We start from the raw sequence: 57671 nt of genomic DNA, 5'->3' as shown, positions 1-57671 counted from the left end.
CCACTCGTCGAACCCGCGGTGCGTGGGCAGGAATTCCGTCGGTGTGCCGAGGTGCCATTTGCCCACCATGCCCGTCGCGTAGCCCTTTTGCTGGAACATCTGGGGCATCGTCAGCTCGTGCTCGTTGATACCGAATTTATACCACGGCTCCATCGCGCCCTCGATGCCGATGCGATTGGGATAACAACCCGTCATGATGGCCGCGCGCGACGCCGAGCATACCGCCTGCGCGACGTGGAAGTCCGTGAAGCGCCGCCCCTCCTGCGCGAGCCGGTCGAAGTTCGGCGTCGCAAACCCCTGCGCGCCGTACACGCCGACATCCGCATAGCCGAGATCATCCGCGACGATGAGGATCACGTTAGGCAGGCGTTCCGCGGCCTGCAGGGCTTGGGCCGTCAAAAGAACCGCCGAGAGCAGAATCGACAGGCGAGCCGCGAAAGTGGGGAGGGGCGATCTCATGTGGGTATCCCTGCAGAACCTCGTCGGGTTCGGTAAAGTTAGGTTCATGCGTCGCGGGGCGACGTTTGCCACGCCTCGCTCGCTCCGCGATTCCAGAATCAGGCCCGCTCCGCCTGCACGTCCGTCAGTTCGCCCGGCTCGCAGGTGATGGTGAGCGAGATGGGGCGGCAGCAGACGTTGCAGTCCTCGATGGTGTTGTAGTCGCCCTGCGAGGTGTCGACGGTCGTCGGGAAATACTCGCCGCACCACGGGCAGCCGACTTCAGTTTCGACGAGGTAGCTCACACCTTGAGCTTGAGCCGGGGAGCGTCGCTCCACAGGTCCTCGAGGCTGTAGAAGGAACGCTTCTCGTGGTGGAAGATGTGCACGATCACGCCGGAGTAGTCGGCGACGATCCATTGGCTGGTCGGGAAGCCGTCCACGGCGAAGGGCTTGATGTCGTGGTCTTCTTTCAAGCGATCGCGCAATTCGCCGGCGATGGCTTTGAGGTGCGGCTCGGAGGTGCCGGAACAAATGACGAAGAAATCCGTGAAAGTGGAAATACCACGGAGGTCGATGGCGACGATGTCTTCGGCTTTTTTCTCGGCGATGATCTTGGCGCAGAGGCGGGCGAGGGAGTCAGATTTGATGGGGCGGGTCCTGGTAAAGGTGATGGGCGGCGATAAGGGAGCGCACGGGCTCCGGAACGAGATAGCGGATGGAATCCCCGCGTGCAACCCGTTGGCGGACTTCTGTCGCGGAGATATCGATCCGGCGCGAGAGCGTACGGAAGGGCGCAGTGCCTTTTGCGGCAGCATCGCCGCGGCCGAAAACGACGAATTCGACGAGGCGGCGCAGGTCTTCGATGCGGCGCCAGGTGTGCAGTTCGCGGAGGTTGTCGGCGCCGATCAGGTAGTAGATTTGCGCCTCGGGATGAATGCCGCGGACGCGTTCCACGGTATCGATTGTGAAGCTGGGGCCGGTGGCGTTCAGTTCCGAGTCATCCAGAGTAAAACCGGGTTCATCGGCGAGGGCGGCGGCGAGCATCTCGCGGCGCAGGGCAGCCGGGGCGGGAGAGGTGGCAAGCTTGTGGGGGGAGAGGCCGGCGGGGATGAAGATGACGCGGTCGAGCTGGAGCTCCTCGAGGGCATCGCGCGCCAGAACGAGGTGCCCGTGGTGCACCGGGTCAAAAGTTCCTCCGTAAAGGGCGAGACGCATGGGATGTTCGAATTTCGATTCTTCCGCGAAAAAAAGTAGGTTTGCTTTGCTGAATCGCTACGCTGCGCTGGCTATATGGAACGATCTTCCCTTGGTCAATTACTCCTCACCGGCGTCCCCGGCCCGGAACTCGATGCCGCCACCGCTGCGCAGTTTCGCAAGTTGCAGCCCGGTGGATACATTCTTTTCGGACGCAACATCAAGACGGCTGGCCAGTTGCGCAAGCTGATCGATGACCTGCGCGACCTTTCGGTGGTCGAGCCGATCATCACCATCGACCAGGAAGGCGGCCGCGTCTCGCGCCTGAAACTCGTGGGCAACGAGCCGCCGAATGCCAACGACCTGCGTGACAAGAACGACCTCAGCCTGATCGCCCGCCACGGCACGATCACCGCCCGGCTGTTGCGTATCTTCGGCTTCAACCTCGACCTGTGCCCGGTGCTGGACATTTCGTTCGACGACGAGGCGGACAATTCCCTGCGCGGCCGCTGCTATGGCAACGACGTCGCCCAAGTCAATCGCAACGCCGGGGCCTTCAACGACGCCCTGCGCGCCGGCGGCATCCTGAGCTGCGGCAAACATTTCCCCGGCTACTCGCGCGCCCCGCTGGATGCCCACCACGAATTGCCGGAGATTGCCTTGAGCCGCGAGGAGCTCGAGACCCACGAACTGGCCGTCTTCCGGCATTTTGCGGACAAAGTCGACTCGATGATGATCGGCCACGGCTTTTATCCCGCGCTGGAAAGCTCGAAGACGCCGTCCTCGCTGTCGCGCCGGGTGATCACCGACCTGCTCCGTGGCGAGCAGGGCTTCCAAGGATTGGTGATGACGGACGACCTCGACATGGGGGCGATCCTGAATCACTACGGGCTCGAGGAGACGATCCGGCTGGCTATCACGGCGGGCAATGACCTGGCGATGATCTGCCACCGGGTGGCCGTGGTCGAGGAGGCGCATGGCTACCTGGCGGGCCTGCCGGCGGCGGACCTGGACCGGGCGCTGGAGAACGTCGCGAAATTCAAGGCGAAGCAGTCGCCGCCCGATGCGTGGAGCGAAGCCGAATTTGCGCGTCGCGATGCGGAAGTGTTGGACTTGCGCGTGGCGGTGCTCGGCGCGGAGGCGGCGGGGCAGCGCAGCCCCGAGGACGGCAAGCGCTCGCCGGTGGAAATCTACTAGCGGGATGGCTGCCGCCTATCGCGTCTCGGCGTCGCTGCTGCCGCTGCTGGAATCGACGCAGGTCTTCTACCTCTACACCGCGTTCCTCGAGCTGGCGCAAGCCGGGGAGATCGAGCTGTCGTGGGACGCGCGCAGCCAGGTCGAGGAGTACACGATCGTCACTGAAATCGAGCGCATCGCGGACGGTGCGCGGCTCCGGGTGTGCTTCGATATTCACGACCGCAGTTACCTTTTCAGTGCAGCGGAACTGCGCGCCAGTGACGTGTATTTCAAGCGCAGCCACTACCCACCGGATGTCGCCAAGCTGGAGCCCGAAGCGCGCTGCAAGGTCTCGCCATTCGGCCCCATCTTCGGACCCGGCAATCGCCGGGGCATGCTGTCGCTGCTCGCGGGTTGGGTGCGCTACGCGAGCCAGCGACCGAAGCGGGCGAAGGAGAGCCTGCGTCATTTGAGCGATTATTTGCGGCTGCCGGTCACTCGCGATTTTGAGCGACCGCCGGACCACGATCTGCCGCCGCGCGTTCTGCTCCAGACGCGGCTGTGGATGGAGTCGGAAGTGACCGGCGCGCCGTTTGCCCCGGAGATCAACGAGGAGCGCGTGGGGGTGGTGCGCGCCTTGCGCAAGGAACTGGGGGAACGCTTCGTGGGTGGAGCCGTGCCGACGCCCTTCGCGCGCGAGAAGTATCCCGATGTCGTCTGCCATTGGGACACCCGGCGTTCCGCATATTTGAAGACGATGCAGACGTGCCGGGTGGGAATTTATACGAAGGGCCTGCATCACGCCATGGCCTGGAAGCTGGGTGAGTACACGGCGGCTTCGATGTGCATCGTGGCTTCCGGATTTCGCCATACCTTGGTCGAGCCATTTACCGCGCCGCGCAATTACCGGGAGTATGAGACGCCGGAGCAATGTGTGGTGCATTGTGTGCGTCTTCTGGAAAACGACGAGGAAGCGCGGGCGATGTCGCGGGCGAACCATGCGTACTATCTCGAGCACATCCGCCCGGCGAAGCAGATGCGCCGCTGGATCACGCAGGCCTTCGGGTCCGCGGGGGAGACGGTCGGCTAGGCAGTATTCAAGGGTCCAAGACCGCTGTTTTTTAAAAACTCGCACCTTAAATTGGCTTAAGAGGGCTTAAGGCACCTTAAAACGGCTCCTTTTCTTCGCCCACGGGACCTCTTGACGTACGTCGGCCCTCGAGCGCGGTTGTCCAGTACTGCTGCCCATTTTTTCGCACCTTGATTGCCTTGATTTACCTTGATTCGGCTTGAATTGAACAAGGGCTGCCATCCCCTTGGGGTGAGCCGTTTTGCCGCATCCTTTCCGGTGGTGTCGCTTCGCTCAACCACCGGCTATGGGCGCTGGGATGCCTTCGGCATCGGGCTGCACGCCTCCGCCCTGGCATCATCTGCGGTTCGCCAAGTCTCGGCTCCTGCTTTCCTGATTCCTACATAGTCGCTGGGAAGTGGGCGGCCTGGTGGTGGGGGGCGTGGTGGAAAGTCCTCGGTGTTCATGCGGGGAAGTGTGGCATGACTCGGCGAAAAAAGTGCATTGCTCCATTGGCTCTATGGGCTCCATTGCGGAAAATCTCACTTTGCGGCCTCAAAATGGATGGAATGGCGGAAGGAGCAGCAGGGCGTAGGCGCTGCCGTGCTTGGGCTGGCTTGGACTTCTTCTCTGCGCTCGGCTAAACAGGTACGGGGTTTCCATGCCCGGATCTGAACCGCACGCATCCATCTCCTCCCATGCGAAAACCGAAACGAAAATGATCCAGCTCCGCCAAAAAATCACCACGTTCCTCTGGTTCGAGACCCAGGCCGAAGAAGCCGCCCGCTTCTACACCTCCCTGTTTGCCAACAGCCGCATCGTCGCCATCACCCGCTACCCGGACGCCGTTCCCGACCGCGCCGGGACGGTCATGCTCGTCACCTTCGAGCTGGCTGGTCAGCAATTCTATGCCATGAACGCGGGGTCGGATAACCAGTTTACCGACGCGATCTCGCTCCTCGTCGAATGCGAAACCCAAGGCGAAATCGATGAGCTCTGGAGCAAGCTCACCGAGGGCGGCGAAGAACGTCCCTGCGGTTGGTTGATCGACCGGTTTGGATTGGCCTGGCAGATCACCCCCGCCCGGTTGCTGGAATTGATCTCCGGCGAGGATCGCACGATCGCCGCCAACGCCATGCGCGCGATGTTCGAGATGAAAAAAATCGTCATCGCAGATATCGAGCGCGCCGTGAGCCCTGGCTCGCGTTGAGAGAACTTCAGCGGCGCTGCTGGCTTCCCCTCCTGGCGTTCGGGAACTATCATCGCAGGTGGGTGCGCGTAATCCTGAAATCCTGATAATCTGGTCAATCCTGTCTCCCCTTTTTAGACAGGATTACAGGATTACAAGATTTCAGGATTACACCGCCCTCGGGCGCGCGCTTTCTGTGGGACAATCCCTAAAGGCACTGCCTGCGGCCCCACCGAAGTCCTCAGTTTCCTAAGTTCAGGCCAACCCTACGCCGTTTCGAGTTCCAGCTTGGGCTTGGTCGAGGGGGCGGGCTGTTCCTTGAGGCGCTCCCACTCCTGGATCGTTTCGTCGGCGGTGATGGCGCGGGTGGCCGGTTGGGCGCCGCCGGTGAGGATGATGCGGACGGTATCGAGGAGAATGAACACATCGAGGAACAAGCTCATGTGTTTCATGTAGTAGAGGTCGTATTCCAGCTTGCGCCGGGAATCGAGGGCGGAGGCGCCGTAGGGATAGCTGACCTGCGCCCAGCCGGTGAGACCCGGCTGCACCATGAGGCGCTCTTCGTAATAGGGAACTTCGCGGGCGAGCTGGGTGATGATTTCCGGGCGCTCGGGGCGCGGACCGACGAAGGACATGTGGCCACAGAGCACGTGCCAGAGCTGCGGGATCTCATCGATGCGGTAGCGGCGGAGCGTGCGGCCCACGAACGTCACCCGCGGATCGTCCTTGCCGCTCCAGACCGCGCCGTCCTTCTCGGCATTGACGTGCATGGTGCGCAGCTTGGTCATCTGGAAAGCGCGTCCGAAACGGCCGCTGCGGGTCTGCCGGTAAAAGATCGGGCCCGGGGAAGTGAGCCGGATGGCGACGGCGGCCAGGGCCACGGCGGGCAGGCCGAGGGTGAGGCCGATCGCGGAGCAAACAATGTCGAAGAGCCGCTTGAGCTTCTTGATGTAAATGTGCTGGGGCTCACCGCTGGCATTGAGCAGCCACTCGGAGCTGATCAATTCCAGGGGGACGTACTGCTCGATCTCCTCGCAGAGGGAAACCAGAGGCATCACCGAGATGCCGGAATAGCGCAGTTTGCAGAAGTGCCGGGTGAGCGTGGTGTCACCCATGCTCTTGTGGGTGCAGAGCACGCGGGAGATTTTCTCCTTTTGGACGATCGCGGCGAGGTCTTCGACGGTCCCCAGCACGCGCAGATTGCTCTTCGGCCGATAGGCGCCGTAGAGGACCACCCCGGCGAATTCCAGATTGCGTCCGCCGAAGCTTGCGAAGAGGCGGGTCTCCGCCTCGTCGAACGCGCTGCAGACGACGTAGACGACGCGCTCCTTGGAATTGCGCAGATCGTGCACGATGACGATGTGGTGGAGCAACGCCGTGAGGTAGGAAGTGATCGCGGCCAGCAGCATGATGCCGCGGCCCAAGGGACGGGCGGAATTCAAGTAAGTGCCGCCAATGACAATGAGGACGGCGAGGAGCACGCAGACGACCAACACCAGGGAGCGTTCCAAGACACCGCGGCCGGCGCTGTGTGTGGAGTAAAGGCCGGCGATGTAAATGGTCGCGGAAAAGACGATGCCGCCGAAAATGAAGAAGGGCCAATGCGCCCAAAGCGATCCGGCGCTTTCGCCGCCGAAACGAAGAAACATGGCCGTAACGAACGCCAGGGTGAAAAGCAGGGCGTCCGTCACGAAATGCATCGAGACGTGAAACCAGTGTTTTCGGAGAAGGCCGCTGGTATTCATCGAAAATGTCTCTGGAAGAGATGGGGCATTTCGGCGGTTCTTAGAATGTCGCTAATAAGTTTATATCAGCGTGCGCCAAGTTTGGTCTGGAGCGGGCGGCTTTGCAAGGCATTTCACTACGGGGATTTGCGGAGAAGTCCTTCCGAGAAAAGGCGGATGACAGGGGTTTTGAACTCATCCGAGCCTTAATAGCAATTCCCGTGCATTTTGCGTCCAAGTATGTTTTTGGCAGACGTCTTCGCGGGCCTGCTGGCCCAACCGGGAGCGAAATGCGGGACTGTCGACGAGGGCGGCGAGTTGGATGCGGAGAGCGCCGTCGTTTGAGGGGTCGAACAGCAGACCGTTTTCGCCGTCGCGAAGGACCAGTGCAATGGGCTCCGTGCAGGGCGCTACGATCGCGCGGGCACCAGCCATGTATTCGAAGAGCTTGATCGGCGAGCGGTAGGCGTTGCTGTGCGGAATGACGCAGATATCCATGGCGGCCAGGTAATCGGGCATTTCGGCGTGCGGGACGGCGCCCGGAAGGATGAGCCGATCGCGGATTCCGAGCGCGGAGGCTTGGGCTTCGAGGTTCACTCGCAATGTCCCGTCGCCCACCAGCATCAGGCGCAGCTCCGCTTTCCCAGGGGCCAGGGCTGCGAACTCAGCGACCAGAACATCGAGCCGATGCCACGGGACGAACCATCCGGCGAAGCCGACGACGACCGCGCTTTCACACTGGTAGCGGCGGCGGATCGATGTGCCGTCGGGAAGCACGTGGAGGGTTTCCTCGTCGATGGCGTTGGGCAGGACGAGGATCTTCTCCTTGCGGATGCCCATGGCCTCGATGCGGCGCTGGAGGTGGGGCGACACGACGACGATGAGGCGGGCGCGCTGAAACGTGAAGCGGTCGGCCAACCGGGCGAGGGGCAGAAGCCAGGGATCGGCCCGGACGCGCTCATCGCCGGCCAATTCGTTGACCTCGACGACCAGAGGCACTCGGTGGCGCTGCGCGAGAAAGGCGGTGATGCAGAGGAAGAAGGCGTGGCGCTCGTAGATGAGGTCGAAGTGTTCGCGTCGGAGCAATGCGCCGAGGCGGACGCCGGCCAGGGCGTTGTAAGCGATCTCGAGCAGTTCGAAGAGGACGGCCGGCGCATGGGCCGCGAGCCGCGCCAGGAGGCTGCGTTGGCGGGGGAGAAAGGGGTTTTCGCCCGCGGTGGCCGAGGGGTCGATCGACGAAGGGCTGGAAAAGACCACGCTGTGGCCGAGGCGTCGGAAGGCGCCGGCCATCCCGGCGATGTGCACCCCTTCGGCGCCGGTGCCCTGGGTGCGGAAATGGAAGAGGATGTTCATCGACGGGCCTGCATCAGCAGTTCATGGCAGGCGGTGGCGGTGCGCTGCCACGAGAATTGCAGGGCGTGTTGGCGAATCCGTTCCGCCGAAGGGGGGGAGAGCAGGACTTCCTGAAAAGCGGTGGCGAAGGCCGCGGGTTCCGTAGTCGCCACGAGGCGCCCGAAATCGTCCCCGGGATGCACTTCCGGAATCCCGCCGACCCGGCTGGCAATGACCGGCAGTCCGCAGGCGAAGGCTTCCAGGATGACGTTGGGGACGCCCTCGTTTTGGCTGGGCAGGCAAAGGACGTCCGCGGCCTGCATGTAACGGGCGACCCCGGCGGCATCGGTGCGGCCGGGCAGGATCACGCGTTCGCGGACGGGGAGGCGGCCCGCAAGTTCGCGCACGCGCTGCTCCAATCCGCCGCCGCCGACCATGACAAGCACGGGCGGAATCGGGAAGGAGACCGATGACAGATTGGCCAGGGCAAGGGGCGGAAGCAGCGGGTTTTTTATTTCGTAGAAATTACCAACGAAGAGGATCAGCGGGGCGTCGGGTGGGAGATCGAGCTCGCGCCGCGCGGCGGCTTTGTCGGCCGGTCGGAAGAGATCAAGGTCCACGCCGTTGTAGATGGGATGCAGGCGCTCGCGGGGCAGGCCGGCGTGGGCCAGCAGGCGGGCCAGTTCGCCGCTGCGCGTGATCACGGCGGCGGCGCGGGGGAGCAGTCGGGTGATGATCTCCCGGCGGGCCGGCATTTGCAGGTATTGGTGGACGTCCGACCCTTGGGCGATGGCGATGAATGGGAAATCCAATTCCCGGGCCAGCTCGGCGATGGCGCAGCTATCGGGAAAAATCCACGAGCTGAGGACGACATCGAAGGAAAACTGTTGGCGAATTCCCTGCAGATGGCCGCGCAGCGTATGCGCCATGATCCGGTGGTTCCAGCAACTGCCAATCTTCGGGATGTAAGGCGTGGCGATGTACTGCGGCGCGAATTTTGCGTCCTGCTCACGCGGCTGCCACCTGCGGGGAAGCAACGACGGCCGCACGGCCAGCGCACGGATGTCCCAGCGATCCGCGAGATGATGGAGCAAGGTGGCGTTGTCGAGTCCGCGATAGGGCTCGGCGGTGTCGGGGAAAAGATTCGAGACGAAGAGCAGCTTCAATGGCGTGTGTCCGCCATGCTGCCCTCAGTTTCGCCGGAGGTCACGCGCCGGTAGCGGAAGTCGCGAAACTGGCCGGGATGCCCGGAGTGGCCCGCCTCCGCGGCGTGCAGGATGTTCACGAGCTCGCGGGCGGTCACGTAGTGGATGCAGATGTGCGGATCTTTCGCCGTCAGGTTGGCCAGGGCCCGGTGAAAAGCGCGCATCGGCTCGCCGAGCAGCATGCGGGTGTTCTCGGGTTTGGCGCCGTGGGTGTGCAATTTGACGAAGACCCAATTCGGGCGGGCTTCCACGGCCACCTGGCAATCGAGCCACAGGCGCAGGCGTTCGATAGTGGGAGGGTTGGCGGCGGTCAGATCGCTGTTCTCGACGCGCGGGAGGAGGCCGAATTTCTTGCGCTGCCAGTTCAAGGCGAGCGGACCTTGCACCATGAGCAATTCATCCTCGTGCCGGTCGGGCACGGCGCGATCCGCCACGACCCGCCGGCCCTGATCGTGGGACTTGGGCTGATCCGTGCCGCGCGCATAGTAGACGCTGTTGATGATGCGCGTCTGCATGCGCTCCGGCGCGCAGGGCATGGTGAAGTCCGCATAGCAGCCGGTCTGCCGGAGCACGCGGAGTTCGTTGCGCACGCCGCAGTGGCGGCCCTCGGGATGGGAGTTGTCGAGCGCCCAGTTGCCGTGAACGAAGCCATAGCGCAAGGTTCCGGCCTGGTCGCGCGACAGGAGGCCATGGCTGGAGAGCCGCTCGACGCCTTGCTCCAGCGTGCGCCGCATGTTTTCGGCGGTGTCGTTTTCGTGGTGCAGGTGGACTTCCGTTTCGCTCCCAGTGGCCGCGCAGACGTCGGCGATGCCCTGGACGACGTCGCGGTCGTATTGCTCGATCGGATAGAAAAAAGTGTGCTTCGGCGCCACGCCGTCCGCGTCCCGGAATTCCCCGGCGAGCTTCGGAAATTCGCGCTGCCAGGTTTCCACGCGCGCCAGTGCCTCCGGTTTTCCCACGCCATGAAACGGCTCGAAGTGATCGCAGACCGCCAGCATCACGTGGCGCGTGCCCAGAGTATGCTGCACGTACTTCTGCCGGCCGCGCCAGGCGGGAAGCCAGATGTCGAGCGCCCGGATCATGCACGGGGCCGCATTGCCCCGCCGACTGGGACGGGATCTTGAATGGCGGCTTGGTTCGTGGTGAGGGGGGGCAACATCGAAGACACGGCAGTGATACTGATCGTCGAAGCGGTTGCAATTTCTTTTGCGTGCCGGGGCCTATTCCTGAGTCCTTGGGAGCGTTTCGCGCGTGCCCGCACCCGGAGAAAAGCGCTGGGATTCATTTTGGCGTGTATGGGAGAATGGCATTCTGTCAGCGTCGCGATTCTCCCGGTGTTCTCTTCCGAGTTTAAGTTCTACCTCCTGCTTCCGCTGCTGCTCCTGGCCGCTTTTTTTCGGCCGGGTTGGGGTCGTGGATTTTTCAGCCGGGTGGAGGCGCTCTTCGCACGGGTGGCCGATCGACCGCGGTTGGCGGTGTTGTTGGTCGGCGTCGTCGGTCTGATCGCCGGCGCGGTGCCAGGCTTGATCCGCATGCCCGCGCCGAAGATCCACGATGAATTCAGCTACTTGCTGGCGGCGGATACGTTTGCGCATGGGCGGCTGACCAATCCCACGCCGCCGTTTTGGGAGCACTTCGAGAGCATCCACATCATCCTGCGTCCGACCTACAATTCCAAGTATCCGCCGGGGCAGGGCGCGCTGCTGGCGGCGGGGCAACTTCTCGGGCATCCGATCCTCGGGGTGTGGCTCGGTCTCGGTCTGGCCGCCGCGGCGGTGTGCTGGATGTTGCAAGCGTGGCTGCCGCCGCGCTGGGCGCTGCTCGGCGGCCTGCTCGTGGCGCTGCATCCGCAGATGATCACGTGGGGCTACAATTACTGCGGCGGGGCGGTGGCGACGATCGGGGGCGCGTTGCTGGCGAGGGGCATGCGGAGGATTGTCGAGACGTCACGGGAAGGAGCGTGGACGCTGGGCGCGGGCCTGTTGATCCTGGCCAATAGCCGGCCCTACGAGGGACTGGTCACGAGCGTTTTTGTCGTCGGAGCGGGTGCCTTCTTGATCGTCCAAGCCGGACGTGAGGCGGTGTGGAAGACGGTTCGCCAATGCGGGTTTCCCCTCGTGCTTTCCGCGGTCGTCATCGTGGCCGGCGTGGGATTCTACAACTACCGCGTGACCGGCCAACCGACGGAGATGCCTTACGCCGTGCACGTGAAGGAGTACATGGTGGCGCCGATCTTCCTCGGGCAGTCGTTTCGCCCCGAACCAGTCTATCGACACCGCGAGATCCGGGAGTTTCACACGGACTCGGAGGTGGATTTGATGGGGTCGAAGAAGAGCTTGATCGGCAACCTGCTGCTCAAGTTCGGCGCCCAGGCGCAAGGCTGGCTGTGGATGGGCTTGTGGATTCCGCCGTTGATCGCTCTGCCCTGGCGCGCGCGGCGGGACCGTTGGCTGCGAGTCGCCATCGTGTGCCTGGGCGGCCTTTTTCTGGGGTTGCTGATTGGCCCCGGCATCTTTCCCCACTACGCCGGACCGGGAGTGGCGCTCTACATCTTTGTCGTGGTCGAGGGACTGCGGCAACTATGCCTCTGGCGGCAGGAGCACGGCACGGGGAAGGCCTTCGTCCGCTGGCTGTGCCTGCTCTGCGTCCTCACTGTCCCGGTGGTCTGGAGCCGGTTGTTGAGCAAGAATGCCGAGGGATGGTTTCGCGACCGGGCACGGGTGCTGGCCAAGCTCGAAGGATTGCCCGGCAAGCAGTTGGTCTTCATGCGCTATTCAGCCGGCCACAATCCCAATCGGGAATGGGTTTTCAACGGCGCGGATTTGCAGCAGACGAAGGTTCTTTGGTCGCGAGAGATGACCGCGGAGACGGATCAGCAGGTCATCGATTATTACACCGGCCGCACGGTTTGGGTGGTGGAGCCGGATAGGGCTGATCCGCAGCCGGTGCCCTATTTTCCGAGAGCGGGCCAATAGACAGCGTCGCCGAATCTGGCGAATGACGGGATGGGGATTTAACCGCAGAGACGCAGAGACGCAGAGGCGCGGAGGACGCAGGGAGGAGAAGGCTCTGCCTTTAACGCCAGCCGCGTTGGGCGTTGCGGGTGGTGTAGTAAATGAGGCCCATGACGGTCATGGCATTGAGGAAGACGAAGCCCGAGGCGAGGGTGCCGAGGCGGGTGCGCCAACCCGCCATGCCGAGCCCGGCGAAAATGTAGAGGGCGACTTGAGCGGCGAGGCTGAGGTCGTAGAAAAAGGAGCCGCGGAGTTCAAAGTTGGAGAGGAAAGCCGCGACCAGAAAGAACGGTCCCAAGAGGCGGAGGTACTTGTGAGAAAGGAGCTGCCACCACAGGCGGTTCTTTCCCGGGGCCAGCCATTGCGGATAGCGGAAGGCCATTTGAAACCCACCGGCGAGCGTGCGCTGCTTGCGACGGAGTTCGGCCTTGGGCTCGAGAGGGCGCGGGTCGTGCGCGAGAGCGGTGGAGTCGTGGATGACACGCGCGCCCTGGACGGCGGCTTGCAGGGGAATGACGACGTCGTCGAGCAGCGTGTCCTCGGGAATGGGAACGAACAAACTGCGGCGCAGCGCGTAGATGGCGCCGGTGCAGCCAATGCAGGAATCGAAGCGCGATTCCGCGGCGCGCAGGGATCGCTCGTAACGCCAGTAGGCATCGACCCCGGAACCCGTGACGCTGGCGGCGGAGGCAATCTCCAGTTCACCGCTGACCGCCCCGATGGCGGGATCAGCGAAATGCGCGGCGAGGCGGGCGATGGCTTCCGGGTCGAAACGCTGGCGGGCGTCGGTGAAGATGACGATTTCCGCGGTACAGCCGGACAAGGCGAGATTCAGGCCGGCCGCTTTGCCGGCGCGGTCCGGGCATTCGATGATTTCGAGACGCGCATCGCCGATGGTGCGCGCCTGGGCGACAGTGGCATCGGTGGAACCGTCGGAGACCAGGAGGACCTGCAGCTTTTCGGGCGGATATCGCGAAGTGAGGAGATTGCGGAGGCGCTCGACGATGGGCGTTTCCTCATTGCAGGCGACGAGCACGACACCCACCGAGGGTGGAGACCCCGCGGCGTCGGGCGAAGAAAGGGCTTGCGGCCGCCAGCGGGCGAGGGCGGAAATCAACCAGCCGTAGCCACAGAAAGTATAAACGAGCAGACCGCAGGAGATCCAAAAAGTGAGCACCGTCCCATAGTGAAACAGCATGGCAAAGAGCCCGGCGCTACATGCGATCCATGATATAGGCCCAGAACCGGATGACGCCCCAAGTGAGGAAGAAAATCATCACGCCGTCGATCCAGCCGATCCGATTCCAGTCGATCCCCAACATCTTCGGCGAGGTGGAGACCGACGCCCCGCCCGGTTCCGGCTCCGGCGAAAAAACCTGCCGGGCCAACCGGGAATCCGGCAGCGCCGAGGCCATCGCCGGCTGGGGGAGCAATTGCGGGCTTTGCCAGACCGGGACGTAGGTTTCGAGGACAGGCTCTTCGCCGGACTCCTCCTCCTTCTCGGTGAGCATGCCCATGAGGTGGCGATGCAGGGCGGCGATGGCGGCAGCAAACATGAAGAAGGTCGGCCGATATTCAAAATCCACCATCCAGGACGAAACAATATAAGAGACGACGAGGACGAACAGCATGCGCCTGATGCGTTCTTCGTCGGGCGTCTGGGTCTTCGCGGTCATGGTCGTCTTCAAGCAATAAAAGAGCACCGCCATCATCAAATAGAGGCCCGGCTTCCCGAGTTCCGCGCCGATGCAAACGTAGGTGGAGTGCGGCGCCTTGCCGTGGCGAACCGGTTTCATGACGAAATGGGGCGCGGTGCCTTCACTGCTTTTCCTGGCCGGCGCGGGCCGGCGCACGTAATCGGTGATGAAGGCATCCTTGCCCCATTCGCCTTTGCCGATGCCCCGGAATTTCGTCTGGAGGATGCCATAGCCGTGCTTGAAGGCGAGGACGCGCCCTTGAATGGCGGCGTCGCTCTTGGAGTTGTTGAGCTCATTCATGCGCGGGAGCATGAAGAGAGCGGTGGTGCCGAACAGCACTGCCGCCACGCCAATGGCGACCTGGACGCTTTTAGGACGGCCGAAGGCCATGGTGGCGATCGACGTGATGCCGGCGCAGAGGAACGCGCCCTTCGAGACCGTCAAATAGATGCAATAGAGCGGGATCGCCAGCAACGCGAAGCCCAGGATGCGCGACGCGACCGGCCGCTTCCAGACGAGATAGTAGTAGAGCATCGGGATGGCCGGAACCACGCTGTGCCCCAAGGCATTGGGATTATTGAAGATCGAAAGGTTCAGGACCAGGCGGCCCTTCATCACGCCGTTCGTCATTTCCAAGCTGTCGAGGGGATCGAAACCCCACGTGCTCGCCAGGGCCAGCAGGGCGACCGTCACGATGAGCATCGTCCACCAGGCGACGAAGATTTTCATGCGCGGCACCGAGGTCAGGATCTGGACGATCACGAGGTAGAAAATGTAGAGGTTGGCGTTGTCCTTGAAGGTATCCCAAGGATGCACCGCCGAGAGGACGAGCCACGCCCAGAAGCCGAAGACCGCCCAATCATGAGGGGTGCGGAACATGTCCCGGGGCCGATAGCTCTGCTCCCGCAAGAAGAGCGCGGCGACGCCGGAGAGCATGACGATCTGGACGAAATGGATCGTCGAGAACATGCCGGACCACTCCTGCGGGCGCAGGTAGTAGAGGCAGAGAAAGAGGATGACGATGACGAGATCCATCAGCGCGGTGCGGAGGCGCGGTAAAGATGTTCGTAGGAGGTGATCATCGACTCGAGGGAAAAGTGCGAAGTCACTTTCTTCCGCGCGTTTCGACCGAAGTCAACGAGACGGATGGGTTCAGCGAGGATTTCGGCGAGGCTCCCGGCCAGGTCCGCGGAGGAGTCCAGGCCGGCGATCCAGCCATCGTGGCCGTGGGTGATGATCTGTTCGTGGCCGCACCCGGAGCGGACGAGAGCGGGCACGCCGCAAGCCATGGCCTCGAGGGCGGCGTTGGAAAGCCCTTCATTGATGGAGGGGACGACCAACAGGTCCATGGCTTGATAACAGGCGCGGGGTTCGTTTTGAAATCCGGCCAGATGAATCAGCGGGCGAAAGGAACTCGCTTGCACGCGCTGGTGGACGGCGGCTTCCTCGCTGCCCCCGCCGCCGGCGATGAGCAAGCGCGCCCGAGGCAATCGAGGGACGATTTGCTCGAAGGCCTCAATCAACTGCCGGTGGCGCTTAAAGGGGCCGAATCGACCGACGATGCCGATGCACAGGGCATCCGGCGGCACTCCCAGTGCGGCGCGGGCGGCGATCCGACCGCCCGGGGCAAAGCGCCCGGTATCCACCCCATTGGCGATGGCCACGATCTTTTGGGCGGGAAAGCCGCACGCGACCAATTCCTCGCGCATAGCCGTGGAGACGGTGTGGATGGTGTGGCAGCCGCGATAGAGCCAGCGACGTTGCCGCAGGCGACGGGGCAGGCGCTCCTCTGCGGTGAGCTGGCTGTGCTCCCCTTGTAGCCACGGGCAGCGGCGCCCCCCGGCCGTCGCCAGGCCGCTGTAGATCAGCGGGCCGAGATTGTGACTGTGGATGACGTCGGGTCGAAGTTGCGTGATCGCGCGGGCCAGGCGCCAGGCGGCGCCCGGGGAGAAGCCACCGCTCTTGCCGAGCAGCAGGACCTTGCTGGAGGCGGGAAGCCGCCCGGAGAAGACCCCGCGGCGCTCGAGGCAGGCGACGTGCGTTTCGAAGCCCCGCGATTCGAGCCCACGGGCCAGGTTGACGACCCCATTTTCCATTCCGCCGGGATCGAGCGAATTGACGACGTGGAGAATTTTCACGAGTGAGCGTGCAGGAAATGGGCCGCGGCCCGCAGGCGAAAGAGCGGCGGTTCCGCGACGCGGTGCGCGCGGAGGAAAACGGGCCAAAGGAGGACGGAAGTGAGCAGATACATCCACGCGCGCGCCCGCAGCCCATCGTCGAAATGAGTCCAGGCCACGAGGAAATAGTGGATGGAAGCGGCGCGCAGCCAGAAGGGGAAATGCCAGCGCGCGACGGCCCCGGAGCGCCACGCCCGGCGCAACACGAGACCGGAATTGTGTTTCATGCGCGGTGCATTCTTGCTCATGTTTTGCGGATGCCGGCGAATGACCGCGAGCGGCTCGCCGAGGTAGTGGAAACGATGCCCGCGGGCGGCAACGCGGATCCACATGTCGCGGTCCTCGGAGCTGCGCAGCGCGGTATCGAAGGGGCCGCATTCGGCGAAAACTTCCCGCCGGAGGACGATCGACGAGGAAAGTGGACGGTTGCGCAGGCAGAAAGAGGCGGCCGTGAGTTCGCCGGTGTGCAGGAAGTTCTGCCGGGGAGGCGGGAGCGGATCGCCGCTGGCATTCATTCGCGAGCAGGCCGTGCCGACGGCGGCGAAGGCCGGCCCGAGACGGTGAAATTCCCGAAATACCGCGGTGAGAAACCCGGGCTCCCAACGATCGTCCGCGTCGAGAAAGGCCACGTGGGCAAAGCGGGCTTCGCGGATGCCGGTGTTGCGCGCGGCGGAGAGACCGGCATTGGGCTGACGCACGGTCCGAACGCGCGGATCGGTGCAGCGCGCGCAGACGTCGGGCGTGTCATCGGTCGAACCATCATCGACCACGATGAGCTCAAAATGTTTCCAGGTCTGCGCGAGCACCGAGGCGATCGCCTCGGGGAGGAACTGCGCGTAATTGTAAGCCGGGATGACGACGGAAACCTGATCGGACAAAGCGGGTGACGGCATGCCGGAAGGCGGGGCGCGAACGGGCTCTGCGAGGCGCGGCGGCTACGTCCCCTCGATCGCGTTCTGGTAGTAGTAATCGTGCGAGTAGTAGTAGTACTGGTAGTAGTTTTGCGTCGTCGTGAGGTCGAGACGGTTGAGCACGAAGCCGTAAAAATTTGCGCCATTGGCGCGCAGCGTTTCGATGGCGGACTGGACGCCACGCACTGGCGTGTGACCGGTCCAGATGACAAAGATCACGCCATCGACCATATTTTGCATGATCGAGGTCTCGGAAAGACCGAGCACCGGAGGCGTATCGATCACGATGCGTTCAAAGCGATCACGCAGGCTCGTGATGAGCGAGGCAAACTGCAAGGACGCCAGCAATTCGGTGCCGCTTTCGAGATGGCGGCCGGCACTGAGGATGGTGAGATTTTCCTGGGGCGACGGGCGAAACGCTTCCTCCAGGGTGGCCTCGCCGAGGAGGACGTTGCTCAGGCCGGGTTCCTTGCGGTAGCCGAAGAGGCGATGCAGACGGCCGCGGCGCAGATCGGTGTCGATCAAAAGGGTCTTGGCGCCGGTGAGAGCGAAAGAGGCGGCCAGATTGGAGGAAACGACGGTCTTGCCCTCTTTCGGCATCGCGCTGGTGACCATGACCACGTGGGGTGGTTTGCTCAAGGCGCCCATCGAAATGGTGTTGGTGCGAATGACGCGGAAATTCTCGACCAGCCCCCGCTTGAAGGTGTCGTCGGTATCGCCGGGTTGAAACATTTCCGTGGAATCCGTTTGCGGGACCACGCCCAGCCCGCGCAGGCGGAAGGAATGCTCGACCTCCTCCAGATTGGTCATCGTGTGGTCGAGGTATTCGATCACGAAGGGGACGACCACGGCCAGGACGAGACCGGCGCCGAGAGAGAGAATCATGAGACGCAGACGGTTGGGAGAAACAGGATCGTCGCGGACCTCGAGCAAGCCTTCGTACTTGAGATTGATGCGCTCCTTTTCCCCGGCGAACTCCACTTCGCTGATCTCCCTTTTCATGTTCGCCAGGTAACCTTCGTAGGGCAGACGTGACATCTCGAAGATCGAAAGTTGCGAGAGCAGCTTGGCGTGTTTGCGACTCAGCTCCTGGTATTCGGGTAACTTGCCTTCGAGATCGTGCTTCTTGTTGAGCAACTCCTGATACTGGAGATCGAAACGGCTCTGCGCGACTTCGAGTTCGGAGTCGAGTCGTTGATTCACCACCTCCAATTGCTTGTTCAAATCGAGCATCTTCCGGTGGCCGGGCAGATAGATGCGCGAGGCCTCTTCGATTTGCTTTCTGATTTGCTGCTGTTCCTGGGCCAGGGCGTCCCAAGGGTGCAGAGATTTCAACATGGAAGGCACCACGACCACATTGTTGCTGCTGGAGCTGGTTTCCTTTTTGTCGCCTTTTTGCTCGGATTGGGGTGGGGCGATGGTTTGTCCGACGCTGAGGCGCGTCTCGGCGTCGTCCGCCGTAGAGATGAGAGAAAGTTTGGCCACGGAATCCAGCCCGGTGTCCTGCAGGCGAACGCGCACGCGGCCCAGTTCGTCGAGGCGCATTTGCAGCCGGGTCAGTTCCGCGGGCAGATTGGTGATGGAATTGACGAGGATGAGCGTCTTGGTGAAATCCTGCTGATCCTGAAAATCGAGCTTCTCGGAGAATTGCTGGTCGAGCCGGCCGACCATCTCCTTTAGCTCGGCGGAGTAGGTGTTGATGATGAGGTTCTTGTCCTCATTGCGCTTTTCCTGGCGGAAGGCGAGATATTCGCGGACCATCGTTTCTGTCCAGCGATGCGCCCAATCGGCGGTCCAGGGCCAGACTTCGACGTCGATGTTTTTCTCCGAGTTGAAGCCGGCGCGGAATTTGAACAGGTACTTCCGTTCCAGCGAGCGGCTGTCGGTGTCAATGCCGAGCGCGCGGGCCGTGCGCAGCATGATCTGCGGCTGGGTGAATTGGGCGAAGAACGCAGACATGCGCCCGTCCTCGTAAAGTTTATCGGTGTCGAGCGGGCGAGACAGCTCCTCCATGTGGATGAGGGCGTGCGCGTAATAGACGGGCTTGGCAAAAACGTAATACGTCAGACCGACCGTGAGACAGAAGCAGATCAAGAGGATCATGAGCCGCAGGTGCTTCGACGCGATCGCGACATAGAGAATGATATCGTGCAGCGTGAAAGCGGCCTTTTTCGTTCCTGGGATCATGAGAGTGAGCGAAAGTAAGTAAGGGTGCGCACGGGGGCGGGCACCAAAAACGGCCGAATCCTAGCAGAATTCAGATAGGGCGCGAACTAAAGATTCCGCGAAAGGGTGAAGACCCCTGGGCGGAGGGACGCGAGTCGAAACTACCAACTGAACCACTTCTCCGGAACAACGAGGATGTCGTTGCTCTGGAGCTGGACGTCGGGTCGCTGGCCCCGTTTGATCGCGCTGATGTCGACCGGGAGCTTGGCCTTGGTGCCATCGGGGAGAGCCCGCAGGACGTAGACGCTCTTTTGATCGGCGAAGCGGGCGAAACCGCCATTCTGGAGAATGGCCGCGTAGGCGCTGATCCTTTCACCCTGCTTGAGTGGGAAGCTGCCCTGGTGCTGGACGTTGCCGGTAATATAGACAAGGTTGGCCGGGCCGGCGGGAATCGTGATGACGTCGCCTTCTCCCAAGGTGATGTCGGAAGTCAGTCCGCCGCCTTCGAGGATTTTCGCCACATTGACTTCCTCCACGACGCTCTTGCTGGCGGCGATGCGCATCACCCGGACACGGGTCAGATCGGCTTTGTCGGAGACACCACCAGAACTGAGAATCACGTTGACCAAAGTGGGAGTGATCCCACTCGGGATATGCCATTGGCCCGGCGAACGAAATTCACCGGAAAGGTAGATGAGCGGGCCATTCTCAATGTCGGCGCCCTGCTTTTGCTCGATCATCACCGAGGCGCTGTGCAACTGCGAACTTTGCAAAGCCCGCTTCACAGCGGCTTCGGCCGCGGAAAGGGATTTCCCGGCGACGGCGATGCGTCCCACCTGCGGCATGATAATATAACCTCCGCGACGAACCTGATAGATGCCGTTGAAGGAAGGGTCTTCGTTGACGAAAACCTCGAGGTTTTCCCCGGGCACAACGACTTCTTCGCCCGGCGCGCTGCCGGCGCCGCCGCGGCCTTGGGAGACTTCCGCGACCTGCTTTTCCGCTTCGTCGAGTTGTGCCCTGGCAGAGGAGTATCGGGCCTGCCAGTCTTTGACTTCCTGATCGAGGTGCTCGGCTTTCTCGAGATCGCCGGCGGCGGTCTGGAGGGCAAATTGCTTTTGAGCGGCTTCCAATTTGGCTTTGGCGTAACGAACCTCGCCCTGTAGCGTTTGGCGCTTCTCACTCAGGTCCTCCAAGTCACTCTGCGACGGTTTGCCCGGCGCGGCGATCATGGGTGCGGTGAGAGCATCGGCTGTGGGTTGCGCGGCCGGGTTGTTGCTCTGCGCCCGGCTGGAGGCCAGGTCGACCTGTGGCTTGCGGAAGCCGACGCCCGGTTTACCGCCGGGATCCGCCGCTGCCGCCTGTGTGCTCAAGAAGGCAAGCTCCAGGCATGTGGCAATGATGAGGAAAGGGGATACGGACCAATACGCCTTCTGGGAAGGGGGTCCGTTTCGACCATGTAAAATGTGGTGAGGGGTCACAAGCTGTTGGATGCGTTGTAGTCGAGCACAGGTTAAGGCGTCAATTCAGTATTAGGGGCAAAGGTGCGAATTTCTGCGTAGCAGGATTCGTTCGCACCTCATCTGAAGTATTTGGTTACGCTCAGGAAAATCAGGTTTTCCCTAAAATTCAGGTCGAATACGTCTGATTTACTCTCTTGATACTGGTAGGCCAGATGGAGGAGCAGCGTGTCCGTCAAGTTGTAGCCGATATCCGCCCGCCCGATCATTTGCCGGGTTCCGCTGTCTTCCGCGGTGTATTCGCCCGTCAGTTGGACGGTCGTCTTCGGGCCGGCGATAAAGGTGACGCGCAGGCCGAAGAGCCACTCGTCGCGCGTGGCCTGCTCGCCATCGAAGTAATCCTGCACCCGCAGGCGGTAGGTGTAGGCACTGGCATCGAGGCGCGGTCCCAAGACCTGGTGGATGGTGTAGCCGACACCCTCATTGATCTCGTTGTGAAAGTAATTGAACGTCCGTGCGTAAATGAGGGATTCCTGAGTGTAAGGGCCGGCGTTGTGATCGAGTGCGACGCGCCACAACCATCCGCTATCTGCCTGCCCCCCGTTGAAGTAGCCCAGCTCGGCCTGAAGACGAAGCTGTTCGGTAATGGGACCGGCGAAACCCGCCCGGACGATGTTTTGCACCAGATTCTGATCTTCGACCTTGGTGTGAAAGAGGTCATAAACGACATACGGCTTAAAGCGCATATTCTCTCGTTGAGAGATCAAGCTGATGGTGGCGCCTTCCCGCAAACTCGGCAGCCCACGGTTGCCCTGGTTGTACCACAAGTCTTCGTGGTAGACCCTCGCGCGCAGAAGGATGGAGCCCGGATCCAGCCGTTCCGCGTCGGCGCTGATGATGTTGCTGAAAACGATGACGTCGGATTGGCGGCCGGCGTCCAACTGATTGTCGAAATTGGCATCGCCCCTCCGCAGGGCGCCTCCGGAGGCTGGCCCGAGCGCATAGCGCCCAGTGCGGGTCTGGAGATTCTCGTCGAACGGGCTTCCTTCAAAGAGGACATAATTGCCATCGATGCCGCCCGAGTAGTATCCGGTCGAGATTTGGAAGTCGTCGGTGAAGACGACATGCCAGCCGCCGATGTCGGTGTCCCATGTGGCCTGCACATGAGTCAGGGGTCCGGTGGCGAGGCCGAAATTGAAAAGATCGGCTCCCGAATTGAAACCGACAATGCCGCCTCGGTTCTCGAGCGGGAGGTAGACCAAGGTGAAGGAGGCCGCCAACCTCAAATCCTCGGTAAATTGCGCCACGACATCGAGTGTCAACCCTAGGTATGCGATCGTCCCGGACTCCGTATTATCGGGTGTGAGATTGATATTATCGCTGTGGAGGACAGCGGCCTCCAAGGCGCGGAGCTTGAAAAAAAGTGGTCCGAGCTTGAGATCCGCCTCCTGCGGTTCAAAGCCGCGTTGAAACAAGGGTACGCCGGCGTTCAGCGAGGGAAGGGTTAGTCTGAAATCCAAGGTAGCCGATTCCGTTCGCACCGAAGGTTCCACGGGAGGGAGATAAACCCCGACATCCGGGAGCTGCGTATTCCGGAACAGAGTGGCCTGCGAGATGCCAGTCCGATCGGGTTGGAATGCTCCTTGGGGGAGGGTAGTCAGAGCGCTGCCGGTGAAACCTCGATTGGTGGTTGGGTAATCGAGAATGGGCGACGGGCTGCTGGTATGAAATTTTGGCTGCTGGCCGCGGAGAACCGACGGCGAAAGAAGGAGGAAAAACACGCCGATTGCCTTGGCGGCGAAGGCCATCTGTAGGAAAATCGGATTTTTCTTGGCTGGCCGCCGGACGGCGGCTGGCCCCTTCGGGTGCGCGCGTCTCAATCGGTGAGATCTCCAGTGGGGCCGACACTCCTCAGCCGTTTCGCGGCGCGATCCTTGTTAATCTTCATCAGAAAGACCTGCGGAAGGTCTTCTCGCCGAATTGAAAATGGCAAATAGGCCAGCAATCCCAAGAGCGGTACGGAGGCCACGATCCAGATCCACAAACGGCGTTGACGCGCGCTAAACCCTTGCGAATTGATGCTGATAGTCGCGCAATAAACCATGGCCATCCAGATCAACAGCAAAGACAAAAAGACTTGACTGTTGAATTTGGCAGCTTCGAGGCTGAATCTGTTCAGGATCTCACTCATGAATATGGGGAAGGAATTCGCGGAGTTGCGTAGCGCTACTGCCGCCGAGGCGGAGCTGACTCTTTTTGCGCTGAAATTGGGCTGATTGGCAAGATAAAGTCATCCGTGTAGCAATTTCCGGGTCCGGCAGCGTAAAAACACTGAGAAAGATATCCCAAAAACTTGTTGACCTTGGCCGGTGGGCTTTGGTCTAGTAGTTCCAAAGCAGGTCAAAACTACTTCTTGCCCCCCCATACTGATTTCCCCGATCCGAAGAGTCTGTGCGTATAATATTATGAAAACCGTTCCTGTGCTCGCTGCTGTCCATGGTTTGATTCGTAAAAGCCTGCCCTTCTGGGCGCTTCCCGCGTTGTTGAGCTTTTCGCACGTCGATTCGGTCCGTGCCCAAGGTTATTATTACCCAGTATATACCCCGGCGACGACCACCTCGGCTCCGGTTTATAATTTCCAGCCCTATGCTGGCATTCCTGAGTACGCCGCCTTGGATGGGGAGGTCCGGAACGCCGCCGCCGCCTTGCCGACGCCGCAGTTGATGTCGATTTACATTCCGACTCCGGCTGGTTACTCGCCACCGACGGCTGCGGTGTTTGAAGCGGCGTTGAATCGCAGTGTATCGGCCTTGGTCAATGATGGCATTCCGGGGGTTACCTTGCAGTCGCTGGTACTCGCTGCGACCCAGTACATGCCGGCGGATCGTGTTGCCCTTGGCAACCAGGTATCCAGGGCGATTGTCACGAAATATGCGGCGGATCCGGCTACGGCCAGCAGCCTGCTAACCTCGGTGGTTGATGCGCTGGCCTTGTCTCAGCCGACCTTGGCGGTGGCCACGATTCAAGGGATGTTGGGAACGGATGCGACCGGTAAGACTGCAGTCGGCTCGGTGGCGTTTAATACCGCCGGGGCTCATGTGATTGCCGACATTGTTGCCGAGACCATTGCCGCGATTTCGACGGATACCGCAGGAATTAATTCCGTGCTCGGTACTGGGGTGGGTGCGATCTCTGCCGCGAATCTTTCCGCGGTCCAAAAGAGTGCAGCCGTCATCGACTCCAGCAACGGACTGGTGCAAATCGTCTTAAGTTCCTCGGGCGCGCAAAACAATCAGGCCAACGTGGCCACCATCGTTAAGAACCTTTTGTCGACGGTTGCTATTAGTTTGGTGCCTCCCACCGCGCCGGCGTTGCCGGTTTCCAATCCGGGTTCGTCCATCGGCCAGATCTTGGGTGCTGCCGTGAATGCGCTTCAGTTTGTCCCTCCGACCAACACCGCCCAAGACACGCTTGATCGATACAATTTGATTGCTTTGACGGATGGTGCACTCTCTGCCCAAGGTGCCTCGAATGCGGCCGGTATCCGCGATTATCTCAATTCGAATGCGATCGTCGGCACCACCTATCTGGGAGTCGCGTATTCATCCTACACCACTGCGGTGGCCAATGGCTATCTCAACGGGACGACGGCGGCAGGCTTCTCCTCCTACCTCGCCGGGACGGCCCCGGGGTATGCGGCGCCCTCGGCCTCTGCCATTGCGGCAGCGGCTTCCGGAGCGGTCACGAAAAACGCCGGTCTGATTGGAAGCTTTGTCCAGGCTGCGCTCACCGCCGCGCCCACCACGCAAACGAGGGACGTTGTATTTGCTTCCGTTCTGGCGAGCCCGACTTCGGTGAATAATGCGATTGTCGGCGCCATCAACCCCACCGGTGGTCCCGGTGGAATTCCTGCTCCATACGGTGGTGGGTCCTTTTTGGACGTCGCGTGGGGCATTTACCAAGCCGGTCCGAACACCTCGGCCATCGGCTCGATTCAATTGCTCATCGGGCGGGCGGGAACTCTGGCTGCCAGTGGTCCCATCTTCACCAGCACTCTCGACGCGGTGACGAAACTCGTTGCCGGTGCGGTGGGAGGAGCGGATGCCGGCGGAAAAGCGGGCATCATTGCCGATATCATTTACCAAGCGGCCAGTTCCACCAAAGGATCTGCAGTCGGCTACTCCGGCCCGGTGGCCCGGGCGGCCGCTGACGCCATTGCGGCCACACCCGACCTCGGGCCGGCGGCAAACTATATCGCGGTGGTCGCGGCTTTGGCTGGCAATGGCGGCGCCTATCGGCAGGCGATTCTCGATGCTACGGTCAATACGCCGGGCGTCATCGCGGACATCACCGCAGCGAATAATGGCGCTGACTTGGTTCAGTCCCTCCAGACAGACACGCAGCATCGGTTTTACAATACGTTGACCAAGTTCAGCGACGCTGCGGTCGCTGGTGCCAGCAGCGTGAATGCCGACTTGATTGGGGCGATTCTGGCGAACAATGGTGAGGCCGACGCCGCACTGGCCGTCGCCATCAAGGAAAGCGGTGTTAATCCCGCCGCGCTGACCGCGACTGCGATCGGGGTGAATACGCCTTTCAATGCCAACAGCGCGCAAGTTTTGACGGAAGTTTCCAAGATTGCCAGCATCGCCAAGACGAACTTGGGGGCAGGGGCATCGGTGCAGCTTTTCCCTTACATCGGCACGGAGACGATTGCCTATCCGTCACTGGTTCGGGATATCGCCATTGCCTGGACGGTCGTGGATCCGGATCATGCGCATTATGTGGCGACGGCGGTCGCCTTTGCCCAGCCCAACACCGCCAACACGACGGTTTCGGCAGTCTTCCAATATACCCAGATCACCAACGCGACGCCTCACTCTCAGGGAGGCATCCTGGGCAGCAAGGCCTTTCCAGGCACTCGCGGCACCGTCATTGATCAACCCGCTGCGGCTGCCGCGATTACCGCTGGCTATGTGACGGGTATCCTAGAATCGGACCAGACGTTCCGGTTTGGCGTTGCGACTTCTGCGATCAATGCAACGACGTTGACCAACCTGAAGAACGTCGTCGGCGCTGCAGTGGCCGCGTCCATCACCCAATCCGGGACCAATCTCCAAGGTCCGATTCCAGCTACCGGCAGTTCACAGGAGGTCTTCAATGCCACTTCCCCGGGATACTCGAATTATTTCCGTCAAAGCGATGGCACGAGCACAACCTCATTTTACACGACTGGCAACAATCGGCGTACTGTGGGTGCCGCCGGTGCTGTGACGGGTTTTGTCGCCCAGTTGACCTCCCAGAATGATAGCACGATCAGTGCGGTCACCGCGGCCGTCCTCACCCAGGCAGGAACCTCCGCCAAGGCGTACGGCTTGCAAATGGCGCAAGCCGCAGCTCAAGCGTTCGCCTGGGTTTCAGCTGGTCCCGCTCCTGGCGCCGTCTTTTCCTACAATTTCGCTATCCCGCTGGATAACGCAGCGCACCCTGATAATCCGGTCTGGGCGATTGCCAACGCCTTGTTCGCTGGTGGGGTTACCGGTGTGACGATGGCGCAGTTGGAAAACGCGGCCTTCTTTGGTATTACGGAAGCGAATAACGGCACCATTGGAGCCGGCGCTCTCGGCTTGAATGCCAAGGGCTTGACCGACGGCACGTTGGTCGTCGCCCCGGCGGGGAATCCCAAAGGTGATTTCTACATCCACGCCAGCGCTACTGGCGTTCCGGTGACGAACATCTTCAATCTGTAACCGTCGCGAAGTCTTCTAAAACGCCCCTGCGACAACCGTTGCAGGGGCGTTTTGTTTTGCTTGAATAAGCAGCCCACCCGCTCTTGCACCGGATATAGCCGGTAACTACCATCCCCTTCCTCCTGCTGAATTCGTGCGTTACCTTACCCTCACGCTCCTCGCGCTGTCGTTAGTCTGCATTCAAGTCATGATCGGCGGGGTGAGGCTGGTCTTTAGCTTGCCCGCTTACTTCCTTTTGGCCAGCGCTTCGCTGCTCACTTTTCTGGCCTTCAAAAAGCTGGCGCGTCCGCCGCTGCTCTGCGCCTTGACGGCATCGCTTCTGGCGGCGTGGGTGGTGGGACGCGCCCTTTCCTCCCCGGTGGTCTATCTCGCTCGCGCCGACCTATTCATGATTCTCGGGGCCGTGTTGGTGTATCTGCTGACGGTGATGCACCTCACCGCCACGCGGACGCGTCATATCCTGGTTGGCATCCTGCTCCTTTTCGCGCTGGTGCATGTCGCCATCGGCGCGATTCAATTCAAGCAGGGAGATGAGTTCATGCTGCTTCCCGGGATCATGCGCTCCCCGTACGGCTGGAGGGCGAGCGGCTTTTATATCTGCCCAAACCATCTGGCCGGCCTGTTGGAAATGCTGGCCATGCTGGCCGTGGGGCAGGCGTGCTGGGGAAGCAGCCGCCCCGCGATCAGGATCCTGGCGGGTTATTGCGCCCTGATGTGTCTGGCTGGGCTGGCCGTCACCGGCAGTCGTGGCGGCTATCTCTCGGTCGTCTTTGGACTCGGCGTATTTGCCATCCTGAGTCTGTGGGCCGTGAAACTCACCCGTCGCGGCGGCTTTTGGGTGATGTTCGCGGGTATCCTCGCCGGCGCCGTCGTCATTCTCGGCGGAGCGCTTTTTGTCATGTCGCAGAGCGAGACTATCTACACGCGACTGATGCAAGTGTATGACCCCTCGAACATGCGGCTGCTGATGTGGAAAGCGGCGGTGACGCAATATCATCTGGAGCCGCTGACCGGTACCGGCAGCGGCACGTACCTCTTCTACGGGCGGCAATTTCGTTCCCCCTTGGTGCAGAACGACCCGATGCACGTCCACAATGACTATCTGGAGCTATTGGCGGAATATGGCCTGATCGGGACAGTGCTGTGTGGTGCGTTCCTCCTCGTGCACCTTGTTTCCGGGATGGCCGGTTTGAGGAAGATTGTCCTCGAGCAGATTCGACCCGGCACTCCACGATTGAGCAACGATCTGGCATTGGATATCGGAGCGCTCGCGGCGATCGCGGCGCTACTGATGCATTCCGTGGTGGATTTCAACATGCACATTCCCGCCAATGCGCTGGTCGTGGCCTTCCTATTTGGGATATTGGCCCGCCCCATGGGGGATTCGGAGGGGGAGAGTGGCCAACCCGTCCAGGCCGCAGGCTGGTGGCGCTGGCTGGCCGCGGCGGTCGCAGTCGTCCTGCTGGGACTTTCGGCTCGATTGTTACCGGGCGAAATTCTCGCGGAGAAGGCCCGCGTAGCCTTGCGCGACGACCGTAATAGCGATGCTTTGGCATTGGCGAACCGCGGCCTTGCGTGGGAAAAGAAAAACCCCTTTCTCTATGGGTATCGCGGGGAGGCGGAGCATTTTCTCACCTTGAGCGCACCGGACGAAGTGGCAGCGCATATCTTGCACGAGGATGCGGCGACCGACTACGAGAGAGCCCTGAAACTCTTCCCGCAAGACACCGGCTTGCTTTTGAAGGAGGCGCAAATTCTGGATTTGATGGGACGCTATGCCGACGCCGAGGACGTCTTCCAGCGACTGTTCAAGTGCGATCCCCTGTTCGGAAACGTTTACGCCTTCTACGGCTTGCATTGGCAGTTGCAGAAACGGATGAAGGCGGCCGAACTCTGCTTCCGGGTCGCGAAGAAACTGGGTGAGACGGAGATTTCTCCCAAGAGCCTGCAAAACCTCGAGCAGCTCAAGGCGGACCCGATGGCGCAGACCTTATTCTCTCACTTTACCGAGCCGCAATTGAATCTGCCCGCGGAGTGGATCCTGAGCGAGCCATGAACGAGCCGGCATCCCTCCCGGACCAGGGGCAACCCGCAGCGTCGACTGGAGCCCGCGAGGATCAGGTTCTCTTCCAAGTCACTTCCGGCACGCTGGCCCGTGCCTTGCATTGGTTTCGCCGCGCTCTGGGGTGGCTCACCGCCGGATACGTGATCGGCCTGCTGGCCCTGCTGATCGGCTTGGAATGGTGGGGTGAGCGGAGCTGGATCTTCAGTGTGTTGCTCTATGCGCCGATCCAGACATGCCTTCTTCCTCTCGCCGCGCTCACGCCGGTCTGCCTTCTCTTCCGATGGCGGTTGATCCTCTGGCATTTCGGCGCCGCCATCATTTTGGTCTTCGGATTCATGACCTTCCGCTGGTCATCCGTTCCGCCGGTTACCGGGTCAGAATTGAAGGCAGTGACTTTTAATTGCGGTGAGAGCAATCGCCCTCAGTTCATTTCATTTCTCGAAGCGGAAAAGCCCGATCTGATTATCCTGCAAGACGCGCGGAACTCCGGCGCAAATCTCGTGATGAAGTTTCCGGGGATGTATTCGAGTGATTTGGGACAATTCGCTTTCGTGAGCAAATTTCCCATCCAAAAGGCCTCTCTGGTGGAGAGCGTGAAGTCGCAGGGCGCACCGGTGGCCGCCCGCTGCGAGATCGTGTTTCAAGGTCGCACGACCGCTGTCTATAGCGTCCATTTGCCCACGCCCCGGGACCAACTCTCCCGCTTCATCGGGGGACGGCGCGTGTTGGGCGATCTCGTAGGATCCAGACATCGCGCTCCGGCGTACGGGGATTATCGGGAATGGATTCAGGAACGGATCCGCCTGGCGCAGGCGCTGGCGGCCGTCCTGGCGGAGGAAAAAGAACCGATGATCGTCGGAGGCGATTTCAATACGCCCGACCACGGCCATATCTACCACCTGTTGGCCGGTGGAATGACCGATGCCTTTGCGCATGCCGGACGTGGCTGGGGGCTGACCTTTCCGGGCTCCACGCACAATCCGATTTCCTTCTTTGGACCGTGGCTGCGCATCGACTACTTCTTCGTCGGCCGAGGCTGGCGGGTCACGGAATGCCGCCCTGAGCCGGGTAACAAGTCGCAGCACAAGGCGGTCTTCGCGCGCTTTGAGCCGCAACCCACGGGCTAATGCCAAATTTTTGTCATGTTTAAAAGCGCTCGCCCTTGGGTCGTCAGTCTCATCGTTCTCGTTCTCGCCTTCGATCTCGCCTTTTTTTGGCAGTGGAGCTTCGGGGCCTACAAAAGCGAATTTGGAGGTCATCCCGACGAAGCCGCGCACGTCGTCACGGGTCTATTCATTCGCGACGCGTTGGTCGAGGCGGGGCATTATGCCGCCGGCGGCTTCCATGGCTCGCCGATCCGCATCGGCAAAGAGTTTGCCGAACGCTACTACACGCACTATCCGAAAATCGGCTTGGGAGTCTGGCCGCCTTTTTTCTATGTCGTCCAGTCGGCGTGGACCTTGCCCCTCGGCGCATCGCGCACCTCGCTACTGTTTCTATTGTGCTCCCTGGCGGCGATTCTTGCGTGGCTGGAATTCCGTGTCTTGCGTGAAGAATTCGGGATCTGGCTCGCGGCGGCTTGTGCCGCGGTGTTGATCTCCCTGCCGCTGGTACGCAGTTATTATGGAATGGTCATGGCGGAAACGCTCAGCGCCGTGCTCATGTTTGCGGCGATCGTGGCCTTCGGCGATTTTCTGGACCGGGAGAAACGGTCCGATGCGATCTGGTTTGGGGTGCTCGCGGCGCTGGCCATTCTCACGAAGGGAACCGGCCTGGCTCTGGCGCTGGCCGCACCGTTGGCGTTGGTTTTCGCCCGGCGGCTGTCCTTGCTCAAGCGTCCCGCACTGTGGCTGGCGGTATTCATCGTCCTCGTGGTCGCGGGGCCATGGACGTGGAAGACACGCGACTTGGGCAAAGGCGGATGGCTGCAGCCCAACCCCTCCTGGAGTTTCACTCTCGAGGCTCTGCCGTATTATGCGGGAAAATTTGGCCTGGGTCTGGGTGCTGTGCTGTTGCTGCTCTTTGGCGTGGGGGTGGTGGTCAAAATCCGCCGTGGATCCCCGCAGCAGGGCCGATGGACGGCGGCCGGAGCGTTGATCCTGTCTGTGCTTATCTTCCAATCCATCGCGCCGGTGGGGCTCGAAGCGCGGCATCTCATTCCTGCCCTGCCCGCCGCGTTGATGTTTGCGGCGGCGGGATTCAATTTCATCGCCGGGAAACTGGCCGATGGCCGCCGCGTCGCGGGGCTGTCCGTGCTTGTTCTGGCGGGAATGTTTCTCACAATTTTACCGATCACCACCAAAGGATCCTCCGGCTTTGCTCCTCTCGCTCAACAGATGCTGGCCGAAGCTTCGCCCGACGAGGTGGCGCTCGTTTCGTCCGATGCGACGGGGGAGGGAATGTTCATCGCCGAGGTCGCCCTGCACGAGTCCCGTCCCGGGCACGTGATCCAGCGGGCGAGCAAATCCCTGGCCAGCAGCACGTGGAGCGGCAGCGGCTATGTCCCGGCATTCGACAAGGAGGAGGACATCCTCCATTTTCTCGCCAGCGGCAAGATTCGTTACCTGATCCTCGACGATGCGGTGCCGGACGACAAACGTCGCGAGCATCACGATCAACTCAAGCGATTGGTCGCGACGTATCCTGATCGCTTTTCGATGATCGGCGAATCCGACGTCTGGCGCCGCGGCACGCGCCAGCCGATCACCGCCAAACTTTACCTGATCTCCCCGAAGAATTGATTGTTTGCCCCTGATAATTTGGAACATTGTTCCCCTTCCGCGTGATGTCTCCCACACCCACCTTTCGCAAACTTTCCATTCTCGTTGCGGCCTACAACGAAGAAGAGACGCTGGCGGATTGCCTGCAGGCGGTGCGCGCGGTGACTTTACCGGCGGGGTTGGAGCGGGAGATCGTGGTGGTGAACGACGGGTCGCGCGATCGCACGTGGGAAATTGCCCAGCAACTGGCCGCGGACTATCCGGATGTGCGCGTTTTTCAGCAGCCCCAGAACATGGGCAAGGGTGCGGCTCTGCGCCGGGCGATCCAGGAGATGAGCGGCGACCTGGTGATTTTCCAGGATGCCGACCTGGAATACGAGCCCCAGGATTATCCACGGATGCTGCGGCCGATTCTCGAAGGGAAAGCGGAGGTCGTTTTCGGCAGCCGCTTTACGGGGGAAGAGCGCAAGGTGCTCTATTTCTGGCACACGCTGGCGAATCGCTTTTTGACGCTGCTCTCGAACATGCTCAATGACACGAACTTCACCGATATGGAGACGTGCTACAAAGCGTTCACCGCCGCCTCGCTGCGGGCGATTCCGCTGGAATCGGACCGCTTCGGCATCGAGCCGGAAATTGCCGCCAAAGTGGCGCGCAATCGCCTGCGCATGTTTGAGGTGCCGATCAACTACAATGGCCGGAGCTATGACGAGGGAAAGAAAATCACCTGGCGCGATGGACTGGCCGCGCTGTGGTTCATCTTCAAGTATCGCTTCTCGAGCAACTATTCCGACGCGGGAAAAGTGACGCTTGATGCGCTGGAGCAGGCGCCGCAATTCAATCTGTGGATGTACGAGAGCGTGAAGCCGTGGCTGGGCGACCGGGTTGCGGAACTCGGAGTGGGGCGGGGGAACCTGAGCAGGCATATCCGGCTGCACGGACAGGTTTTGCTGACCGATTATCGCATCGACTATCTGACCGAATTGAAGGGCAAGTGGGCGACACAGAAAAATCTCCAGATCGGGAAACTCGATATGACAGAGCGCGGGGACTACGAGCAGTTGCGCGCTTTTGCACCCGACAGCGTGGTCTTTCTCAACGTGCTGGAGCACTTGGAAGATGATCGCGCGGTCTTGCGCAATTTATTTGAGACCGTACCCGCCGGCTGCCGCATCGTGGTGCTCGTGCCGTATAACATGAAGCTCTACAGCGAATTCGACAAGGCACTCGGGCATTTCCGGCGCTATGCGAAAGGCGAACTCGAGGGGAAAATGAACGAGGCCGGGCTGGAAGTGGAGAAGCAATTTTTTTTCAACAAAGTCGGCGTGTGGGCGTGGTACGTGGCGAACACCCTGGGAGGGCAGAAAGCGCTCAAACCCTGGCAGTTGCGGATCTACGGGATTCTGACGCCGATCTTTCGGGTGCTCGATGGGATACTGCCCACGAGCGGGCTTTCCACGGTGGTCATCGGGCGAAAGGCGGCCGCGACGTCGGCGCCGCCCAGCGATCCGGCCAGCCAGGTGGCGGAGCAACTCAGCACTTCTTCCCGATGATCGACTCTTGCCGGCCGTTCGTCTTTTCCGCCAATGTCCGCTGATCCCGCGGCGCTGGGCGAGCGCGTCATCCGCCCGCAGCGGGGAATGATCTCCGTCAATTTCGCCGAGCTTTGGCGCTATCGCGAATTGTTCGGTTTCCTAGCCTGGCGTGACATCTTGCTGCGCTACAAGCAGACCTATCTCGGGGTGACGTGGGTCGTGCTGCAACCGGTGTTGACGATGCTGGTCTTCACCGTGCTCTTCGGGCGTTTCGCGAAGTTTCCCTCGCACGGCGCGCCTTACGAGATTCTGACTTTCGCGGGTTTGCTGCCGTGGCAGTTCTTTGCCAACACCCTGGCGGAGAGTAGCAACTCGATGGTCGCCTCGGCGCGGATCATCTCGCGGGTGTATTTTCCGCGGCTCATCATTCCGGCGAGCGTGGTGTGCAGTGGCTTTGTCGAGGCGGGGATTTCCTTTATTGTGCTGCTTATCCTCATGCTCATTTTTGGGGTGGCCGTGCGGATCCAACTGCTGCTGTTGCCGGTGTTCTTGCTAATGACATTCTTTGTGACCTTCGCGGCTGGGGCCTGGTTCAGCGCGCTGAACGTGAAGTATCGCGATGTCCGTTACATCGTTCCCTTCATCACGCGGCTGGGCATGTATGTGACTCCGGTCGGCTTTGTCTGGACCGATGTGGTGCCGGAGCGCTGGTGGATGTGGTTTTGCCTCAATCCGCTGGTTGCCGTTATCGATGGCTTTCGGTGGTGCATCCTCGGGCCGCAATTCACGCCCTACTGGCCGGGCTTTGCGCTGAGCCTGGGGGTGGGTCTTGTTTTGCTGGTGACGGGACTCGTCTATTTTCGGAACACCGAAAAAACCTTCGCGGATATCGTCTGACGATGGCTGTCATTTCCGTTCGACAACTGGGCAAGGAATATCGGCTGGGGACGCAGGTGCACGACACCCTGCGGGATCAGATCACGGCGTTGTTTCGCGGTCGAAAGAAGCAGCCGGCGGAGAAATTCTGGGCTTTGCGTGATGTGAGTTTCGACGTCGAGCAAGGCGATTGCGTCGGCATTATCGGCCGCAATGGCGCGGGCAAATCGACCCTGCTGAAAATTCTCAGCCAGATCACCGAGCCGACCGAGGGGGAGATTCGGATCAGGGGGCGCATCGCCAGTTTACTCGAAGTCGGCACGGGGTTTCATCCCGAGTTAACGGGGCGGGAGAACACCTTCCTAAACGGAGCGATTCTCGGGATGACGCGGGCGGAGATTACGCGAAAGTTTGATGAGATTGCCGCCTTTGCGGAGATGGACACTTTTCTGGATACGCCGGTGAAGCATTATTCCAGCGGCATGACGACGCGGCTCGCGTTTGCGGTCGCGGCCCATCTCGATCCGGAGATTTTGATTATCGACGAAGTGCTCGCCGTCGGGGATGCGGCCTTTCAAAAAAAATGCATCGGGCGCATGACGGAGGTCGCACGGGCCGGGCGGACGGTGCTTTTTGTGAGTCACAATATGTCGGCGGTTACGGCCTTCTGTTCCCGCGGGTTGTATTTGGAGCGGGGACAGTTGAAGGCTGTTGGTCCGATGCGGGAGATTTCCGAGACTTACCTGGCCGATGCTTTTTCCAGCAAAGGGCAGTTCGAATTTCGACGGGGCAAGGTGCGCGGGAGCGGGCGAATTTGGTTCACTTCGCTGAACATCGGGCCGGGGACGGCCAATGCGTCTCTCGTCTGCGGCGACGAGATGACATTTCGTTTTACCTATAAAGCCGTTACGGAGGGAATTCCGGCCCGCTTCTTGATCAACATCCATGATCAACAGCAGGTGCGGTTGCTGGTGATCGATAGTCATACGGACGACAGTTTCCCGTACCTTTGCCCTTCGACGGGGAGCATCACGGTGAAAATACCCTCCGATGTGTCGCTGGTGCCGGGCCGCTATTCCATTGAATTGATGGCGTTGACCTCCGACGAGGTGGCCGATCACATACCGGGGGCCTTGGATTTTGAGGTTCATGACGGTGACTTTTTTGGCAATGGTCGCCGGGCACACCAACCCGCTGCCTTCCTGACCAAGAGTGCCTGGTCACTCGACGTCTCCGGCGAGCCGTGAGCAAATTGTCCGCCCGCATGAATTTCATCACTTGTCTCGCCAGTCTGGAACACCGTTTGGGAGGTGGAGGCGAACCGGAGTCCCGGGCGAAACGTCTCTCGATCGCCGGCCTCTGGGTATCAGGGGTGGTGGCTCTTGCGGTGATGATTTGGCTGACGGGCTTTCCCGTCATGTGGGAGAAACTTAACGATGTGCTAGTGCTTTTGGATGGCGGCTGGCGCGTTTGGAACGGACAAGTTCCGCATCGTGATTTCTATTCGGTGATCGGTCCCTATCCATTGGGTGTTTTCGCTCTCGGATTTGCGCTGCGTGGTTCCGACGTTTCGGGATTGCCGCTGGCCTTGCTGTGCGTCGGGGTCGTCATGTCGGCCATATCATGGCGCGCCACGCAAGGGCGACTGACGCTGTGGTGGAGGCTGGCCGTCGCGTTCCAAACCCTGCTTTTGCCGGTCGCTGTCACCTTCCTGGGTGGTGGGACCGATATCGGTGGCGGCGAAGGGCCTCCGTTCGGATTCGCTTTTCACACGAGTTACGCGATGCAATACAACCGCATGGGTTGGGCGGCACTCTTGAATCAGATGCTGATCATGCTTCTTCCTCGCAGGAGCGCCGAAACGACCCGGCAGATGGTCGGGGATGCGGTTCTCGCGGGGATGATGGTGGCGCTTTGTGTCTTCTGCAAAATCAACTTCTTGTTGGGCACGGGTTTCCTGTGCGTGTGGTGGCTGTATAGCAGCGAGCAGCGGGCGAGGCGTGCCGCCGCTTTGCTGGCAGGCTTTCTTTTGATTAGCGTTCTCCTTGCGATCAAGCCCGGTGGGGTTCTCGCGTATTTTGTGGATCAATGGCGTCTTCTTCATGTGAGCCGCACGGAGTCTCACGTGCAGAGTCTGCTCGTGCGCTTGCGGGCAAACTGGTCCTGGCTCCTGATCTTGGTGGGCGGCCATATTTCGCTGCTGGTGGAATGCAAACGAAGGCAAGCCTCGGTGCAGGTCGGATGGGGATGGTTGCCGATGAATTTCTTCGTTGCACTGGGAGTCAGTTTGTTCGTCACGACATTTAACACCCAGCGCGGCGAGGTGCCGGGCTTCCTGGTCGCGGGCTTGATCACGGTGGAGATGGCTCTTCGCGCCATGGCGCAGGATCCGATGGGCGCTGCACCGGAAAAGAGGGAAGCGCTTTTGACAAAATGCCTCGTGGCCAAGGCGCTCTGCGCGGTTTTTGTGATGTCGGGAATTTGCTACGACTGGGGAAGTCTTGCTTATGCCGCGCTTTGGAAAATACGAAAGCCCGATTGGGCGAAGGAATCCGAGCGACTGCCGGGCATGCTCTCCGTGATTCCTATTCCGGTTTATTTCAACGAACCGACCGAAAACAGCGAGGTGGACAAGGCGATTACGCGGCGGCGCAGTGGTCCGTGGGCGAACACCGGAACAGACAATTTCATGACATCGCGTCAAACGGCTCGCTGGGTGGAGGACGGGATGGAATTGCTGGCGAAGAACGCTGGCCCGGCCGATCGCATCTTTGTCGCGGCATGGTTTAACCCCTTCAATCTGGGCCTGCGCATCCCGCCCGCGAGCGGAGGTGGGATGCACTGGGATTACGACCGGGTTGTCGATACGCACATTCACCCGGACGTGCAGCGGACGCTGTCCGAGGTGACTATATTCATGGTTCCCAAGCGAGCCGACTGGCTGGAGCAACGTGAATACATGGTCCGGATGTATGGCCAAGGCTTGGGAACGGATTTTCATGCTGTTGGCGAAAGCACATTCTGGGTATGCTGGAAACGATGACACTGCCAGGCGCCCCGAGGACCTCTGCGACCGAGGATTACCATGCGACGTGTCGCTGGGCTTGATAGCATCCGGTTTGTTTGTGCGCTGATCGTCGTCTTCTATCATAAGTCGAACCCCTTTCGCGTTTTTTCCTCAGCGAAGGATACCCACTTCGGTCGAATACTCATCGAGTTGTACTCCTCCGGGTTCAACGGGCAGGCCGCGGTGATCACGTTCTTTCTGATTTCGGGATTTTGCATCCACTATCCCTACGCGTCAGGACGTCGCTTTACGGCGATGCCGTTCCTGCTGGCCCGGTTGGTCCGCATTGGTATTCCCGTGGTCGGCTATTTGATTCTCCTGCGCGTGACCCAGCGGACAGAGAACCTGACGGCGTTGCTGTGGAGCATCTATTGCGAGATGATTTACTACGCGCTCTACCCGGTCTTGCGCGCGTCTTTCGCAAAGACTTCCGTGCTCACGATCCTCCTCCTATCCTATGTTGCAGCAGCTTTGGTCACCATGGTCAAATTGGACAGTGCCATGAATTTTTTCAGTGCGGGAAACCTGACCTGGCTGGTCGGATTGCCGTGCTGGTTATTGGGCTGCCACCTGGCGGAGCAAATTTCCCGATCGAAGGAGAATGAAGAACCTGGAGCACTCGTCGTGTGGAGTTATCGCGCCGGGGCAGCCGGCCTCGCATTCGCTGCGCAATATGCGATGCGCAACTACGGAGTCGCCTTCCTCATTTCCCTGCAAATCTTTGCCCTCTACGCCTATCTCTGGATTCGGTGCGAGATCGCGTGGCATCGAACCAAGCCCGCGAATCGGCTCCTCGAATGGTTCGGTGGTGCGGCGTATTCCATGTATTTGACGCATCTATTGACGCGGTTTGTTTGGGACGACTTCTTCGGAAAAACGAAGTTCTGGATGTGGGCAGGGGAGATCGGTTGCGCCCTTTTGGTAGGCGTTGTTTTCTACGCGTTGGTCGAAATGCCATCTCATTCGCTGGCCCGAAGGATTTCCCGCCGGGCGAGAGAAAACGCCGGATTCATTCCTGCGGATGGGCCACCGAACGGGGGATAGAGCGCAATTTGGATTCGCCTCGTGATTCAGTGAGTTGTTCCGGCCGGGCTGGATGGAACCTGCGGCGCGCGGCTGGCCTCCGAGTCACTCTTTCGGAACCGATAAATCGCGCCTTCCTTCGTGCGCTGCTGCACGGCCAGCGGCAGGAGCTTCAGTAGCTCCTTTTCGTTGAACTGGTGGCGGCGGCTCAAGGTCGGGGGCTCGGTTTCTGGCGGTGCTTTCAGGCCCTCTTCAAAAAAATAAACGAGCAGAGCATGGCCGCTTTGCAATTGTTCCGTCACGCGAGTGAGATCCTCTGGCAACTGGGCATTCGGCAGAAGCGTCATGGGGTTCTCTTTAAACGGCAGCGGAACTGCCCGGCGATCGAGGGCGCCTTCGATCGCCTCGGGCTTATTGGAGTAGAGAATGATCGAGGCGGGTATCGAACGCAGGCTGGTCACCAGTGCGCACTTTTGAAAATAGACGCTGTGGAATCCTCGACCCTCGCGTCTCGTGAATTCGATCGCATTGGTCGCGCGGCCGGTGGAAACGAGCAGAAACACCGCGGCGACCGCGCCGGCCAGCCATCGGCCGCCAGTGGTCGCCAGCAAGGATCCGGAGATTTCCGCAATGGAAGGCGGCAGCAGCAGCAGCACGATGAGTTGGACAGGTGCGAGCAGGCGGTAATCCAAAGGAGTGTTGAAGTGCAGAAGCGAAATCGCAATGAAGAGATGGGCGGTGTAAAGCAGCAGAAAGACGAGCGCTGTTCCAAAGGCCAGCCGCGCAGACCGGGACTCTGCGCGATCCGCGCCCGGATTTCCACGAAACACGGATCGCGCGGCGGCGGCAATCAACACGGCAACGACGAGCGCGACGACGGCACCCGTTCCCACGTTGGCGAAGCGATCCGGCAGGAACCAGGAGGGGATGGTCGAGAAGGCCTCGGTGATGTGACTTTTGGATATCAAATGGAATCCGAACGAGCGGTGCGCCGCGGAGCCTGAACTGAGGCGGTTATGCAAAAAGAGCGCCCCGACCAGCAAGAGGGAAGGCGCGGCGACGACGGCGGCGGCTTTCACGCGCGCTAACATCCTGCCGGGAAACCAGAGGAGCGGACAGGCGATACCCGCGCCGATCCACACGACCCCCGAGTAACGCGTGAGTGCACTGATGCCGAACAGCGCGCCGGCGAGGGCGAGCATCGGCTGCGACCGGCGCTCCAAGCCACGGAGAAGCGCGAGTTGCCCGCACAGACCCACCAGCAGGAACAGCCCCTCGGACAAAGCGCTGGCGTAGAGGGTGCCGAGATTATTCGTGGCCAGCACCAGGGCCGTGATCACGGCCACGGCTGCAGACTGCCGGCGTATTCCCCAGGCAAATGCGCCCGCGGCGAAGACGGTGCCGGCAAACAGCGCCACTTGTTCCCATCGCGCGGCCTCCCAGGTATCGTGGAAGACGAACATCGCCGCCGCCAGGGTAAGTGAGTAAAACGGTGGAAAATGCGTGATCGGGATTCCGTCGACGACGAACCCAAGTCCATGGCGCAGACTTTTCGCGCCGTTGATGTAAGTCAATTCGTCGCCGCCGGTGACGGTCAGCCCGTGGGGTGTTAATAAGAATAGGAAGATGGCTCCGATCCCCGCTGCACCAAGCAGAGGCCAGAAAGGAAATTGCTTGTGCATTGGTAGCTGTCTTTACCGATCACGTGGACGCCATTCAAGAGAACGCTGGGGCTGATTGTCGAATGTCACCCTTGTTTTGCTTTTTTATGGATCTCCCGAATTGAAACAAAGCGAGGGCGTTGGGAGCAGGGAATTTTTGGAGCGTCCGCGGGTGCTCCCTTGTCGGGGGTGAAATTGCTCTATAGATTCCCGCCGCATGTATCTGCGCTACCTCACGCGACGCCATCCTTATGTTACCTGAGAAGATGGCCACTCGCTTGATCGAGGCGATCGTCTGGCGGCGGGAGCGGACCATGGAACCGATGCGGCGGTGGCTGACCGAGCGTGGTCCCGCGGGAGCGATTCATGGACGATGGCCCTGGCCGTTGCGCAAGCCGTACGAACGGTCCCATCTGCGGGTGTACTCGGTCGGCGGTGGGCTGGGCGACGAACTGATGTGCACGCCTGTCTTCCGGGAGATCCGGCGTCGCAATCCGCAGTGCCATTTGACGTTTATCGCGCGCCGCCCGGATTTGTTCCGGGACCATCCCGCCTTGAGCGCGGTCGAGCCTTTCGAAAAGAGCGCGCTGTTGCGGGCCGTGCCGTTGACGTACGGCTGGGTCATACCGCCCAAGCGGCCGTTGATTACCTTGCTCGGTGAGTGCGTGGGTTTTTCCTTTTTCGACAACCAACTGGATCCACCGCAGATCGATCCCAGCGCGGAGATTCAGCGGCGGGTTGCGGCCATCTCCCGCCCGGTGGTGGTGATCCAGCCCCTCGCCAGTCGGTGGACGCCCAACAAAGTCTGGCCCAAAGAATTGTGGCGTGAATTGATTCGCGGGCTGCTCCCTGATTTTGACGTCATCGAGGCTGGGACCGAAGCCCTCTTTGGGCAGGATGATTTTGGTCCGGGATTTCATACGTGGGCGGGAACGACTTCCCTGGCGGATTTTGTCTGGACGGTGAGCCAGGCCACGGTCTTTGTCGGGCCGCCCTCGGGGGGGATGCACCTGGCCAACGCTTTTCGGGTGCCCAGTGTTATTTTGCACGGCGGGTACGAGTCTCCGGATGGCTATCACTTCCCCCGGACCCGGGTTTTTTACCGGGCGGTTCCGTGTGCGCCATGCTGGTTGCGGGAAGATTGTCCGTATGAATTGAAATGCATGAGGATGATTGCGGTCAGCGATGTGGAGGCCGCCATCCGGGCCTCGGCGAGTGAACCGCGAACCGGTGTGGTGCGGGTGGGTGAGATTCCGCCCTCGCCCCCCCCGGAAACGTCGACCAGGCGTTTCGAAGCGCTGCCCGCGCGGCCGCGTACTTTTCGCGACAGTACCCAGCCGCTGCTCGAGGCGTTTTTGCGTCCGGTCTATTCGGGGATCGGCAGCATTATCGTCCTGCACCGGATTGTGCGGTTCGGGGAGACATCCCAGCAGCCGAGCAACCGCGCGCTGGAAATCACCGTCGACGATCTGCGCGCGATTCTCGAATGGATCTGGCGGGTGGGTCTCGAACCGGTGGCGCTCGACGAGGTGCCGGCACGGCTCGCGCAGCCGCTCCCCAAGAAGTTCATCTCGATCACCCTGGACGATGGCTACCGCGACAATTTGCTGCATGCGTTGCCGCTGTTTCAGGAGTTCGAGATTCCATTCACGGTCAACATTGCCACGGGATTCCCTTCGCGGACGGCGAGCGCCTGGTGGCATGAGATCGAGGTCATGACGGCCTCGACCGAGACGCTCCGGTTCACGTGGGCGGGAACCCATTACAAGTTGCCTTGCGACTCGACAGCCGCCCGGCAGCGGACTTTTGAGCAGTTGGCCAGCTTGATTCGGCAGCAAGGCCGCGGGGACCGCGAGGCACTGCTGGCGACGCTGGGCGAGGCCACCGGGCATGATCCGATGAAGGAAACCAGCCGGCTGATGATGACCTGGGACGAAGTGCGCACGCTGGCCGCCGATCCGCTGGCCACGATCGGCGCGCATACGGTAGGTCATCACAGCCTGAATCGACTGACCGACCCGGAAGTGCGGGCGGAGATGCTCGACTCCAAGCTCGAAATCGAAGCAGAGCTCAAACGGGAGGTCCGGCATTTCGCCTATCCTTTCGGGGGACGCAGCGCAGTGAATGAGCGTGAGTTTGAAATCGCCCGCACGTGTGGCTTTGCGACGATGCTGACGACGCGCATGGCCAATCTGTTTCCCGAGCACGGTGAGTTGCTCGATCGCCTGCCACGGCTGGGCATGAGTGGCAATTATCCCGTGGTGAGCAATCTCAGCGCGCAGGAAAGCGGTCTCGCCTCGGCGTGGCATTGGAAGTTTCGACGGTTGGTGACGACATGAGCGCCGCGCCTTCGCGCGTCCCGGGCGCTCCGGCGCGCCAGCGCGTCGTGGTCGCGCGGGAATTGACGCCGGCGGAGGTGGCGGCCTGGTCGGTTTTGCAGAAGGCCGATCCATCGTTAGCCAGTCCCTTTTTTCGTCCCGAGTTTACGATGGCCGTCGCGGGCTCTCGGGAAGATGCCCGGGTGGCGATCATGGAAGATGATGAGGGCGTGGCCGGCTTCTTTCCCTTTGAGGCCGGGCAGGATGGAGTCGGCCGTCCCATGGGCGGGCTGTTGTCGGACTACCAGGGAATGATCGGGCGGGTGGGATTGCAATGGGATGCCGTGAAGTTGGTTCAGCGCTGCGGGCTCCGGTCGTGGCGCTTCGATCATTTGCTGGCGGAGCAGAAAGCGTTTGCCCCCTTTCATCGCGTGACGATGTCGTCGCCGGTGATGGATTTGTCGGATGGCTATGCCGCCTACGTTGCGGCGCGCCAGGGCGCCGGCACGGAGCAGATCAAGAAAGCCTTGGGCTTGCGCCGCAAACTGGAGCGCGAAGCGGGCGTGGTGCGAATTGAAACGCAGGCCGCCGATCCCGCGCTGCTCCAGCAGCTCATGCACTGGAAATCGGCCCAGTATCTGGCCTCGGGCAAGACGGATATTTTTGCGCTGTCGTGGGTGGTGCAAGTGATTGAACGGATGCAGGCGACTCGGGGTGCGGATTTCGCGGGAATGCTCTCGGTGCTCTTTGCCGGGGACCGGCCGGTGGCGGCGCACATGGGGCTGCGCTCGCAGACGACCTGGCACTACTGGCTGCCGGCCTACGATCCCGCCTTTGCCCGCTATTCTCCCGGCATCTTGCTCCTGCTCGGCATGGCCGAAGGCGCATCCGACTTGGGCTTGCGGATGATCGACCTCGGCAACGGCAGCACCTTCTACAAAAGCCGGCTGATGAACCACGAGATCGCCATCGCCGAGGGCGAAGTGCCCGCGTCGCCCTTTCGGGCGGGCCTGATGTCACTCCGCAATCGGGCCAAAGCCTGGGCGCGCCACAGCCCGATTTTACAACCCGTCCGCCAACTCCGCACGCTGGCGCGCAGGAAAGGCGGAGAGCCGCCTAGCTCTCAATGAGACGCGCTGGAGGCGTTGCCTTCGTCGAAGTAAGTGCGGCCGGCGAAGGAGGTGGTCTGCAAATACTGCTGCCAGGTGTGGGTATCCTTGCTGGCTTCGAGCCGCTTGGTCACCGGTTTCTCCGTGAGCAGGGGCGTGTCGGCGAGCGCCTCGGTGAGCACGCGGCCATCCACGCCATTCGGTGAGGTAAGCCCGAGCAGGTGGAGGATCGTGGGCGCCACGTCGATGTTCCCGGTGGGGAACTCATCGCGATAGCCCGCGCGGATGTCGGGTCCGCCGGCCACCAGCGTGTTGTGAATGTCGAATTTGCTGAGCGAACCGTGCATGCCGAGGCCGGCTTTGCCTTCCGCCGTGATCAGGCCGGGGGCGCCCACCGCATTCGCGCCGTCGTTCCAGCGGAAGCTGAAAATGATGTCAGGCGCCGCCGGGCTGTCGAGATGCGCGGCGTTGATCGCGAAGGTGCCGGGCAGCGCGTCGCGGGTGAAGATCGGCCCGGCGAAATCGCTCTGCTGGAGCAGGTCCACGAGCTTGGCGATTGTCGGCGCATCGTGACCGATGACGTACAGCCCCGTGGCGCCGCCGACGCTGACGGACATCACCTGCCCATTGGCCGGCGGGGAGGCGAATTGCTTGGAAACGGTTACGCCGTGCTCGTTGTAGTATTTCACGGGATCCACGGAGCGCCCGATGGTGCTGAAGCCGTGATCGCTCACCACGAAGATGTCCGTCTTGTCGAGCAGTCCGCGCTTGGTCAGGTCGGCGACGACCAGGCCGAGATTCGTGTCGCTGTCGTGAATGCCCGTCAATGCCGCCGGGGCGCCGGGGGAGCTCACGTGCTGTGGAAAATCCGGGTCGCTGAGCCACAGCACCGAGTAGCGCGGCACGCCATCGTGCCAGAGATGCTCGAGCAGCGCGTGCGTCGTCCAGTTGTTCTCGTCGGTGTTCGGCCCCGGGTGAGTCGGGTCCGGCTTGTAGGGAGGATTCGGTCCGAGCGCGGCGACGATCGCATCGAGCAGGGCCGCGGGGTAGGTCTTCCCGGCGAAAAGCGTGGCCGACCGGGGCTGCGCCGGGCGCTCGGGAGCGCGGTCCTGAATGAGCGCCACGGGTTTGGTGCCCGCCACGACCGTGGACTGCCCGGCCTGATGCGCGACCTCCGCGACGGTCTTTACGCCGAGATACTTGCCGCCGGTCAGTTCATCGCCCTTGCGCATCGTCTCGGCGTCCTCGGTGTGCACCGGGCCGCGCGGATTGATGTCGGGCCGGTACTCCTGATTGGCGACCACATGGCTGCGCGCGGGAAACGCTCCCGTGGCCAGCACCGTGCCATTGACCTCCGTCGTCGTCGGCCAGAACGAATGATTATTGGCAAAGAACGTCCCGCGCTCGAGCAGCGCCTGAAGGTTCGGCGTGTTTTGGGCATTGATGAAATCCGGCCGCATCCCGTCCCAGATGACGAGGAGCACGTGCTCGGCCTTGGGCTGAAAGGGGGCATCGGCGGCGCGCAGGGCGAGTGTCGCGCCGGCCAGGATGAGGGGAAGGAGCAGACGGGGGAGGGAAGCGATTCGGATCATGAGGAGAATGGGAGGTGTAGGACATCAACCCGCGGACGGCGAGTTTCGTTGCAGAAACTCAAAGAAGCGCCAGGAGCCGGGCAAGCGAGGTCGGAAAAAATTTGAGGCACGATTAGGCACGATTGGAGGCGATTGACGGCGATTGCTCTGGAGGGAGGTGGCGCTCAGGATACGCTTGTCCATGGGTCGGAACTGGCCGGAGCTCCAGAGTAAACTGGTTTTGAATCGTGGCGGGAATGACACCACGAAGACGCGAAGGCACGAAGGAGTGAAATCAAGGTCGGAGGCCGGCATTTTGTAGGGTCGGAACTGGTCGGAAGCCGCTTTGGATGGCGGGGATACCAAAGATCGGGAACCGCGGAGACGCCGAGGCGCGGAGAGAGAAGTGAGTGGGAGGCGAGGCATTTGACTGGCCCGGAACTAGTCGGAACTTCTCGATGCTCCAGAGTGAACTGGTCCTGAATTCTCGTGGCCGACCGCGGACCTGCCGCTTTCGAGGGCTGCGGCCACGGGGAAAAAATAGGAGGCTCGATTAGGCACGATTGGGCACGATTGCTGGCGACCGCCGTCGCCACCCTTTGGGCAGCCGCCGGCTGGCTTCTCGCCTCCGCTCGGATGGAGGCGATTGCCCTGCCTCGGGTACGCGAGGCCGCGGCTCCGGCCTTGAGGGCAGGGGACGGTGATTTTGTCTGTCGTCGGTCTGTCAAAACGCGTCATTGGTCTTTCCTGTCATTATCTGAATTGCCATCCCCAAGAGCCTCGAAACCGGCCCTCCCTCCGTTCACTACCCGCCTGCCCGAATCGCCGATCGGCCTATTCCAACTCTTACACGCCGGAGTGTAGCATCTATTGACCAGTTTGTCAATCTAAATCTGCTGGGAAGCGAGGAGGCGGCACGTCACGGATATCCGTCCGAAGGGAGCCATCAGCCGGGAATCCACACCTTCCAAAACTGCCACCATAGCCGGCGCCGGGGATATCCCGGCGACCGTGCCGCTTCGGCCTTCTCCCAGATCAGAACCGAACCGGGGGCGAGGGAAGTTTGCAGAGCCACTGCCAGTTGGTTGGCCTGATTGGCGGCGTCCTGGGGATGCTCCGCGCAGACGGTGAGCTCGAAGAGGCCGGTATTGCGCACCGCGGCGAAGCTGACCGTTGGCCCTCCACTCGGTTGAGGGGGCATCACCGCGACCGCCTGTGCAGCGGTAGCCCCCCCGCGCAATTCGATGGTGGCGATCGAATAATAGCGGGGATGCATCGCGGCCTGCACCGCCATCCAGCAGCAGCCCAGAAAAGCCGCTCCCACGAGCAGGAAAACAAACCACAGCGCCAGGCGACGGAAGGGAACTCGCATGGATTTTATTGGCCCGCTTTACCCGGCCAGTCACGCAATGTCCCGCCCCGAATCGCTTCATCCGCCTCGCGTATCAGGAAGTCAAGTTTGCCGGCCTTGGCATCGCCCTGCATCTGCCGTTCCCACACATCCTCAAATTCGATCTCCCGCAGCTTTTCGAGAAAGTCATCCTTCTCTTCATCGGTGAGATGCTGCACGGCATCGATGATATCGGCGACAGTGCTCATAGGAGGATATTGGCGTCATCCGAATAAATCAGCAAGTGGAGCCCCGCGAGGCGGATGGCTACGAGGCGAGTTGGTAAATCGCCGGGCGGTAGCGGGGTTCGGGGATTGGCTTGCCCTCGGCGCGGGCCGCTTCGAGCCAGGCCTGCCGGGCCTGCTCGGCTTCGGCGAGGGCTTCCGCCGGTGTCGCGCCAAAGGCGGAGCAATGCGGCAAATCGGGAAGGTCGGCAATGTAACCACCGTCCTCGTCGCTGTAGAAGATATTGATGTGATAGTCTTTCATGGCTGGTCGGTGTCGGTGAGCTGAAGGTTATACTTTTCCACGAGAGAAAAGGCTACGCGTTGGCCTTGAGATCTTTGAGCAGCCTGGTGAATGACTCCTCGAACTTGTCGTGGTCCTTCCAGTGCGAGAAATCGGGGATGAAGTATTCGCGCAGCTCGGTGGCGAGATCCTTGCCGCTGTCGGCATCGAAGCATTCCCACGCCTTGATCGTCTCCATGTCCACCAGTCGCACGGGAAAAAGTTTGCGTTTCCCCTCCCGCCGCTCGGCTTTGAAGGCCTTACGCAATTCGGTCATCACCCATTCGCTTTGGAGGCTCGCCTCGGAGAGGACGATGAGCAGCTTGTCATGAATGCGGATCGCCGTCTCGATCTGCTCGTGCAGCTTTTTTCCACCCTGAATGTCTTCCGGCGCAAACCAGACGCGCAAATGAGCGTCTCGCATTTTACTGTGCAGTCGCTTAGCGAATTCTTCGTCTTCGGAACTGTAGGAAATGAAGCAGGAGTAGAACCGGATGCCTTCTTGCGCTCCGACGAGTGAGGGGAGATAGTCGATGAGGCTTTCCGGCACGCCGCATCCACGAAGGAAAACTTCCGAAATGCGACCTTTCGAGGCGTAAATGGTAGAGATGCCAATTACCGACGGGCCGCTATGGCGGACAGTCTCGAGTCCACGCGCTTCACTGAGATCGACCTCGTCGAAGATTGTACCTTCTATTCGTGACTTAGAGAAATCCGTTTCCGTGAGCCAAGCACACGAAAAGTTAGTTCGCCATAGGTCTGATTCGACAAGCTTTGCTTGAAATAATAGCGAGTTGGTCAGATCCGTCATTTGTAGATGGGCGCCTTGGCAATTTGTGCGGATTAAGTCCGCCATGCTCATTCCAGCCCCACACAAATCAGCACCTTCAAGATTGGCATACCTCATATTGGCCTCAAAAAGGTCAGCATCGCGTAGCTTTGCGTTTCTGAGGTCTGCCCCTTCAAGGTTGATTCCGATGAGTCCAGCATCAGGATCGTAAGTCGTATATTCTCCGTCGCTCAGGTCCGCACCACGAAGATCGGGAACCACCTGCGGGTTGTCATTCCGCCACTCGTTCCACGCCTCAACGCCGCTCTCCAAGATCTCGAGATGTTGTGATTCTGCCATGGTTTTTATCGGTTTGACGCCAGTTTTGTCGAAATCGGGTAAGGATTCCGGCATCGCGTGAAATGCAGGGCTGAGTTTTTCCGGGAGGACGAATTTTTCCAGGGAGGATTTCAGTTCAGCCGTGACCACCAGTGGAGGATGGAGAGGGCGGGGGTGAAGGGAAAGGCGAAAGGCGGGGGTGGGACGGGGAAAGGGGGAATGGAATATGGAAGATGGAAGACGATGGAATCGGCTGCTGGTCGAGGACGTCCACTGTGGGGCGGCGTCCCTATCGGGGAGGCGGCGGGCGCGAGGGGCTTTGCCGCAGGAATGGCGCATTTTTGATCTTGCTTCGGGGGGCGGACGGCCAAAAAATCGCGGCCCTTTTTGAGAAAAGCGTCCGCGTTTTTGGCGTGGAGGGGTGGCTTGTGAAATTTTTCACAAACTGCGCTTGCAATGCCTTCCATGAAATCACAATGTTGCCTTCACCCGTTTTCCCGCTGCATGCAAAACGCTGAATTCCACCACTCCCGAAGCTCCGAAAAAATCTAGGCATGGCGAACATTTTTCCGCGCGGGAGCAATATCCTGCCCATCAAACTCGTGGTTTGCGTGCTGGTGCTCGCGAACGCCGTTTCGCTGGGCATGTGGTATTACTTTACTCCCAAATACACCCGGGTCGGCTATCAGCCCGCCCAACCGGTTCCTTTCCCGCACGACGTGCATGTCGCCCAGCTCGGCATGGATTGCCGCTACTGCCACAGCTTCGTGGAAGTGGCCGCCCACTCGAACATCCCGACCACCCAGGTATGCATGAACTGCCACACGCAGGTGCAGCGGGATAACCCGAAGCTGGCCCCGATCCGCGACTCCTGGGCCACCGGCAAGCCGATGGAATGGGTGCAGATTCACAAGACCTCGGATTTCGTCTACTTCAACCACTCGGCGCACGTGAACCGCGGGGTGAGCTGCGTGAGCTGCCACGGCAAGGTCAATGAGATGGCGGTGGTGTATCACGACAAGCCGCACTCGATGGACTGGTGCCTGAATTGCCATCGCGACCCGGCCGGCGCGCTCCGCCCGCTGAACCAGATCACCAACTTGAACTGGAAGCCCGAGGATGAGGACGTGAAAAAATTTGTGGCGACCTTTGGTCTGCCGCCCGGCAAGGACGCCCACGATTTCTCGAACTCCACGGTCAAACTCACGCAGGAGGACATCGGTTCCACCCTGCGGGACAAGTGGCACATCAATCCACCAGATAAAAACTGCGCCGGCTGTCATCGATGAAACGAATTTTTGAGCATCCCTCGGAGCCGTTGACCGGCAAAAAGTACTGGCGTTCCCTCGGGCAGTTGTCCGATACGCCGGAATTCCGCGGCTGGCTGGAACGCGAGTTCCCGCAAGGCGCCGCAGAATTGCAGGGCGGCGATGTGACGCGCCGGAACTTTCTGAAGCTGATGGGCGCCTCGACGGCGCTGGCTGGCCTGGGCCTCACGGCCTGCCGCCGCCCGACGTTGCACCTCGTGCCGTTCACCCGCGGTGTCGAATGGTCGATCCCGGGCAAACCCCTGTTTTTCACCACCGCCCGGCCCACGCGCCGTGGCTATGCTCCGCTGGTGGCGACGACGCACGACGGGCGTCCGACGAAGATCGAAGGCAACCCGCTGCACGCAGTGAGCAAGGGAGCGACGGACAGCTTTTCGCAGTCCTCGGTCCTCGATCTCTACGATCCGGACCGCGCCAAGAAGATCACCCGGGATGGCGTGGTGGTGGACGAAGCAGCGTTCGAGAAGGCGCTGGACGAAATTCTCAAGGACGCCGGCGACGGCTCCGGGCTGGCGTTCCTGTTGCAGGATGACAATTCGCCGACCCGCCTGCGTTTGCAGGGCTTGATCGGGAAGAAGTATCCGAAAGCCACCTGGGCGGTTTACGAGCCGCTGGGCCCGGTGGCCACGGACGAAGCTTTTGGCAAGGGTGTGGAGGCGCTCCCGCAGTTTGACAAGGCGGACGTGGTGCTCTCGCTGGACAGTGATTTTCTCGGTAGTGATGGCGACATCAGCCAGGTCCGGGCCTTTTCCTCGCGCCGCAAGGTGACGGGGCCGGACTCGAAGATGAACCGGCTGTACGTGGTCGAGAACCGCTACACGGTGACCGGCGGCATGTCGGACCATCGCCTGCGTTTGCCGGCCAGCCAGATCGGGGCCTTTGCGCTCGCGCTGGCCTCGGCGATCGCCGGTGCCACGAATGACGCGGCCCTCGGTGGCGTGGTCAAGACCATTGCGGCTTCCGCGGCCAAGTACGACGGCGGCGATTGGATCAAGTATTGCGTCGAGGATCTCGTGGCGGCGAAGGGCAAGTGCCTCGTCGTGGTGGGTTCGCGGCAACCGGCGGCGGTCCAGGTGCTGGTCGCGGCCATCAATGCGGCGCTCGGCAACATCGGCAAGACGATCACGGGCCGCAAGACGGGTGCGGCGATGGGTTCGATTGCGGAATTGGTCCCGTTGATCAATGACAAGAAGATCCAGACGCTCTTCATCGTCGGCGGCAACCCGGTTTACAATGCCCCGGCCGATCTCGACTGGGCGGCCTTGCAGAAGTCGGTGCCCACGGTGATTCGCCTCGGGCAGGAGATCGACGAGACGTCGCAACTGTCGAAGTGGAATGTGCCGCTCGCGCACTACCTCGAATTCTGGGGTGACGGGCGTGCCTCCGATGGCAGCTACGTTTCCGTGCAGCCGATGATTCTCCCGCTCTTCGGTGCGTGGAGCGAACTCGACCTGCTGGCCAAGATCGCTGGACTGGCGAAGCCCGCGGGACCGGAGTTGATCCAGGATACTTTCAAGGAAATCGCCAAGCCGGCGGATTTTGTGACCGCGTGGTCGAAATTCCTGCATGATGGCTTCCTGGCGGACAGCGCGGCGAAGGTCGAAACGCTGACTTACAACGGCGCCTCGGCGGCGCAGTACATCACCGACAAGTTCAGCACCCCGGCTGGTGGCGAAGACTCCTATGAAGTGGTCTTCACGGCTTGCCCGAAGGTGGACGATGGCCGCTACAACAACAACGGCTGGCAGCAGGAAATTCCGGATCCGATCACCAAGCTGACGTGGGACAACGCCGCGCAGATCAGCCTGGCCACGGCGAAGAAGCTCGATGTGGAGATGGGCGATATCGTGCAGATCCTGCTCGAGAAGCGTTCGCTTTCGATCCCGATCATCATCGCGCCGGGTCATGCCGACAATTCCGTGACCATTCCGCTGGGCTACGGCCGGAGTGTGGTGGGCAAGGTGGGTGACACCACCGGTTTCAATGCCTATCCGCTGCGGACGACCGCCGAGCCTTACTTTGCGGTCGGCGCGAAGCTGCGGGTGACCGGCAAGCACTACAAGCTGGCGCTCACGCAGGAGCATTTCGCGCTCGAAGGCCGCGGGGGCGACCTGACCCGCGAGGCAACGGTGAGTGAGTACAAGGCCAAGCCCGATTTCGCCAAGACGATGGGCATGGATGCGCACATCCCGCCGAACATTTCGCTCTACAGCCATCCGCCGCTCAACAATCCCCAGGATCCCGAGCACGCCGCGAATCACAACTGGGATTCGCACGGCTGGGGCATGGTCGTCGACATGAATGCGTGCACCGGTTGTTCCGCGTGCATGGTCGCCTGCCAGGCGGAAAACAATATTCCGATCGTCGGCAAGGAACAGGTCATCAACGGCCGCGAAATGCACTGGATTCGCACGGACCGTTATTTCGCCAGCGTGGACGAGAACGATCCCGACCCGGAGATGATCTCGCAGCCCATGATGTGCCAGCACTGCGAGAATGCGCCGTGTGAAACCGTGTGCCCGGTGAATGCCACGGTGCACAGCGAAGACGGCCTGAACGTGATGGTCTACAACCGCTGCATCGGCACGCGCTATTGCGCGAACAACTGCCCGTTCAAGGTGCGCCGGTTCAACTTTTTCGATTACAACCAGCGCGACGCCATGGGCAGCAAGAATGGCGGCTGGTTCACCGGTCTCCACAAGTGGAACCTCATCGCGCCGAAGGGCACCGAGGACACGATCAAGATGGAGAAGAATCCGAACGTCACCGTGCGCATGCGCGGCGTCATGGAAAAATGCACCTTCTGCGTGCAGCGCATCCAGGAAGCGAAGATCGCCGCGAAAGTGGCGGCCCGCGATTCCGCGGAATACAAGATTCCGGCGGACGCCTTCACCTCGGCGTGCGCGCAGGTTTGCCCGGCGGATGCCATCACCTTCGGCGACATCAACAATCCCAAGAGCAGCGTGGCGAAACTCAAGGAGAGCGAGCGCGGCTACCGGTTGCTCGAGTATTTGAATATCTCGGCGCGCGTCTCGTACCTGGCGCGTATCCGCAATCCCAATCCCAAGATGCCCGGCGCGGAGAAAATCGGCGCGGCCATGAAAACTCCTCACCACGGTGGCGAAAAGCATGAAGCTGCCGCCGAGCCCAAAGAAACCAAAGCGTAATGTCGGAAGCCGCCGTCACTCTCGAAACGCCCAAGGAACTCCAGCGTGTCCCGCTGGTGACCAACGAGCGCAGCCTGCACTGGATTACGGACAACGTCTCGACGATCGTCGAGGCGCGCACGCCGATCTGGTGGTGGTTGATGTTCATCCCCTGCGTGCTGCTTGCGCTCGTGGGTTTGACCTGCATCGGTTACCAGATCTCCAACGGCGTCGGGGTGTGGGGAGAAAACAAGACGGTGGGCTGGGCGTGGGACATCACGAACTTCGTGTTTTGGATCGGTATCGGCCACGCCGGCACGCTCATCTCGGCGATCCTTTTCCTCACCCGGCAGAAGTGGCGCACCTCGATCAACCGTGCCGCGGAAGCGATGACGCTCTTCGCGGTGATTTGCGCCGGTATCTTCCCCGGCATTCACGTGGGCCGCGTGTGGATGGCGTGGTTCCTCGCGCCGATCCCGAACTCCTACGGCATCTGGCCGAACTTCCGTTCGCCGCTGCTCTGGGACGTGTTCGCGGTCTCGACCTACTTCACGGTGTCCGTGCTCTTCTGGTACACGGGCCTCATTCCTGACCTTGCTTCGCTGCGCGATCGGGCCAAGTCGCGCGTCAAGAAATTCGCCTACGGCCTCTTCGCTCTCGGGTGGCGTGGTTCGAATCGCCAGTGGCGGCACTACGAAATGGCGTATCTGCTCCTCGCAGGTCTCTCGACGCCGCTGGTGCTCTCGGTGCACTCGGTCGTGTCCTTCGACTTCGCCACGTCCATTCTGCCCGGCTGGCACACCACCATCTTCCCGCCCTACTTCGTCGCGGGCGCGATTTTCGGCGGCTTCGCCATGGTGCTGACCATCATGCTTCCGGCGCGGCTGCTGTATCCGCAGCTCGACGACATGGTCACGCGCCAGCACGTGGACAAGATGGCCAAGATCATCCTGCTCACCGGCACGATCGTGGGTTACGCCTACTTGATGGAGTTGTTCATCGCCTATTACGGGCAGAACAAATACGAGCTCTTCACCTTCCTCGAGGCGCGCGTCGGGGTGCACGGGAAAGGCTGGTACTCCTGGGCCTATTACTGCATGATGTTCTGCAACGTCATTTCGCCGCAGGTCTTCTGGATCAAGTCGACCCGCACGAACTACATCTGGGTGTTCGTGGTGTCCATGTTCGTAAACGTGGGCATGTGGTTCGAGCGCTTCGTGATCATCGTGACCTCGCTCGCCCAGGATTTCCTGCCGAGCTCCTGGCATCACTATCACCCGTCGTGGGTGGAGATCTGGACGTTCTGCGGAACCTTCGGGATTTTCCTCTCTCTCTTCCTGCTCTTTATGCGCTTCCTGCCGATGATCTGCGCCTTCGAAGTGAAGGCCGTGACCCCGGCCGCCGATCCGCATGCTCACCCGCACCCAGCCAAGGAGGGGCAACACTAAGATGGCTGAATATCGTAAAGTTTACGGCCTCGGCGCCGAGTTCGACAGCGCGGCCTCGCTCATGACGGCCGCTGAGAAAATCCGCGACGCCGGGTTCACCAAGTGGGACGTGCACACGCCGTTCCCGGTGCACGGTATGGACAAAGCCATGGGCCTCGGCAAATCCTGGCTGAGCGCCCCGGTCTTCATCGGCGGTTCCACCGGCTTGCTCACCGCCGTGCTCCTGACCTGCATCCCGTCCTTCGGTCTCTATCCGCTCATCGTGCATGGCAAACCGTACGACTGGCGCACCTTGCCGGCGTTTTTCCCCATCATGTTCGAGTTGACGGTGCTCTTCTCGGCGTTCACCACGGTGTTTTCGCTGATGATCATGAACCAGCTTCCGAAGTGGTATCATCCGGTCTTCAACTGGGAGCGTTTTTCCCGGGTCAGCGATGACGGTTTCTTCCTCGTCATCGAGGCGCGCGATCCGAAGTTCTCGGAGACCAAGACCCGCACCCTGCTCGAGGAAATCGGCGGCCAGCACGTCACGCTTATCCACGACTGATCATGCTTCGCTATTTTTTCATCGCCTTCATTCTCGGTGGCATTTCGATTGCCGTTCTAGCCGGATTTCGCGGGACGCATAGCGCCCTTCCGGAGATCCAGATCTTCCCGGACATGAAGCAGCAGCCGCGTTACGACGCGCAGCACGAGAGCACGTTCTTTGCGGATGGCAGCGCATCGCGCCGGCCGGTCGCGGGCACGATTCCGTTGGGGTACACCCTGCCTGGTTCGTTCCTGCAGGCGGGCGCCAAGAATGGCACCATCCAGCCAACCGGCTTCACCAACGAGCCCAACTATTACAACACCGGCAAATTCGCCGACGTTTACGGCGACGGCTTCCCGCTGGATGTGACCGAAGCGCTGGTCAAGCGCGGCCAGGAGCGGTTCAATATCAATTGCGCGGTCTGCCACGGCAAAGTGGGCCTGGCCAATGGCATCACCAGCCAGTTTGGCATCGCGGCCATCGCCAATCTCCAGGACGACCGCATCCGCGCCATGCCGGACGGCCAGATTTTCTCCACGATCACCAACGGCAAGAACACCATGGGCGCCTACGGCCCGAACATCGCGGTGGAGGACCGCTGGGCCATCGTCGCCTACGTGCGCACGCTGCAAAAGAGCCAGAGCGTTAAATTGGCTGACCTGCCCGAGGCCAAGCAGAAGGAATTTCAATCCAAGCCATGAGCGACCACTCTCACGAACCGACTCCGCCCGCCCCGGAGACCTTTGATCCCAAGCACGCGGGAGGTCTGCCCAAGATCTTGCTCACGGTGGGCATCATCGGCATCGCCGGCAGCCTCATCGGCTTTTTCGTTCCGGCGTGGCACCAGCAGTTTGCCTTTTCCTGGCTGTTCGCGTCGTTCTACTTCTTCACGATCTGCATCGGCGGCCTTTTCTGGACCTGCCTGCACCATGCCACCGATGCGGAATGGTCGGTCGTCGTCCGGCGGCAGATGGAGAACATCGCCAAGCTCCTGCCGTATTTCGCCATCATCTTCCTGCCCGTCCTGCTCTTTTGCATGAAGGATTTGTGGAAGTGGTGGGACATGCAGCCCGGTGAAGACCCGCTCCTCGATGGCAAGAGCGGATTCTTGAATCACAAGTTCTTCTACATTCGCGCGGTGGCCTATTTCTTCTTCCTCTCGTGGATCGCCACCACGCTCTGGAAGCGCTCCACCGCCCAGGATACCGACGGCGCGGCGAAGCATACCTTGATCATGCGCAAGTTTGGCGTCGGCGGCATTCCCGCGCTCGCGCTGTGCATCACCTTTGCCGGTGTCGATTGGCTCATGGGCCTGGATTACCACTGGTTCTCGACCATGTGGGGCGTCTACCTCTTCGCCGGCGCCGCGGGCAGCTCGATGTCGCTGCTCGTGCTCATTGTCACGGGTTTGAAGAAGCAGGGCTATCTCAGCGTGGTCAACGACGAGCACTACCACATCATGGGCAAGTTCATGCTGGCCTTCACGATTTTCTGGGCCTACATCGGCTTCGACCAGTACATGCTCATCTGGTACGCGAACATCCCGGAAGAGACGATGTACTTCCGCCTGCGCAACACGGAATCGTGGTGGTACTTCAGCCAGGCGCTGGTCGTCTGCCGCTTCTTCCTGCCGTTCCCGGTGCTCCTCTTCCAATACACGAAGATGACCAAGAAATGGAACCTGATCAACTGGGTGGCCTGCTGGATCTTGTTTATGCAGCTCATCGACATCTACGTCGTCGTTTTGCCGGCCCTGCATCGCACCGGCTTCAGTCCCAGCATCTTCGATCTCACCTCGTTGGCGGCGGTCGGTGGCATCCTCGGCTGGCTGTTCTTCCGGAACATCGGCAAGTCCTTCCTTTTCCCGACACGCGACCCGCGGCTCCTCGGCTCGCTGAAATTGACCAATTGATATGGCGCCCGAATCTACCCATCGCACGTCCAACGGCTTCCTCGGTTTTCTCGGCGTCACCGCGCTTTTGTTCGGCGTGGTGGTGATCGCCGTGGCCGTCCTGGCTTTCTCCGGCAAGAGCGGACAGACTCTCGAGGAGCGCCGCGCCGCCGGCCGCATCGAGGTGCGCACGCGCCTCGAGAACGAAGCGCAGGAGAAACTCACTTCCGAAGGCTGGATCGACAAGGCCAAGGGCCTGGTTCACGTGTCGATCACCGACGCGATCCCGATGGCCGTGGCCGAATTGCGCAGCAAAAAACCCGCTCCGTCGCAGGTCGCAGTGGAACCCCCGCTTCCGGTCTTCGTCCCCGATCCCAAGTCGACCGAGCCTCCGCCACCCGCGCTGCCTTCATCTCCGCAAGGGGCGGACACGATTCGTTTCACTCCGCCTGGGGCACCGGCAGCGGCCACTCCTGCCGCGCCGGCCGCGACTCCGGCTCCAGCACCTGCCCCGGCGACACCCGCACCCGTCCCGGCCGCAGCGCCCGCACCCGCGGCACCTCCTGCGCCCGCTCCCGCCCCCGCCCCGGTGCCCGCACCACCTGCTCTCGAAGCGAAGCCCGTTCCGCCGCCCGCACCTCCGGCCCCTGCGCCCGCGGCCGCGCCCGAAGCCCCGGCTCGTCCTCCAATCATCAATCCGACTGAAAATCCTGCGCCCACGAAATGACCGCTGTCGCTACCGCTCCTACTCCGACGACATCTCCGGCCCCGGCCGCTGAGACCTCCTACCCGGCGGTTGAGCGCGCCGCTATCGACGCCTCGGCGCGCTGGCCCGTGCTCTTCTTTTTCGGCAATGGCCTCCTTTGGCTCATGCTCGCGACGGTGCTCGGCCTCATCGCCTCCATCGAACTCTTCTCGCCTTCGTTCCTCGCGGATGTGCCGTTTCTCAGCTACGGCCGCATCTGGCCCGCCTTCACCAATACCATGAGCTTCGGCTGGGGCAGCCTGGCGGGACTCGGGGTCACCATCTGGCTCCTGGCGCGACTCGGCCGGGTGCAGGTGAAATTTCCCGGTGTCCTCGTGACGGGCGCCGTGTTCTGGCAGGTGGGCCTCACCTACGGCATCATCAGTATCCTCGCGGGGAAGACGACCGGCCTGGAAGGCTTGGAAATCCCCACTGGTTCCGCGATCTTGATGCTCATCGGCTATCTGCTCATCGCCATCTGGGCGCTCTTGCTTTTCAGCTTCCGCTCGCAGACCACGCCCTTCATCTCGGTGTGGTATCTGGTCGCCGCGCTCTTCTGGTTCCCGTGGAGTTTCTCGATGGCGCATGCCGCGCATGTGCTGCCGAATGTCTCCGGTGTCGTGCAAAACCTCGTCGCCGCTTGGGCAACGCAGAACTTCCTCAGCATCTGGCTCACTTCGATCGGCCTGGCCGCCGCCTACTACCTCATCCCGAAAGTCATCAACCGGCCGGTGCACAGCTACAATCTGGCGGCGATCGGGTTCTGGTCGTTCATCATTTTCACGGGAATGACGGGTGCGGTGCGCTTGAGCGGCGGTCCCATCCCCGCCTGGGTCGTCACGCTGAGCATCGCTTCCAGCATCATCCTGCTCGTGCAGATCGTGACGGTGACCGCGAACCTCGTCCTCACCATGCGCGGCCAATACCACATGGTCTACCACAGCCCGACCATCCGCTTCACCTTCTTCGGGGCCATTGCGTTCACCGTGGCCAGCGTCATCGGCCTGCTCGCCTCACTGCGTTCGGTCGACAGCATCGTGCATTTCACACAGTTCCAAAACGGCCAGTCGCAACTCGTCATCTATTCCTTCTTCAGCATGGTGATGTTTGGGGCGATTTACTACATCCTC

Annotated in this window: 45 protein-coding genes (1 of these 45 running past the window's edge); 23 read left to right on the top strand and 22 right to left on the bottom strand. The window is 61.2% G+C overall.

Annotated elements, in window-relative coordinates; all coding sequences use genetic code 11:
• The 4 genes from ABJF10_RS00595 to nadD form a co-directional block, all read right to left on the bottom strand.
• On the bottom strand, positions 1-459 hold the 5' portion of the coding sequence (locus ABJF10_RS00595) for a sulfatase (RefSeq protein ID WP_348542561.1). The gene continues 1005 nt to the left of window position 1, outside the view; only the first 459 of its 1464 coding nucleotides appear in the window; its start codon is at positions 457-459; its stop codon lies off the left edge, out of view.
• Between the two features lie 98 nt (positions 460-557).
• Entirely contained in the window at positions 558-743 is a 186-nt protein-coding gene (locus ABJF10_RS00590) for a CPXCG motif-containing cysteine-rich protein (RefSeq protein ID WP_348542560.1), read from the bottom strand.
• The gene (rsfS, locus tag ABJF10_RS00585; RefSeq protein WP_348542559.1) at positions 740-1174 is read right to left on the bottom strand and encodes a ribosome silencing factor; all 435 of its coding nucleotides are present in this window, start codon (positions 1172-1174) and stop codon (positions 740-742) included. The genes ABJF10_RS00590 and rsfS overlap by 4 nt, the downstream gene beginning before the upstream one ends.
• A complete protein-coding gene (nadD, locus tag ABJF10_RS00580; RefSeq protein ID WP_348542558.1) occupies positions 1077-1655 on the bottom strand; it encodes a nicotinate-nucleotide adenylyltransferase in 579 nt (192 codons plus the stop codon). Before nadD ends, rsfS begins: the two co-directional genes overlap by 98 nt.
• A 75-nt stretch (positions 1656-1730) precedes the next feature.
• Between nadD and ABJF10_RS00575 the strand changes: the two genes are divergently transcribed.
• The 3 genes from ABJF10_RS00575 to ABJF10_RS00565 all read left to right on the top strand — a co-directional run bounded on the left by ABJF10_RS00575 (position 1731) and on the right by ABJF10_RS00565 (position 5089).
• A complete protein-coding gene (locus tag ABJF10_RS00575) occupies positions 1731-2831 on the top strand; it encodes a glycoside hydrolase family 3 N-terminal domain-containing protein (protein WP_348542557.1) in 1101 nt (366 codons plus the stop codon).
• Between the two features lie 4 nt (positions 2832-2835).
• Entirely contained in the window at positions 2836-3900 is a 1065-nt protein-coding gene (locus ABJF10_RS00570) for a hypothetical protein (RefSeq protein ID WP_348542556.1), read from the top strand.
• Positions 3901-4597: 697 nt separating this feature from the next.
• Positions 4598-5089, top strand: coding sequence for a VOC family protein (locus ABJF10_RS00565; RefSeq protein WP_348542555.1), 492 nt, complete (start codon positions 4598-4600; stop codon positions 5087-5089).
• 245 nt (positions 5090-5334) lie between these two features.
• On the opposite strand, the gene ABJF10_RS00560 is transcribed toward ABJF10_RS00565, so the two are convergent.
• From ABJF10_RS00560 to ABJF10_RS00545, 4 genes are all read right to left on the bottom strand, one after another.
• Positions 5335-6813 carry an exopolysaccharide biosynthesis polyprenyl glycosylphosphotransferase gene (locus ABJF10_RS00560; protein WP_348542554.1) on the bottom strand — a complete coding sequence of 493 codons (1479 nt, stop codon included), beginning with the start codon at positions 6811-6813 and terminating at the stop codon, positions 5335-5337.
• Between the two features lie 174 nt (positions 6814-6987).
• Positions 6988-8145, bottom strand: coding sequence for a glycosyltransferase family 4 protein (locus ABJF10_RS00555; protein ID WP_348542553.1), 1158 nt, complete (start codon positions 8143-8145; stop codon positions 6988-6990).
• Complete coding sequence (locus ABJF10_RS00550) at positions 8142-9290, bottom strand: glycosyltransferase (RefSeq protein WP_348542552.1); 1149 nt, start codon at positions 9288-9290, stop codon at positions 8142-8144. Before ABJF10_RS00550 ends, ABJF10_RS00555 begins: the two co-directional genes overlap by 4 nt.
• The gene (locus tag ABJF10_RS00545; protein ID WP_348542551.1) at positions 9287-10411 is read right to left on the bottom strand and encodes a hypothetical protein; all 1125 of its coding nucleotides are present in this window, start codon (positions 10409-10411) and stop codon (positions 9287-9289) included. Before ABJF10_RS00545 ends, ABJF10_RS00550 begins: the two co-directional genes overlap by 4 nt.
• 252 nt (positions 10412-10663) lie before the next feature.
• Here ABJF10_RS00545 and ABJF10_RS00540 point away from each other — a divergent pair, with 252 nt between their 5' ends.
• The gene (locus ABJF10_RS00540; protein WP_348542550.1) at positions 10664-12304 is read left to right on the top strand and encodes a hypothetical protein; all 1641 of its coding nucleotides are present in this window, start codon (positions 10664-10666) and stop codon (positions 12302-12304) included.
• Positions 12305-12404: 100 nt separating this feature from the next.
• On the opposite strand, the gene ABJF10_RS00535 is transcribed toward ABJF10_RS00540, so the two are convergent.
• From ABJF10_RS00535 to ABJF10_RS00500, 8 genes are all read right to left on the bottom strand, one after another.
• Positions 12405-13541: a glycosyltransferase family 2 protein gene (locus tag ABJF10_RS00535; RefSeq protein WP_348542549.1), complete on the bottom strand. Its 1137-nt coding sequence runs from the start codon at positions 13539-13541 to the stop codon at positions 12405-12407.
• A 16-nt stretch (positions 13542-13557) separates the two neighbouring features.
• Positions 13558-15075: a hypothetical protein gene (locus ABJF10_RS00530; protein WP_348542548.1), complete on the bottom strand. Its 1518-nt coding sequence runs from the start codon at positions 15073-15075 to the stop codon at positions 13558-13560.
• A complete protein-coding gene (locus tag ABJF10_RS00525; protein ID WP_348542547.1) occupies positions 15075-16178 on the bottom strand; it encodes a glycosyltransferase in 1104 nt (367 codons plus the stop codon). Before ABJF10_RS00525 ends, ABJF10_RS00530 begins: the two co-directional genes overlap by 1 nt.
• The gene (locus ABJF10_RS00520; protein WP_348542546.1) at positions 16175-17110 is read right to left on the bottom strand and encodes a glycosyltransferase family A protein; all 936 of its coding nucleotides are present in this window, start codon (positions 17108-17110) and stop codon (positions 16175-16177) included. The genes ABJF10_RS00525 and ABJF10_RS00520 overlap by 4 nt, the downstream gene beginning before the upstream one ends.
• Before the next feature lie 42 nt (positions 17111-17152).
• Positions 17153-19315 (bottom strand): polysaccharide biosynthesis tyrosine autokinase, encoded by a 2163-nt coding sequence (locus tag ABJF10_RS00515; RefSeq protein WP_348542545.1) that lies wholly within the window; start codon positions 19313-19315, stop codon positions 17153-17155.
• A 140-nt stretch (positions 19316-19455) separates the two neighbouring features.
• Positions 19456-20667, bottom strand: coding sequence for an SLBB domain-containing protein (locus ABJF10_RS00510; protein ID WP_348542544.1), 1212 nt, complete (start codon positions 20665-20667; stop codon positions 19456-19458).
• A gap of 206 nt (positions 20668-20873) precedes the next feature.
• The gene (locus ABJF10_RS00505) at positions 20874-22229 is read right to left on the bottom strand and encodes a hypothetical protein (RefSeq protein WP_348542543.1); all 1356 of its coding nucleotides are present in this window, start codon (positions 22227-22229) and stop codon (positions 20874-20876) included.
• Between the two features lie 401 nt (positions 22230-22630).
• The gene (locus ABJF10_RS00500; RefSeq protein ID WP_348542542.1) at positions 22631-22945 is read right to left on the bottom strand and encodes a hypothetical protein; all 315 of its coding nucleotides are present in this window, start codon (positions 22943-22945) and stop codon (positions 22631-22633) included.
• A gap of 274 nt (positions 22946-23219) precedes the next feature.
• On the opposite strand from ABJF10_RS00500, the gene ABJF10_RS00495 reads away from it, so the two are divergent.
• From ABJF10_RS00495 to ABJF10_RS00455, 9 genes are all read left to right on the top strand, one after another.
• Positions 23220-26504 (top strand): hypothetical protein, encoded by a 3285-nt coding sequence (locus ABJF10_RS00495; RefSeq protein WP_348542541.1) that lies wholly within the window; start codon positions 23220-23222, stop codon positions 26502-26504.
• A 133-nt stretch (positions 26505-26637) separates the two neighbouring features.
• The gene (locus ABJF10_RS00490; RefSeq protein WP_348542540.1) at positions 26638-28560 is read left to right on the top strand and encodes an O-antigen ligase family protein; all 1923 of its coding nucleotides are present in this window, start codon (positions 26638-26640) and stop codon (positions 28558-28560) included.
• The gene (locus tag ABJF10_RS00485; RefSeq protein ID WP_348542539.1) at positions 28557-29696 is read left to right on the top strand and encodes an endonuclease/exonuclease/phosphatase family protein; all 1140 of its coding nucleotides are present in this window, start codon (positions 28557-28559) and stop codon (positions 29694-29696) included. Before ABJF10_RS00490 ends, ABJF10_RS00485 begins: the two co-directional genes overlap by 4 nt.
• 15 nt (positions 29697-29711) lie before the next feature.
• Complete coding sequence (locus ABJF10_RS00480; protein ID WP_348542538.1) at positions 29712-31310, top strand: glycosyltransferase family 39 protein; 1599 nt, start codon at positions 29712-29714, stop codon at positions 31308-31310.
• Between the two features lie 44 nt (positions 31311-31354).
• Complete coding sequence (locus tag ABJF10_RS00475) at positions 31355-32842, top strand: glycosyltransferase (RefSeq protein ID WP_348542537.1); 1488 nt, start codon at positions 31355-31357, stop codon at positions 32840-32842.
• Positions 32843-32875: 33 nt separating this feature from the next.
• Complete coding sequence (locus ABJF10_RS00470) at positions 32876-33721, top strand: ABC transporter permease (protein ID WP_348542536.1); 846 nt, start codon at positions 32876-32878, stop codon at positions 33719-33721.
• A gap of 2 nt (positions 33722-33723) precedes the next feature.
• On the top strand, positions 33724-34947 hold the full coding sequence (locus tag ABJF10_RS00465) for an ABC transporter ATP-binding protein (RefSeq protein ID WP_348542535.1): 1224 nt from the start codon (positions 33724-33726) through the stop codon (positions 34945-34947).
• A gap of 17 nt (positions 34948-34964) precedes the next feature.
• On the top strand, positions 34965-36743 hold the full coding sequence (locus ABJF10_RS00460) for a hypothetical protein (RefSeq protein WP_348542534.1): 1779 nt from the start codon (positions 34965-34967) through the stop codon (positions 36741-36743).
• A gap of 42 nt (positions 36744-36785) precedes the next feature.
• Positions 36786-37811, top strand: coding sequence for an acyltransferase (locus ABJF10_RS00455; RefSeq protein WP_348542533.1), 1026 nt, complete (start codon positions 36786-36788; stop codon positions 37809-37811).
• Positions 37812-37837: 26 nt separating this feature from the next.
• Here the strand turns inward: ABJF10_RS00455 and ABJF10_RS00450 are convergent, their stop codons facing one another.
• Positions 37838-39472 (bottom strand): hypothetical protein, encoded by a 1635-nt coding sequence (locus ABJF10_RS00450; RefSeq protein ID WP_348542532.1) that lies wholly within the window; start codon positions 39470-39472, stop codon positions 37838-37840.
• A gap of 245 nt (positions 39473-39717) precedes the next feature.
• On the opposite strand from ABJF10_RS00450, the gene ABJF10_RS00445 reads away from it, so the two are divergent.
• A complete protein-coding gene (locus tag ABJF10_RS00445; protein WP_348542531.1) occupies positions 39718-41790 on the top strand; it encodes a polysaccharide deacetylase family protein in 2073 nt (690 codons plus the stop codon).
• A complete protein-coding gene (locus tag ABJF10_RS00440; protein WP_348542530.1) occupies positions 41787-42899 on the top strand; it encodes a GNAT family N-acetyltransferase in 1113 nt (370 codons plus the stop codon). The genes ABJF10_RS00445 and ABJF10_RS00440 overlap by 4 nt, the downstream gene beginning before the upstream one ends.
• Here the strand turns inward: ABJF10_RS00440 and ABJF10_RS00435 are convergent.
• The 5 genes from ABJF10_RS00435 to ABJF10_RS00415 all read right to left on the bottom strand — a co-directional run bounded on the left by ABJF10_RS00435 (position 42893) and on the right by ABJF10_RS00415 (position 47604).
• On the bottom strand, positions 42893-44470 hold the full coding sequence (locus tag ABJF10_RS00435) for an alkaline phosphatase family protein (RefSeq protein ID WP_348542529.1): 1578 nt from the start codon (positions 44468-44470) through the stop codon (positions 42893-42895). The genes ABJF10_RS00440 and ABJF10_RS00435 overlap by 7 nt on opposite strands.
• Before the next feature lie 925 nt (positions 44471-45395).
• Positions 45396-45821: a hypothetical protein gene (locus tag ABJF10_RS00430; protein WP_348542528.1), complete on the bottom strand. Its 426-nt coding sequence runs from the start codon at positions 45819-45821 to the stop codon at positions 45396-45398.
• 5 nt (positions 45822-45826) lie between these two features.
• Positions 45827-46048: a hypothetical protein gene (locus ABJF10_RS00425; protein ID WP_348542527.1), complete on the bottom strand. Its 222-nt coding sequence runs from the start codon at positions 46046-46048 to the stop codon at positions 45827-45829.
• 58 nt (positions 46049-46106) lie between these two features.
• Positions 46107-46328: a type II toxin-antitoxin system HicB family antitoxin gene (locus tag ABJF10_RS00420; RefSeq protein ID WP_348542526.1), complete on the bottom strand. Its 222-nt coding sequence runs from the start codon at positions 46326-46328 to the stop codon at positions 46107-46109.
• A gap of 52 nt (positions 46329-46380) precedes the next feature.
• Positions 46381-47604, bottom strand: a complete 1224-nt coding sequence (locus ABJF10_RS00415) for a toll/interleukin-1 receptor domain-containing protein (RefSeq protein WP_348542525.1) — start codon at positions 47602-47604, stop codon at positions 46381-46383.
• Between the two features lie 404 nt (positions 47605-48008).
• Between ABJF10_RS00415 and ABJF10_RS00410 the strand changes: the two genes are divergently transcribed.
• From ABJF10_RS00410 to ABJF10_RS00375, 8 genes are all read left to right on the top strand, one after another.
• Positions 48009-48743, top strand: coding sequence for a cytochrome c3 family protein (locus ABJF10_RS00410; RefSeq protein WP_348542524.1), 735 nt, complete (start codon positions 48009-48011; stop codon positions 48741-48743).
• Entirely contained in the window at positions 48740-51949 is a 3210-nt protein-coding gene (locus ABJF10_RS00405) for a TAT-variant-translocated molybdopterin oxidoreductase (protein WP_348542523.1), read from the top strand. Before ABJF10_RS00410 ends, ABJF10_RS00405 begins: the two co-directional genes overlap by 4 nt.
• On the top strand, positions 51949-53376 hold the full coding sequence (nrfD, locus tag ABJF10_RS00400; RefSeq protein ID WP_348542522.1) for an NrfD/PsrC family molybdoenzyme membrane anchor subunit: 1428 nt from the start codon (positions 51949-51951) through the stop codon (positions 53374-53376). The genes ABJF10_RS00405 and nrfD overlap by 1 nt, the downstream gene beginning before the upstream one ends.
• 1 nt (position 53377) lies before the next feature.
• On the top strand, positions 53378-53923 hold the full coding sequence (locus tag ABJF10_RS00395; RefSeq protein WP_348542521.1) for a DUF3341 domain-containing protein: 546 nt from the start codon (positions 53378-53380) through the stop codon (positions 53921-53923).
• Positions 53924-53925: 2 nt separating this feature from the next.
• Positions 53926-54606, top strand: coding sequence for a cytochrome c (locus tag ABJF10_RS00390; protein ID WP_348542520.1), 681 nt, complete (start codon positions 53926-53928; stop codon positions 54604-54606).
• Positions 54603-55817, top strand: a complete 1215-nt coding sequence (locus ABJF10_RS00385; RefSeq protein ID WP_348542519.1) for a hypothetical protein — start codon at positions 54603-54605, stop codon at positions 55815-55817. The genes ABJF10_RS00390 and ABJF10_RS00385 overlap by 4 nt, the downstream gene beginning before the upstream one ends.
• Before the next feature lies 1 nt (position 55818).
• Positions 55819-56523, top strand: a complete 705-nt coding sequence (locus tag ABJF10_RS00380; RefSeq protein WP_348542518.1) for a hypothetical protein — start codon at positions 55819-55821, stop codon at positions 56521-56523.
• The coding region (locus tag ABJF10_RS00375) for a cbb3-type cytochrome c oxidase subunit I (RefSeq protein WP_348542517.1) at positions 56520-57671 on the top strand (1152 nt) is incomplete at its 3' end. The genes ABJF10_RS00380 and ABJF10_RS00375, both read left to right, overlap by 4 nt.

The organism is Chthoniobacter sp., from assembly GCF_040003245.1.
Taxonomy (GTDB): Bacteria; Verrucomicrobiota; Verrucomicrobiia; order Chthoniobacterales; family Chthoniobacteraceae; genus Chthoniobacter.
This window is presented reverse-complemented; position numbering and strand designations above follow the sequence as displayed.

Excerpts from the sequence above, each read along its gene's own strand:
- ABJF10_RS00420 (WP_348542526.1), bottom strand. The coding sequence starts at position 46,328 with ATGAAAGACTATCACATCAATATCTTCTACAGCGACGAGGACGGTGGT.
- ABJF10_RS00495 (WP_348542541.1), top strand. The coding sequence starts at position 23,220 with ATGAAAACCGTTCCTGTGCTCGCTGCTGTCCATGGTTTGATTCGTAAA.
- ABJF10_RS00515 (WP_348542545.1), bottom strand. The coding sequence starts at position 19,315 with ATGATCCCAGGAACGAAAAAGGCCGCTTTCACGCTGCACGATATCATT.
- ABJF10_RS00385 (WP_348542519.1), top strand. The coding sequence starts at position 54,603 with ATGAGCGACCACTCTCACGAACCGACTCCGCCCGCCCCGGAGACCTTT.
- ABJF10_RS00480 (WP_348542538.1), top strand. The coding sequence starts at position 29,712 with ATGTTTAAAAGCGCTCGCCCTTGGGTCGTCAGTCTCATCGTTCTCGTT.
- ABJF10_RS00500 (WP_348542542.1), bottom strand. The coding sequence starts at position 22,945 with ATGAGTGAGATCCTGAACAGATTCAGCCTCGAAGCTGCCAAATTCAAC.
- ABJF10_RS00555 (WP_348542553.1), bottom strand. The coding sequence starts at position 8,145 with ATGAACATCCTCTTCCATTTCCGCACCCAGGGCACCGGCGCCGAAGGG.
- ABJF10_RS00485 (WP_348542539.1), top strand. The coding sequence starts at position 28,557 with ATGAACGAGCCGGCATCCCTCCCGGACCAGGGGCAACCCGCAGCGTCG.
- ABJF10_RS00465 (WP_348542535.1), top strand. The coding sequence starts at position 33,724 with ATGGCTGTCATTTCCGTTCGACAACTGGGCAAGGAATATCGGCTGGGG.
- ABJF10_RS00560 (WP_348542554.1), bottom strand. The coding sequence starts at position 6,813 with ATGAATACCAGCGGCCTTCTCCGAAAACACTGGTTTCACGTCTCGATG.
- ABJF10_RS00380 (WP_348542518.1), top strand. The coding sequence starts at position 55,819 with ATGGCGCCCGAATCTACCCATCGCACGTCCAACGGCTTCCTCGGTTTT.
- ABJF10_RS00395 (WP_348542521.1), top strand. The coding sequence starts at position 53,378 with ATGGCTGAATATCGTAAAGTTTACGGCCTCGGCGCCGAGTTCGACAGC.
- nrfD (WP_348542522.1), top strand. The coding sequence starts at position 51,949 with ATGTCGGAAGCCGCCGTCACTCTCGAAACGCCCAAGGAACTCCAGCGT.
- ABJF10_RS00405 (WP_348542523.1), top strand. The coding sequence starts at position 48,740 with ATGAAACGAATTTTTGAGCATCCCTCGGAGCCGTTGACCGGCAAAAAG.
- ABJF10_RS00450 (WP_348542532.1), bottom strand. The coding sequence starts at position 39,472 with ATGCACAAGCAATTTCCTTTCTGGCCTCTGCTTGGTGCAGCGGGGATC.
- ABJF10_RS00520 (WP_348542546.1), bottom strand. The coding sequence starts at position 17,110 with ATGCCGTCACCCGCTTTGTCCGATCAGGTTTCCGTCGTCATCCCGGCT.
- ABJF10_RS00460 (WP_348542534.1), top strand. The coding sequence starts at position 34,965 with ATGAATTTCATCACTTGTCTCGCCAGTCTGGAACACCGTTTGGGAGGT.
- ABJF10_RS00425 (WP_348542527.1), bottom strand. The coding sequence starts at position 46,048 with ATGAGCACTGTCGCCGATATCATCGATGCCGTGCAGCATCTCACCGAT.
- ABJF10_RS00445 (WP_348542531.1), top strand. The coding sequence starts at position 39,718 with ATGGCCACTCGCTTGATCGAGGCGATCGTCTGGCGGCGGGAGCGGACC.
- ABJF10_RS00430 (WP_348542528.1), bottom strand. The coding sequence starts at position 45,821 with ATGCGAGTTCCCTTCCGTCGCCTGGCGCTGTGGTTTGTTTTCCTGCTC.
- ABJF10_RS00410 (WP_348542524.1), top strand. The coding sequence starts at position 48,009 with ATGGCGAACATTTTTCCGCGCGGGAGCAATATCCTGCCCATCAAACTC.
- ABJF10_RS00440 (WP_348542530.1), top strand. The coding sequence starts at position 41,787 with ATGAGCGCCGCGCCTTCGCGCGTCCCGGGCGCTCCGGCGCGCCAGCGC.
- ABJF10_RS00390 (WP_348542520.1), top strand. The coding sequence starts at position 53,926 with ATGCTTCGCTATTTTTTCATCGCCTTCATTCTCGGTGGCATTTCGATT.
- ABJF10_RS00470 (WP_348542536.1), top strand. The coding sequence starts at position 32,876 with ATGTCCGCTGATCCCGCGGCGCTGGGCGAGCGCGTCATCCGCCCGCAG.
- ABJF10_RS00565 (WP_348542555.1), top strand. The coding sequence starts at position 4,598 with ATGATCCAGCTCCGCCAAAAAATCACCACGTTCCTCTGGTTCGAGACC.
- ABJF10_RS00570 (WP_348542556.1), top strand. The coding sequence starts at position 2,836 with ATGGCTGCCGCCTATCGCGTCTCGGCGTCGCTGCTGCCGCTGCTGGAA.
- ABJF10_RS00575 (WP_348542557.1), top strand. The coding sequence starts at position 1,731 with ATGGAACGATCTTCCCTTGGTCAATTACTCCTCACCGGCGTCCCCGGC.
- ABJF10_RS00530 (WP_348542548.1), bottom strand. The coding sequence starts at position 15,075 with ATGGATCTCGTCATCGTCATCCTCTTTCTCTGCCTCTACTACCTGCGC.
- nadD (WP_348542558.1), bottom strand. The coding sequence starts at position 1,655 with ATGCGTCTCGCCCTTTACGGAGGAACTTTTGACCCGGTGCACCACGGG.
- ABJF10_RS00535 (WP_348542549.1), bottom strand. The coding sequence starts at position 13,541 with ATGCTGTTTCACTATGGGACGGTGCTCACTTTTTGGATCTCCTGCGGT.
- ABJF10_RS00475 (WP_348542537.1), top strand. The coding sequence starts at position 31,355 with ATGTCTCCCACACCCACCTTTCGCAAACTTTCCATTCTCGTTGCGGCC.
- ABJF10_RS00545 (WP_348542551.1), bottom strand. The coding sequence starts at position 10,411 with ATGATCCGGGCGCTCGACATCTGGCTTCCCGCCTGGCGCGGCCGGCAG.
- ABJF10_RS00455 (WP_348542533.1), top strand. The coding sequence starts at position 36,786 with ATGCGACGTGTCGCTGGGCTTGATAGCATCCGGTTTGTTTGTGCGCTG.
- ABJF10_RS00435 (WP_348542529.1), bottom strand. The coding sequence starts at position 44,470 with ATGATCCGAATCGCTTCCCTCCCCCGTCTGCTCCTTCCCCTCATCCTG.